Here is a 50,434-nt window from a genome sequence, read left to right as displayed (position 1 = left end):
GTGCAAACTTCTCTTGAATCATTTTACAAAATGAACGATAAATATTCAGAGGCACAAGGTCATTTTTCACCAAATAGAATGTCCAGTCGCGATTTTTTCGGCTAATTTCTACTTGATCAATGTACCCTTCTGCAAAATATGAACGTACAACATCGGCTGGAATCTCGGCTTGCTGCATCAAAAGCTCAAAGCGATTCCGTTTATCAGCCAAATTACTCATGAACAGCCTCCCCATAAAACATACCAAGGGCAATGGAGTGAGACCTCCATATGCCCTTGATTGTAATTAATAGCTTCGACCAAAGACAACTGTATGCTTGGCAGGATCGCCGCACACAAGACAAGTCGATTTGGTTTCGGATGGTGTGAACGGGATATTACGACTTGTTGCTCCTGTTTCTTCCTTCACTTGCGATTCACAAGCGTTAGATCCACACCAGCCAGCCAAGGCAAATCCGCGTTTCGTCTCCAAGAATGTCTTAAACTCATCGATCGTATCTACCGCAATATAATGCTCGTCACGGAATTGCTTCGCTTTATCATACATCTGCTGATGAATCTCAGCAAGTAAATTTTGAACTTCTTGCACGAAGTCAGCCTGTTGAACAATTTTCTTTTCTCCACTTACGCGAGAAACAAGAACGACTACGCCATTTTCCATGTCGCGAGGACCTAACTCTACGCGAATTGGAACGCCGCGCATTTCGTACTCATTAAATTTCCAACCTGGACTTTGATCTGCACGATCATCCACTTTAACACGAACGCCAGCTTTCTTCAGGTCCGCGAACACATCAACCATGATAAGCGCGCCAATTAATCGCGTGCTAACTCCCCATGAAGTTGTATGTGCAAATTGGTGTTGATTCTCACGGTCTAGGAATTTGATATCAAAGGCAACTGCGAAATTCGTTCCAAGGTAATGAGAAGTCCCGGCTTGAACAGCTTTGCCATCCTTCATCATAGCTTCAATGGAGAAAGTATCAATGGCACCTGCGAATTTCTCCGATGGCGTCTTTTGGCCTACGATAACTGGGATCGCTAGGAAATCTTCTGCAAACTGACGATACACATCAAGCATTTGCATCGTTTCGCGTCGAGCATCTTGCTCGTCTTCATGCGCAGTATGACCCTCTTGCCACAAAAACTCAGTTGTACGTAGGAACGGCAACGTGCGCTTCTCCCAACGAACTACGTTTGCCCATTGATTGATTAATAAAGGTAGATCACGATAGGAGTTAATCCATTCGGCGTACATGTGTCCGATCATCGTTTCTGAGGTTGGACGGATAGCCAAACGCTCTTCTAACTTCTCCCCACCTGCCTCAGTGACCCAAGGAAGTTCTGGATTAAAGCCCTCGACATGTTCTTTTTCCTTTTGGAAAAAGCTCTCTGGGATAAATAACGGGAAGTACGCGTTGCGATGACCCGTTTCTTTAAATTTGCTATCCAACTCACGTTGAATATTTTCCCAAATTTCATAACCATCCGGTTTGAACACGATACACCCACGAACCGGGGAGTAGCTCATTAAATCTGCTTTCTTAATAACATCTATATACCATCGGGAGAAATCTTCTCCTTGTGGTGTTATTTCTTTAACAAATTGCTTATCGTTTGACATAAACCCTCCCACAGATTAGGACTAACCCTTAATCAATCGTAAAATATCATTGTATGTAACAGCTACCATCAACAGCATCAGGAGTGCAAAACCAACAAAATGAACCATACTCTCACGGTTCGGGTCTATCGGCTTACCTCTCAATGCTTCTAAGCCCATGAAAAGCAGACGACTTCCGTCTAGCGCAGGGATTGGCAATAAATTAAAAATACCTAGATATAAACTTAAAGTGGCAGCCCAAGAGATTAAGTAAGTCAGTCCCATTTTAGCAAACTCAGCAGACACTTGAGCAGTTCTCACAGGCCCACCGAGATCATCTAATTTGAATTGAAGCATAACGAGTTTTTGCAAACCTGTTACGATTCCAATGGTAGTACCTACTACTTGATCATAGGTCCCTGTAAATACTTCACCCAAAGTTGCACTTCTCCGGTCACCGCTAATGACAACACCAAGCTTCCCAGCTCCTGCTTCCATTTCTGGTGTTACTTGAAGTGTAATTGGATTCCCAGCGCGATCGATCACCCATGTCATTGGCTTACCAGCAGAAGATTGTATCGAGGTAACTAGTTTCTCTCGATCATCACCAATAGGCTGCTTATCAATGGACATGATGATGTCGCCTTTCTGAAGGCCTGACTTMTCACCTGCTTTACCTGCAAGAACAGAATCCAGCTTCACATTCGTGAACACACCAGACATAATCACCACGATGAAAAACAAAACAATCGCCAAAATAAAATTCATAACGGGTCCCATAACGATAGCAATGGCACGTTTCCCTACGGATTTCGAGCCGAATTGACGATCATATGGCGCTATTTGGGTTTCTATTCCCTTCGTCACCATCATGGCTTGCGGATCAATCGGATACGTCACTTTCTCACCGTCGACATCCAGGGATAAGCGAAGTGCTCGCTCTAAATCAATTTGTTCTACGACACCGATGATGACGTTAGAACGGCGATCTAATTGATCTAGATATAAGAATGTAACTTCATTCTGTTTGTTTAATTTAATTGCAACCGTTTGTCCTGGATTAACTTGAACGATTTCCGGGTCTTCTCCTGCCATGCGAACGAATCCACCAATCGGTAAAATCCGTAACGTATATCGGGTCTCCCCTTTTTTATATGAAAATATTTTGGGACCGAAGCCAATCGCAAATTCACGAACTAAAATACCTGCACGTTTTGCAAAGTAAAAATGACCCCATTCATGAATCGTAACAAGAACGAAAAACAGCAGAATAACCTTTAACCCAACTTCAATAGCCGACAAGTCGTATTTCCTCCTTCGGGTTTTCTTTCAGAAAACTACCTTATGTAGCAATGACCCGACGCTTTCGGTAAATGAGTCTACCTTCTAAGCATCTACTTCAGATCAGCTGTTCTTGTTCTTAGATTACCACTATTGAACGGCTGAATACAAGCTATGCCCGTACAGGTCATTATACGAACTAAGTGAAATATATAGACTTTGCTTTACAACCTCGGTGTCGGAAATTGAAAAGAAGAGCTGAGCCATGCAAGCTGACCTCATCTCTTCCTGACATTTAGAAACGGATAGACGCTGCAAACGATCTAGCCCATTGATCTTGTTCGTGAATAACTTCAATTGTAGGATTAGCATATGATTCATGTTTTTGCAAAGAAGCTTCGATAATATCCTCAATTTGTAGAAATGAAATGTCACTCTTAAGAAAACGAGCCACCGCAATTTCATTAGCAGCATTATACACAGTAGGCGTAATTCCACCTTGTTTACCACTTTCAAACGCCATGCGCAAGCATGGGAATCGTGTATAATCCATCTCACGGAAATGAAGTTTACCGATTGCGGCTAGGTCTAGTCTTGTTGTTGGTGTTGGAAAGCGATCTGGATACGTTAACGCATACTGGATGGGAACCCTCATATCTGGATTACCTAACTGAGCGATAACACTATGATCAACAAATTCAACGTAAGAGTGAATGACACTTTCCGGATGAAGCAACACCTTGATATCCTCATAAGCTAACCCGAAAAGCCAGTGTGCTTCCATTACTTCAAGACCTTTATTCACCATTGTTGCAGAGTCAATCGTAATTTTGGMACCCATCGACCAATTCGGATGCTTTAGTGCATCCTCCACGGTAACACCTACTAATTGTTCACGCGTTCGATCGCGGAATGAGCCACCTGAAGCCGTAATCGTGATTCGAGCAATTTGAGAACGATTCTCACCATTCAAACATTGAAAAATCGCAGAATGCTCGCTATCTATAGGTAATAAGGCAACACCTTTTCGAGAAGCGGCTTCAGTTACAATGTGACCCGCACTTACTAAGGTCTCCTTGTTGGCTAGTCCAATATCTTTACCTGCTTCAATCGCGGCCAAAGTTGGTCTTAATCCTTGACTCCCCACCAATGCACTTACAAGCAAATCCGCATCTGTCGCAGCAGCGACCTCCAACAAACCAGCTTCACCATAAAGAACCTTAATGTTTGATGGTATTTGCCTTGCAACAATTTCAGCTAATTCCTTCGTAGCAACAGAAACGAGCTTGGGTCGAAATTGATTAGCTTGCTCAATGACAAGATCACTGTTATACCCTGCTGATATTGCCTCGACCTGAAACTTTTCTGGCGAATGCTGTACAAGATCCAAGGTTTGAGTTCCAATGGAACCTGTCGATCCCAAGATGGCAATTTTCTTCATATGTTCAACCCCGCTTATGAAAATTAGTTAGGAATCAAATTGAGCAAATAGATAAAGGGGAAAACAATTAACCAACTATCCATCCGATCGAGTACACCACCATGACCTGGCAGCAAAGTTCCCGTGTCTTTAATTCCTTTAACACGCTTATAAGCGGATTGAATTAAATCACCAATTTGTCCTACTACAGCAATAACAAATCCTAACAGGAGTGATTTCCYTACACTTAAGAGATCTGGTGCGTACAAAGCAAAGCATACTGCCAAAATCATCGCAATAACTACTCCGCCTAGCGCTCCTTCAATCGACTTTTTAGGACTTATTTGTGGCCATAGTGGGTGCTTGCCTAACTTCGAACCGACAAAATAAGCACCTGCATCAGAGCCCMAAATACAAACAAACACCATGATCGACCAAAACAATCCATTATCCGCCAAGCGAGCCTGGATCATATAGTTGAAGCCAAATCCAATATAAACAACGCCTAGTAAAATCACAGATACTTGATCAATCGTTATTTTATTCTTGGAAGCTACTGTTATGAAAAGCAACAAAAACATGGCAAACCAAATAACGGTTGTAAACGAAATTGTCCATGTTATACCTAACAACCCCCAAGGGATCGTTAAACATAAAAGTGCTATAAGTCCAGCAACAGCTGTTAGTTTAAATGGCATATACCCATTCATTTGTAAGTACTCGCGGTATCCAATAATTGAACAGAGTACGATTAATCCTGCATACCACAAATCACCAAGTACAAGTAGAGTAATAAATGCAAGACCGGCAATAACGCCTGTTATGATCCTTTGTTTCAAGTTGAATCCCCCTAGATGAACAACGTTTATCTCTAAGTCATCCTTTTTAGTGAAAAACGATTACACAATCAGATGTTAAATACCACCGTATCTTCTTCCGCGGCGCTGATATTCAGCAATGGCTTGCATAAATAAGTCCTCTGTGAATTCTGGCCAATAGGCATCTGTGAACCATAATTCCGAATACGCTAATTGCCATAGTAAAAAGTTGCTTAATCGCAATTCTCCACTCGTACGAATCAACAAATCAGGGTCAGGCAAATCTGACGTTAACATATAGGATGAAAAGAGTTGTTCGTTCAACTCATCCGGGTTCAAGTTCCCGTTCTGCAAGTCCTTCATCATATCCTGAACACCTGCAATGATTTCCTTACGTCCGCCATAATTTAAAGCAAAATTCAAAATAAGACCCGTGTTATCTTTCGTTCGCTCGATCGCACCTTCTATAGCTTTCAGCGTATAGTCAGGTAGACCATCTTTCCAACCGGTCATTCGAATACGCACATTGTTCTGAATTAATTCTTCAATTTCCAAAGGGAAAAACTCTTGAGGAAGCTTCATTAGAAACTCGACTTCTTCTTTGGGGCGTTTCCAATTTTCAGTTGAAAAAGCATACATGGTAAGTACTTTGACACCAATATCATTGGCTGCCATTGTAATCTTCTTTACATTTTTCATACCCGAATGATGACCTGCTACACGAGGCAAGCCTCGCTGTTTGGCCCATCGACCATTTCCATCCATAATTATCGCAACGTGCGCAGGTACTTTGTCCAACTCTATATCCGCTGCTTTTTCGTTCACTGGCTTACGTGTTGGATTAAACCATTTCTTAAATAGCTTGAGCACAGTTGTTCCTCCCAACTAGGGAAAGATGAAAAACCCCCAGCAAATGAATACCCGGGGGCATATCTATCTTATACTTCCATGATTTCTTTTTCTTTAGCAGCCAAAACTTTCTCAACTTCAGCTACGAATTTATCAGTAAATTTCTGAATGTCCTCTTGATGCTTGCGGGACTCATCCTCAGAAATACCTGCTTTCTCAAGCTTTTTAATTTCGTCATTCGCATCACGGCGAATATTACGAATAGCAATTTTGGCTTCTTCGCCAAATTTCTTCGTCATTTTCACCAAATCACTACGACGCTCTTCTGTTAATGCAGGAATAACAATACGAATAACAATCCCGTCATTCGAAGGTGTTAAACCTAAATCGGACTTCATAATTGCCTTCTCAATAGAAGACATAGAGCTCTTATCCCATGGTTGAATGAGAAGGGTACGTGAATCTGGTGTTGTCAAATTAGCTAATTGATTAACAGGTGTCATTGCACCATAGTATTCCACTTGAATGCGATCTAATAACGATGGCGTTGCACGCCCCGCACGAAGAGAAGTCAAATCTCTTCTTAGTGCTCCAATTGCTTTGTCCATCCGATCTTCTGCGTTCTTCTTCACTGATTGAGGCATGGTTTATACGCTCCCTTTAACTGTAGTCCCAATTTTATCGCCAAGGACCACTCGTTTGATATTCCCTTTTTCCGTGATATTAAATACAACCAACGGAATGTTGTTATCCATACAAAGGGAAGATGCAGTGGAGTCCATGACACCAAGGTTATTGCTTATAACTTCCATATAGGTTAACGTTTCGAATTTCTTAGCTGTTGGATCTTTGAATGGATCAGCTGAATAGACGCCATCCACTTTATTTTTGGCCATAAGAATAACTTCTGCTTCAATCTCTGCAGCTCTCAATGCAGCCGTCGTATCCGTCGAGAAATAAGGATTACCTGTTCCCGCAGCGAAAATAACTACTCTACCCTTTTCAAGATGGCGCATAGCTCTCCTACGTATGTAAGGTTCAGCAACTTGTTGCATAGTAATGGAGGACTGGACTCTTGTTGGTACCTCTAGGTTTTCCAATGCATCCTGCAAAGCAAGTGAATTCATGACAGTAGCAAGCATCCCCATGTAATCCGCTGTTGCACGATCCATTCCTTTCTCACTACCTGCGATTCCGCGCCAGATATTCCCACCGCCAACAACAATAGCAACTTCCACATTTAACTCTACAACATCCTTCACTTGTTGAGCAATGGAGGTAATCACTTCTGAATCAATACCATATCCCTGCTGTCCGGCTAAAGCTTCGCCGCTCAATTTAAGCACTATTCTTTTATAAAAAGGTTGACCMAACTTGTATGACCTCCGTTTCCATGCATAACTCCATGTCTTTAAGGGCTAAAAAAGAAGGAACACCAAGTGTTCCAACTTTTTAAATGCCTATTATAGTTTAACTTGGGACATAACTTCTTCCGCAAAGTTTTCTTGTTTTTTCTCAAGACCTTCACCAAGTCCGAAACGAACGAAACGACGAATGGAGATGTTCTCGCCGATTGCAGCGATTTTCTCGTTCAACAATTGGTCGATTGTTTTGTCTGGGTCTTTAATGAATGCTTGCTCCATTAAGCAGAACTCTTCGTAGTATTTACCAATACGACCTTCAACCATTTTGTCGATGATTTTCTCTGGTTTGCCTTCGTTCAAAGCTTGGTTACGAAGAATTTCTTTTTCTTTTTCCAAAGCTTCTGTTGGAACTTCTTCACGACGAACATACGATGGGTTTGCTGCTGCGATATGCATAGCAATGTCTCTGCAGAACGTTCTGAATTGCTCTGTTTTACCAACGAAGTCAGTTTCACAGTTGATCTCAACAAGAACGCCAACTTTACCACCAGCGTGGATATAAGATTCTACAGCGCCTTCTGTAGCAATACGTCCAGCTTTGTTAGCTGCTGCAGAAAGACCTTTCTCACGAAGAAGTTCACCCGCTTTTGTGATATCGCCGTTTGCTTCTTCAAGTGCTTTTTTGCAATCTAACATACCTGCACCTGTTTTTTCACGTAACTCTTTTACTTGTGCTGCTGTAACTGCCATTAGAAGAAACCTCCTGTTAAATGTTTATTTTTATATGTAACACTAGTTTATTCTTTAAAAAAAGGGTGGTGACAGGCTGTTACACCTTCCAACCACCCTTTTCACATTGCTATAATTTAAGCTGTTGTTTGCTCGCCTTGGTGTGCTTCGATAACTGCATCAGCAATTTTCGCTGTTAACAATTTAACTGCGCGAATCGCATCATCGTTACCTGGAATCACGTAATCAATTTCGTCTGGATCGCAGTTTGTATCAACGATACCAACGATTGGGATACCCAATTTACGAGCTTCTGCTACAGCAATACGCTCTTTGCGAGGATCGATAATGAAAAGTGCACTTGGCAAACCTTTCATGTTCTTGATTCCGCCTAGGAATTTCTCAAGACGCTCTTTCTCTTTGCGAAGAATGATAACTTCTTTCTTAGGAAGAACTTCGAAAGTGCCATCCTCTTCCCATCTTTCAAGAGTTTTCAAACGATCAATACGTTTTTGAATTGTTTGGAAGTTAGTCAATGTACCACCCAACCAACGTTGGTTGATGAAGTACATGCCACAACGTTCTGCTTCTTCAGCAACGGAATCTTGGGCTTGTTTCTTAGTTCCTACGAAAAGGATTGTACCATTGTCTTCGGATACGGATTTAACAAAGTTGTAAGCTTCCTCAACTTTTTTAACCGTTTTTTGAAGATCGATGATGTAAATACCGTTTCTTTCAGTAAAGATATACTTGTCCATTTTCGGGTTCCAACGACGTGTTTGGTGACCGAAATGTACGCCAGCTTCTAAAAGCTGTTTCATGGAGATAACTGCCATCCCCAATCCCTCCTCTAAATGGTTTATTTGGTATCCGCCGCCCCTCGCATCTTTGCATAAAACCTACCGAAGTAAGCACCGTTATGCAAATTGACGGGCGTGAGTTTTTAACACCGTGAATAAATATACCACAACTGAAAACAAGGTGCAACCTTTTATGCTGAATGTCATTTTTCCCTTGAATTKGATAGTTTATGTATAAGCAAACAAAAAAAGATCTCTCTAAGAAGATCCTTTAGTCTGAAATTCTATTGCGAAGTAATAAGGTTCGTCACCACTGTCTGCGTGTCCATAAAACCTTCAAATACATGATAGCCAACTTGAATCTTCGTGTTTCCGCCTTGCTTATCGAGTTCGGTTACAAACGCCTTGCGATCTGTAATTACACCGGACTTCACAAGAAGCTCAGCAACCGCCGTTGCATCTAAATTGGGTTGGACATAGATGACGATCTTTGAAGATGTAACTGCCGCGGGAGCAGTCGATTTAGGCGTTTCTTGCGGCTTCGTCGAAGCTAGCTTATCGGCTTCGTCTTTGACTTTTTTCTGCACAGCAGCATCCAATTCGGCTTGGGTGTACATTTTCACATTTTTCTCAAGTACCAAATAGTATTTAGAGGCCTCTTCCTTGAGCTTCTGAGGATCCATCTCCTCCAAAGATATTCCTGACTTGCTCGGGCTACTTGGACGAATCAGCATCACTTGAAGAAGCATAGCGCCAATAATAATACCTACCCCAATACCAGTAACTAAGGCTCTATTTTTAAACACGGGTCCGTTCCTCCTGTCTCGAAAGTTGAAGGATCAAACTGACCTCGCCTTTATTCATACTAAGCTTTTTGGCTATTGCCTCCACGCTTTTCCCTTGATCATGTAAAGTAAATAGTTCAGAATATCTGCTCTTCATACTTAAACCCACATAGACTGGCTCCTCAGGTAGAGGATCAGGAGCAGTTTCGATTACATGTACAGATGCAGGAATACCATGATTAGGAGCGTTCAGAGCACTCAGCATCTCCGCCGGAGAAAGAACTGGTGGCTGACTCACATGAAGAGTCGTAAGTTCTTTGGACAGCTCGTGTTTTTGTCGCTCCAAGGTTTCCAAACGGCCAGCTAACTTAGCAAGCTCTACTTCATAATCTTGCTTTGTCTTTGAAAATAGATCAAGCATCGCTTGATTCTGTTCATCCATCTCAGCGGCGAAATGTTCTATTGTATCTTCGATTTCCTGCACTACCGTAGCATTTGCGGATGAAGCCGTCGTTGGTTCCTTCGGTATAAATCTCGCATAAACAATCATCACAAGACCGAGAAGGATGACATAGAGCACCGGCTGCATAACCATAAAGTTCACCTTTTCCTATAGCAAGTTAGAGGGAGAAGTCAATATGATGACCTTTATAGGGATGGTCCGGTTGGTGTTCCGGATCCTTAGTAAGATTATTTAATTGCCCTCTTGTCTTACCTTTACCCATTTGCGTTTTTTTCTGTTCACGTCGATCCAAGATATCAGCGCGCCCACTCTCTTCAAGTTTGCTTGCCCGTCCTCGGTCACGTTCCGTTGTTTGTACAGCTTGATTTTCTAAAATCGTTCCATCTTGCCGCGGCTTCTGCATCAATTGATTCTGCTTTATACCAGCCTCATCATTCTTGTGTACAGCGAATTGTAAATCGATGGCTTTGAAACTCATCGTCTACTCCCTCCTCACTTACACATTTGCACTCATGACAATATCGCCTTCACTTAATCGGAATGTCATTCGGTTCGTTGGATCTTTAATAAATTTTGTGTAACGACCAATGACAATTTTGGTACCACCATAAATCGTCGAAATAACTTGAACCTTAGCATTCTCAGAATCCTCAAGAGATTTCTCGATTTCCAAAATCCGTTCCTTGATCGATACTTGTTCGTCCACAGACTGCTTCTTCGTATTATTAAGTTTAATACGCATGGCAAGTTTATCAGGACTGAGCTGGCCCGCAGCAGCTAATTGATCCAACAAAGTAAGCGCTTTACTCGTTTTTTCCATATTCTCACTCAGTGATCTTAGTTGATTACGAAGTTGAATCATTTCATTCCGCAATTCAGGCAGAACCCCTACTTCAATTACAGTTGCTGTTGACATTGAATTCCCAATTGTTCTAGCCGTAACGCGTTCTCCAGCTTGAATGGTCCCGCCTACGATTAAACCTTTTGCACCCACACAATTGACACTTCTACCCGCTCTAACCGTCGAATGCATGATACTTTGGGAAACGTTTAGATCACCAGAAACTTCAATCGTGGCATCCTGGATGAATGAGCTCTTCACATTCTTACCAGCTTTGATCAAAGCTTTATTTTGCCCTACAATACCTGCCGAAATTTCAATCGATCCTTCTGCTTCAAGCTCCGCGGCTTCAACTCCACCAGTCACACGAATGTCTCCAGCTGCTCGAATTTTGAACCCAGGTAGAACATTCCCTCTAACAACAACTGTACCGATAAAGTCAATGTTACCAATATTATAATCGACATCCCCATTAATCTCGTACACAGGGAATACGTTTATTTTATCTCGATCCGTACGGACTACCATGCCATCAATCGTTGCGTATAGCCCCATCTGATCAGCATCAGTTACAACATTTTTACCTACTTTGAATCTAGCTTCTTTACCTGTTTTTGAAAAAAGCGTTTCACCAGTAACAGCACGACCAGGTGTGCCGCCTGTAGCTAAAAAGCGTTGACCAATCAATTGCCCTTTTCTAACATTATGAATGGATACGACTTCTTTATAATTGACCCGGCCGTCTTCCAGCTCCAAGGGTTTTTTTTCGTTGTCATCGAAGTCAAAAGATAATTTAATATATCCATTTTGACCATCTACCTGTTTAGTTCCCGTTGCAATTAGAGTCTTTTTATGAGAAAAAGATTTAGGATTTGCTGCAATTTCTGCAAGCACTACTTGATTTACTCCATGAATAATGCGATTTTTTTGAACCAGATCTAATAATTGCCCAATTGAGACTTTAAACGTATCTTCAGTATTACTGRTAAGTAAATGAGCAGATAACTTGTCATCTGACACTGTAATACTTATGAAGAAATCCAAAGGCATGTTCCCTTCACTCACGGACATACCACCTTTCCATACTTTCAGAATAAGTTTAATTATCTTGAAAAAGTTGATTTTTAAATCGTCCGAGTACACCTTTAAGTCTTAAGATCGCTTTAGAGTGCAATTGAGAAATACGCGATGGTGATAAACACATGACCTCTGCAATTTCACTTAATGATAACTCTTCAAAATAAAATAGTGAAACAACAGTTCTTTCTTTTTCTGTCAAGCGATCTATCGCTTTTGCCAAGGATTCTTTCAAATAAAACTCGTTTACTTGAGATTCTGGGTTCTTGGCTTTCTCATCCACGATAAGGGATAATCTGGTCTCTGACTCTTCTTCGCGTATGGGGTCATCTATCGAACATATGGTCGTAACAGAGATATCCTGTAACATTTGTTGAAAATCTTGCTCGCTAATTTGTAAAAAAGTACTTATCTCCGAATCTGTAACTGATCGAAGATATTGTTGTTCGAGCTTTTGATAAGCGTCTTCTACTTTTTTAGCTTTTTCTCTAACTGACCTTGGAACCCAATCCCCTTGACGTAAGCCATCAATGATAGACCCGCGTATTCTCCAAGAAGCATAAGTTTCAAATTGTAAGCCTCTTGCATAATCAAACTTCTCAATAGCATCAATTAATCCCATAACTCCAAAGCTAGATAAGTCATCTTTGGAGACACTTTTGGGAAGACCAATGGCTAACCTGCCTGAGACATACTCCACTAATGGTAAGTAGTTCTCTATTAGAGCTTGTCTAGCCGCAATAACACCTTGTTCTTTCCACTGTTTCCATAAATCAATATTTGCAAGCTGAACTTGCTTTTGATCAATCATGATTAATGATACACCATCCTTAATCTTCAGACATTCGCCTCAAGGCACCCGCCAGTTGTTCAGGGTCCAAATTATTCTTGGTGACTAGCTTAGGTGGATTCAATGGTGAAAACTGCATATCATTAGATTGTGCATCTTTCGTCTGATTCGTGTGGTTAGATTTCAGTAATTGGCGTGTTTCTTCATCCTCATCGGGTGTACTTAGATCTAAGTTCTGACCAACCCCGGATGAGGAGTTCTCGAGTAATGAATCCTCTAATGAAGAAACAGGTCCAATTAATAACCCTAAGACCCATCTAAATCCAAATGTGACAACGAATAAAATGAGAAAGCTGTATCCTGCTTTGATACAGGATGACAAGAATAAATTATTGCCTATCGATAAGGCAAACGTAAAAATTCCAGCTAACAAAGCTACAATGAGATTAATTCGAATAGTACCAATCATCATTAAATTTCCTTTACTCCTAATTGAACACTACGGATCTGGAGGATCCCTGTCGCACTAAAGAACTCAATCGTGCGGCCATAATTAGCTCCTGTATCCTCTGCCAGAATAGGAATCTTGTAACGATTCAACATTTCTTTACAAGATTCTACATTCCTCGGTCCAATTCTCATCGTATCATTATTTCCGGCAAAAGCAAACATTTGAGCACCACCAGCCAACTTGGCTTCAAGCTTACTTATATTGGCTCCTAGCTTTTCCATTCTTGAAATTAGCTCTGGAATAGCCGTATCTGCGTACTTCGCTATATTCAATGAACCTTCTCGCGCTATTTCAGATGAAGGCAGCATGACATGAGCCATTCCTGCTACTTTTGATCGGCTGTCGTATAGGGTAACGCCTACACATGAACCTAATCCTGTTGTCTTCAAAACGCCAATTTGATGAGCAACATTCAAGTCAGCCATACCTACTTTAATTAAGTTTTCTAGCGTCATGGAGAGACTACCCCTAATGCCGAAAAGATTTTACCAAACGATTCAGGATCAGGGATTAAGAAAAAGTGCCCTTGCACTTCATTCTCCCCTTCCAAAAATTTAGTATCAATGAGAAGAGCCTGGTCTCCCATTTGACCAAATTGCAATAAACCATAGCTTAAAATTGCACCAGCCATGTCGATCGCCAGCGCTGGAACCGTCGGCTGCATATTTAAATTCGTAAAATCAGCAAGCGAGGATAAATAAGAACCGGCAAGTATGTTTCCAATTTCATTCAGTGCTGATAATTCTAACTCTGAATACTCTTCATGATCCGTTAAGGATAAACCAACCAAATCATGAAGCATGTTTTTGGCAGCATCCAAGTCAAGAATGAAAAACATATTTCCCGGGGCATCCCCTTCAACACGTAAGAAGATGGCTAGTACGACTGTCTCAGCCCCGCCGACGCTTTCGCAAATTTCTTCGAAAGGCAACATTCTTACTTTTGGAACCAACATATCAATCGGCTTATCTAGTAAGGTAGAAAGCGCAGTCGCTGCGTGCCCTGCGCCAATATTACCTACTTCCTTAAGCAMATCTAATTGAAAATCCTGTAATTGGCTAAAAACGTCCACAAGCTATTCCTCAAATCTTTCAAGCTGCTGAATTTCACTACGATTCAAAACTTGCTCTAGGTTTAGAAGAACTAATAATCGACTCTCGCCTACACGAGCGATTCCATCCAAGTATTTCGCTTTAATGCCACCAACTACTTCTGGCGGTGTATTAATATTATCTGTATCGACATCAATAACATCATTAGCCGAGTCAACAATCAAACCTACTTCAAATTCTGCCGCAGAAACGATAATAATACGAGTTGCATCCGTACTTGCTACTTCTTCAAGTCCAAATCTAGCGCGTAGATCAATAATTGGAATTACAATACCACGCAAATTAATAACACCTTTAATAAATTCTGGTGCTTTAGGTACGCGAGTCATTGGTTGCATTCTTTCAATCGTTCTAACTTTTTCTACTTCTACACCATACTCTTCCGATCCAAGTGCGAAGACAATAACTTTCTTTTCTTCTCCCATTGTCAAATCCTCCTTAAAGTTTTCGTTAGAAAACTGACTTCGTAAGCATCAGCTTTAATCGAATATGGTTTATTTAATCAATGCATTAGGATCAATGATCAAAGCAACTTGTCCATCCCCCAGAATGGTTGCTCCAGAAATTGCGAAAATCCCTGTTAAATATTTACCTAGTGTTTTTAACACGATTTCTTGTTGACCAATAAATTCGTCCACCATAAGTGCTACTTGCTTATCGCCTTTGCGAACAACAACGATTTCTGTTTCTTCTTCCAATTCCTCGTTAAAATCAGGAACTTGAAATAATGTGCTCAGGGACAATAATGGGATAACCGTTTTGCGGTAATCAATCATCTTAGTACCTTGGATGTTGCGGATTTGCGACTTCTGAATGGCTGACGTTTCCACAATGGAGGATAATGGAATCGCATATTTCTCACTGCCCAAACGTACTAACATCGCCGAGATGATGGAGAGTGTCAGTGGCAACTGAACGGAAAACTTACTTCCAAAGCCTGGTTTAGAATCTACTTGAACATGTCCGCCAAGCATCTGAATTTTTGTCTTCACGACATCTAAGCCTACACCACGACCAGATATATCTGAAATTTTCTCCGCCGTACTAAATCCTGATGCGAAGAGCAAATTATACACTTCATGATCTGTTAATTTAGCTGCTTGTTCTGCTGTAACGAGACCATTTTTCAAAGCAGTTTTCAAAACTCTATCTCGATAAATCCCTTTACCGTCTTCTTCGATTTCAATAAAAACATGATTCCCGCTGTGGAATGCGCGAAGTTGAATCGTGCCTTGTTCTGGTTTACCAACGGCTAAACGCTCACTGATCGATTCAATTCCGTGATCAACTGCATTTCGCAATAAATGGACTAAAGGATCACCGATTTCATCGATAACGGTACGATCTAATTCAGTATCAGCACCTGTTATCACTAGATCTACTTTCTTGTCTAACGATTTAGCAAGATCTCTGATCATACGAGGGAATCGATTAAATACTGAATCTACAGGAACCATGCGAAGCTTCAGAACGATATTTTGCAAATCACTGCTGACACGGGACATATGTTCTACGGTCTCGGTCAAATCATTCCGTTTCACTTCACTCGCTAATTGCTCGAGTCGAACACGATCGATCAACAGTTCACTGAATAAATTCATCAGTGTATCTAAACGCTCAATATCTACACGAATCGTGCGGCTTGCAACTGGAGCCCCACCTGCGGCTGGTTTAGCAGCACCTGGATTCACAGCTGGTTCTGAAGCTTTGGGTGCAGCTACATCAATTGTAGGCACTGTAGTCGCAACAGCAGCAGCGATTTCTTGACGAGCTGTTTCAATCTCTGCAATCGGTCGGGATAATTCTGCAAGAGATTCTGTATCCACGGTTATAATAACAGCAGAAGCAATTTCAGAAACATTTAAAATTTCTTTCTCTAACGTTGCTTGATCAACTTTGGAGATAAAGTACAATGAGAACGAGCGATCAAACTTCTCTTGCTCAATTTCTTGCACGGAAGGCGTCGACTTAATAATTTCGCCCATTCTTTCCATAGCATCGAATACCATGTAAGCACGTGCAGCTTTTAAGACACAGTTTTCATTGACGCTAACTTCGATATAGAAAACTAGAAAGCCTGAATCGATCGATTGTTGAAGAATTGAGTATTGAAACTCATCCACTTCAATGCCTTTKGCTGGTTCTTTTACTGCAACTGTAGTTGTAACAGCTGGGGCTTTTTTGTAGTCCCCTGTCACGATGGATCTAAGAGAGGTAACAATTGGACTGACATCCGCTTTACCTGTCCCTCCTTGAATGATATCTTCAACCATGGATTCCAAGGAATCTAAACTTTTGAAAATACAATCAAATATGTAAGGATCCATATCTAGTTTGCTATTACGGACAAKGTCAAGCACATTTTCCATGTCATGTGTAAGAGCTGCGATGTCCTCGAACCCCATTGTTGCAGACATCCCTTTTAACGTATGTGCTGAACGAAAAATGTTATGTACTATACTTATATCTTTCGGATTACTTTCTAAATTAAGAAGATTTTCATTCAATGATTGCAAATGCTCTTTGGATTCATCGATAAACATCGATAAATATTGACTAAGTTCCACTACCACACACCTCCAATAGAATCATCAGTACCCCTTGTTTGCTTCAATTCATTTCATTCTGTACACATCTAGATAAACGAACCGCAATTTCTTGCTGAGGTAATACATGCATTGCAGCTTGAATTTCAACAGCGGCTCTTGGCATCCCATATACGACACAAGTTTCTTCTGCTTCAGCAATCGTTGTGGTTGCCCCCGATTGTTTCAAAGAAAGCATCCCTTTGGCTCCATCACTTCCCATTCCTGTCATCAAAACGACATGTCGTTTTAACTCATTCATATTTAGTAAGGATTCAAACATCACATCTACTGAGGGTCGATGACCTGAAACAGGTTCATCTTTGGTTAATCGAATTTTGTACGTTCGGTTCGGATCTTTGTGAATAACCATATGCCATCCACCCGGGGCCACATAAGCAGTCGCCGTTTGAAGGACTTCTCCATCAGCAGCTTCAACAACCCTAATTTGAGAAATATCATTCAAACGTTGAGCTAGTGATTTGGTAAAGTTAGGCGGCATATGTTGAACAATTAAAATTGGTGCTGGAAATCCTGCAGGAATATTGGAAATAACTTGATGTAAGGCTCTCGGACCACCGGTTGAAGTCCCTATGGCTACTAAATGACTAAAATGTGTCGTAGTTGTGATAGTCTGAGCAACCGAATCGGCTTGTTTCAAATTGTCTTTCATCATCTTAGATCTCAATGACAAGGGATTAACTTTTACTACAGGTGATTGCACGCTTGCTGGTTGGTTGACACTCATTTTTGAACGTACTGCCATAAGCAATTTCTCATGCAGCAATAGCTTAACTTTATACAAATCCAGAGAGATGGAACCCGATGGCTTTCGAATAAAGTCTACTGCCCCCAACTCCAAAGCTCKAATCGTCTCAGAAGCGCCCTCTTGCGTTAAGGAGCTCAGCATGATAACGGGAGTTGGCTGCTCTTCCATGATGTGTTTAAGCGCATCCAATCCATTCATAACAGGCATTTCGATATCCATTGTGACAGCATCTGGTCGAAGCAGCTTAACTTGTTCAATTGCTTCTTGACCATTCTTAGCAGTACCAATGACTTTAAATTGCGGATTCTCTGAAATTAAATCACTTACTATTTTTCGCATAAAGACGGAGTCATCTACGACAAGAATGTTATATATTGCCAAGCTGCTTCCCTCCTCTATCTGCTTATTCGACACGTTTTTCAAAATTCCTATTTCAAAAGTTTCAACATTTTATTTAAAAAGCTCTTGACACCCGTTGATGGCGTTTCAATAACGCGATATCCCTTAATATAATTGTCGGTAAGCGTTTTGATGCTCTTAGTTGCCGTTGAATAAGGAAATGCAATTGAGAAAGGAATTTGTCTTTTCACTGCTTTAGAAACAACTGGATCATCATCAACAAACCCTAAGGTTGGAATATGAATATTCAGAAATTGTTTAGCTACTAAAGAAATTTTGTCCGCTGTCTGCTTGCCTTCTCGCGCATCTGTAACACGATTAATAACTAGTTTAAATGCAACATCGTGGCCCATTGAATTCACCATTTTAATAATGGCATAGGCATCTGTAATGGATGTCGGTTCAGGAGTCGTAACTACGATGGCTTCTTCAGCCGCAAGTATGAATTTTAGCGTTTCTTTGGACAGGCCTGCCCCTGTATCGAAAATAATAAAATCCACATAGCCATTCAATTGCATAACTTGTTCCGCAAAATAATCTAACTCTTCTTCCGTTAATCGCAGTAGGTCATTAAAACCAGATCCACCCGCGATGAACTCCAAATCATTTGATCCCTTTTGGATGATTTCCCAAATCGTCTTATCCTTCTTTAGCAAGTGATATAGACTATACGTTGAAGATACACCCATTAATACATCAATGTTCGCGAGTCCAATATCTGCATCGAATACAAGCACCTTGTAACCCAAAGACTGCAGTGATAAAGCGAAGTTTAGCGTAAAATTGGATTTACCTACACCACCTTTTCCACTGGTTACGGTAATAATCCTGGTTGTTCTTGTGCCTTTATCCCCTTGTGTTTGAACCAGATTCCGCAACCCTTCTGCTTGATCCTTCATGTTCTAGGCTCCTCCAATAACAAATCAATGATTTGCCACTCATTCATTTCCGTAATATCATCGGGTACACTTTGCCCAGTTGTCACATACGAAAGCTTGAGAGAAAACTCATGAACAACATTCAAAATGGCGCCATAGKAATCCGTTTCATCCATTTTGGTAAAGAGCACTTTGTCCAATTTGAATTTACTAAAATTATTCGTAATCGCTCGTAAATCACGATATTTGGTCGTTAAACTTAATACTAGTATCGTTTCACTATTCCCTTGTGTCTTCAGTAATGAATTCAATTCTGAAACATACATTTCGTTACGGAAATTACGTCCTGCCGTATCCATGAAAATGATGTCGCATTCTGCTAGATTTTGAAAGGCTTTCGTCAAATCCTGCGGTGAAAATACAACTTCAAGTGGCACATTTAAAATGGTTGCATATGTTTTCAGCTGCTCAATCGCAGCAATCCGATAAGTGTCTGAAGTAATGAATCCAACTTTACGATGGTATTTCAATACTTGCTCCGCGGCCAACTTGGCTATCGTGGTTGTTTTACCAACACCAGTAGGGCCAACGAAATGAACAACGCGAGTTTGTGTAGATATATGCTTACTATGATCCGTTTGTAGAATCTCTCCTAATTTCGAACGAACAAGTTGATGAGCTGTTTCTTCTGTAACAGGTTCATCCGCAAGTTGAAAATCCGCCATAACTTCATCCATAATCTGTCGTACAAGTGTTGGGTTCACTTCTTGGTCATAGAGTCTTTGCTCAAGCGTTTGTAACGCTTCAGGAAGCTTATCCCCGTCGTTCACTTGTGTAAGCTTCTTCATCATTTCTTTCATTTGTTTGAGCTCATCCATTACTTGGTCATCTTTTACCGACGCCCTCGCTGCYGATTGAACAGAAGAAGGTGAATAGGCTTGATGCGCTGCAGGATTCACAACTCTCTCTGGTTGAGGAATGGCACTTACTGTTACTGGCTCGCTCATCATTGCCACAGGTGCTATTACATCAGGTACATCTGGAAAATCTGATTGAAAACTAGTTTTAAGTGGAGCTACCTGACTATTCACCTTAGGCTGCGGTGGCATCTGTGGCGCTACTCGTTGGGGAGCAGGCGCAGGTTTCGCATTAGCAGCGTCAATTGCGGCAATGACTTCTATTTTCTTCTTTCCAAACATACCAAGAAAACCGCCGGTCCGAATTTCTTTCGTATTCAGAATCACCGCATCCTTGCCAAGATCCGTCCGAATTTTTTGCAAAGCATCTGGCATGGAATCAACAACATATCTTTTTACTCTCATAAATTGACTACCCCCATGCTTTGGATTTCAACGCTAGGCTCTAATTCGCTATACGAAAGTACGGGTATATCTTGCAGTGTTCGTTCTAAAAGCTGTCTAACATACATCCGAATTGTTGGTGAAGTTAAAATGACTGGTTGCTGCCCTGATTGGATTAATTTCGTAACTTGCTCCGTTACACGATGAAAAATAATTTGTGATGATGAAGGATCTAACGCCAAATAGCTGCCTTGATCTGATTGTTGCACAGAATCTGCAATTTTTTTCTCCACCGAAGGACCTACCGTAATTACTTTGAGTGAATCTCCATGTGAAGTAAACTGTTGCGTGATTTGTCTTGATAGTGACTGCCTCACATACTCAGTTAAAATCTCAGGATCTTTCGTGTACGTACCATAATCCGCAAGAGTTTCTAAGATTGTGACCAAGTCACGAACTGATATTTTCTCACGTAATAGTTTGGATAGAACTTTCTGAATATCTCCAACAGCTAGTACGGAAGGGATTAGATCATCAACAAGCGCAGGATATGACTCTCTTACATTTTCGATAAGCGCCTTCGTTTCCTGACGACCCAGTAGCTCATGAATATGTTTCTTGATAATTTCAGTTAAATGCGTGGCCACAACGGACGGTGGATCTACGACAGTATAGCCAGATAGTTCTGCTCGTTCTTTGTTTACTTCATCAATCCAAATTGCTGGTAAACCGAATGCTGGTTCTGTAGTTTCAATACCTGATATCGAATCATCATCAAAACCTGGACTCATGGCCAGATAGTGATTTAAAAGTAGTTCGCCGCGTGCAACTGTATTGCCTTTAATTTTGATGATATACTCATTGGGTCTTAATTGGATATTATCGCGAATTCGAATAACAGGAACTACGACTCCAAGCTCCAATGCACATTGACGACGTATGAGAATAATCCGATCTAATAAGTCACCGCCCTGCTGCGTATCTGCAAGAGGGATTAGTCCATAGCCAAACTCAAACTCGATCGGATCAACTTGTAGTAAGKAAATAACACTTTCTGGACTTCGAACTTCCTCAATCTGCTGCTCTTCCACCAATTGCTCTTCTTTAATCGCTTCACGATCCAAATTCTTTTGCATTTTAAATGCGGCATACACCAATAAGCCAGCTATCGGATACGTTGTAAACCAATGGATCGGAGTAAAAGTACCTAAAACAACTAAAGTGCCGGCAACGATATACAACAATTTAGGTTGAGCCGTTAATTGTTTTGTAATATCATGACCTAAATTACCCTCAGATGATGCGCGAGTAACAATGATACCTGCTGCAGTTGAAATTAATAGTGCAGGGATTTGGCTGACCAACCCGTCACCAATTGTTAGGATCGAGAAAGTTTGCAGTGCCTCTTGAAAATCCATCCCCTTCATGGTCATCCCAATGATAAATCCACCAATTAGATTGATAACAAGGATAATAATCCCGGCTATCGCATCGCCTTTGACAAATTTACTGGCACCATCCATGGCTCCATAAAAATCTGCCTCACGCTCAATCTTTTGTCGTCTTTCTCTTGCTTGAACCTCATTGATTAAACCAGCATTCAAATCGGCATCAATACTCATTTGCTTGCCGGGCATTGCGTCTAAGGTAAACCTTGCCGCTACCTCGGCCACGCGCTCAGAACCTTTGGTAATAACGATAAATTGCACTAAGACAAGGATGAGAAACACAACGAATCCCACGACGATATTGCCCTGCGCAACAAATGAACCAAAAGTTCTGACCACGTCGCCTGCTTCAGCATGCGCCAAAATATTACGTGTTGTTGACACGTTTAATGCTAATCGAAAGAGTGTTGTAATCAGTAGCAAAGAAGGGAAAATAGAGAACTGAAGCGCTTCTTGTGTATTCATAGCAACCAAAATAATCATTAATGCTATGGAAATATTAATAATAAGTAAAAAGTCCAGCAAAGGGATCGGAACAGGTACAATCATCATCAACACGATGCCAATAATACCGACTAAAACTAATAAATCCTTGATTTTCATCAGATTGCACCTCCCTCTACGTTAATTCGTCTTACCCTTCATCTTATATACATACGCTAGTACTTCTGCCACAGCTTGGAATAGATCTGCTGGAATGGCATCACCAATTTCCACCTGTGCAAAAATCGCTCGAGCAAGCGGCTTATTTTCCATCGTCATAACGCCATTTTGTTTGCCGACTTCTTTAATTTTTAATGCAACATAATCTGCCCCTTTTGCAATTACTGTAGGAGCCTGCATATTTTTGGCATCATATTTCAAGGCAACTGCGAAGTGAGTTGGGTTGGTAATGATAACATCGGCCTTAGGAACTTCCTGCATCATGCGTTGCATGGCCATTTGACGTTGTTTGGCACGGATCTTCCCTTTGATAAGAGGATCGYCTTCACTTTTCTTATACTCATCCTTAATATCCTGTTTGGACATTTTGAGACTTTTCTCATGTTCGTATTTCTGATAAATAAAATCAAAAATAGCTAGTACAATCAGAATAGCCCCGATTTTTATTCCTAAGCTTAACGTAACMGAAGCAATAAATGAAAATGTACTTTCCAAAGGCGTGTGGCCTAACCCCAATAATCTAGCTTTTTGCCCCATCAACGTGGTATAAACCGCATAACCGATGATTAACATTTTCAAAGTCGACTTTAAAAAATCCACCACTGTTCGCATCGAAAAAATCCGTTTAAAACCACTGATTGGATTAATCTTGTCAAACTTCATCATCAAGGGCTCACCGATAAACATAAAACCAATTTGCGCATAGTTCGCTATAAAAGCGATCAGAACTACCAGTAGAAAAATTGGGGCCAGAATGATCAATCCTTGTATCGTTAAATCCGTGAATAACACTTGTACGTTCCCTACTGTTACATTCATGCCTAATTGATTCGCATATACATCCCGGAAGATATGAATAATCCTTCCTTTCATAAAAGAACCAAACATTAGAAAAGCCACGAATGAAAAAAGTAAAATGGAAGCCGCGGGCAAGTCCATACTTTTTGCAACTTGGCCCTTTTTTCTGGCATCCTGTCTTTTCTTTGCAGTAGCAGGCTCCGTTTTTTCCCCAGCAAACCATTGTAAATCAAGCTGTAAACGAAGTTGTTGGGACACGGCTCTCCTCCTACTTAAGTGTTGTCTGCGGCGAACCGCCCATAATATGAAGCATTTGCTCCATATAGTCAAACATAGTTCCAAACAATTGCTGAAATTGTGAAATTAACTCTGGGAATACAATAACAAGCAGGAAAAATCCAAGAATCATTTTAAGAGGTGCGCCGATTACAAAAATATTGAATTGCGGTGCAACTCTTGTCAGGAGTCCTAAACCTAAATCAGTTAGAAATAAAGCAGCTACTATGGGAGCAGCGAGTTGGAATGACAGGTAAAACATCTTGGAAAGTGATTTAAATAAAAAATCTGAGATTTGTCCATCATAGATGCGACTAAATAATGCGTTATCAATTGGCACCCATTTGTAACTGTCAATGATTGCTCTGATCAAGTAATGATGACCGTCAAAGGACAAAAACAACAAGACTGCAATCATATATTTCAGATTACCTAGCATCGGTGTTGAAGCACCTGATAAAGGATCAATGACGCTCGCCATACTGAATCCAATTTGCATATCCATAAATGAACCCGCCGTTTGGACTACGGTGAAAAACAGATAAGCGAGGAAACCTAAAATGATACCAATTAGCATCTCACGAATAATCAACAGTACATATACACCATCAATTGGCATGGACTTCTCCATCCCCAATGTTGCCAAAATAATCAATGATATAAATACAGAGAGCCCCACTTTGAACATCATTGGAATATTTCTGGAAGAAAGAATTGGAACCACGACAAAAAATGATGTAATTCGACAAAAAATAAGCAGAAAAATAGGGATCGCTTGAATAATTGTTGGCATTTCACTCACAACCTAACCAACGAATTTGTAAAGATTGTTGAGTAGATTAAAGGTAAAATCAACTAATGTATTCATAATCCATGATCCGAAGATAAGGATGGAAAGCAATACTGCAACAATTTTCGGAACAAAGGCAAGTGTTTGCTCTTGAATCTGTGTCGTCGCTTGAAAAATACTAATAGCCAAACCAACGATTAATCCAATAAGCAGCATTGGCGCACTAGCCTTAAGAACGGTATATACAGCCTCGCCAGCAATTCGTATTACAAACTCCGAACCCATCTAGATTACCTCCGATATCTTGGTCTTTAACCGTAGCTTAAGAGTAACGATCTCACCACAAGATACCAACCATCTACAAGAATAAAAAGAAGGATTTTGAATGGAAGTGAAATCATCACGGGCGGGAGCATCATCATCCCCATCGCCATTAATGTACTGGATACAACCATATCTATCACCAAAAACGGAATAAATATCATGAATCCCATTTGGAAAGCAGATTTTAATTCACTTATGGCATAGGCAGGTACTAGTGAAGTGAGAGGTATGTCTTCAACACCAGTTGGCGCTTTGGCTTTAGAATAGTCGAGAAACAGCTTCAAATCCTTCTGGCGCGTATGTTTAAACATAAACTTCTTCATGGGCAGTGATGCCGTCTGAAAAGCCTGCGTTTGATTGATTTCACCTTTTAAGTACGGTTGAAGTGCTGTTTGATTAACTTCCCCTAAAGTTGGAGACATAATAAAAAAGGTTAAAAACAGAGCGAGTCCGATTAAAACCTGATTAGGTGGCATTTGTTGAGTTCCTAATGACGTTCGAACAAAACCCAATACAATAACAATGCGTGTAAAACTCGTCATTAAAATAAGAATAGAAGGAGCTAGACTTAATACCGTAAGCAACAAAAGGAGCGTTACCGTATTCGAAGAACCCCCCGTTGCCGTGCTCGTCCCAATATTGACGTTTAATCCGGGAATCGGATTCGTAAGATCAGTTTCGGCAGCAGAAGCAGTTAATGACAATAGGAACATGGATATCACAGTGAGCAGTACTAAGCCGATTAATTTATTTCTTTTCATTCTTCATTCAACCGATCTGTTTGTTTTTGATCAGACAACCATTCTTCTACATGCTTATTTCGATCTGTTACACGCTTTAATTTATCATGAAATACTTGTTGGAACGAAGAAGTAATCTCTACTTCCTCTTCTATATCGTTCTTCTTTCGTGGTATCTTGTTAATCCACTTGCTTATAGTGCCAAAACCCATTCGATCATCCTGTGAGGATTGTAAGAGCTCTGAGATATAAGCCACTTCATCAGCGTCAATGATTTTATCCAATAACTGAATGTTCTCACCGACGCCAACAACGAAGAGGGAATGACCGATCTCCACAATTTGTATGGATTTGTTTTGGCCAAGGGGAACTCCACCTAAAGAACGTATCGAGTTCCCAAACATTGTACCTTTATTTTTCTTTGCCACATATCTCATCAGTACATAAAAAAGAATAATTATAAAGGCAAGAACTAAAATCACCTTAACTACCATCAAAAGTGAGTCACCTGAGCCCAATGAACCTGGGTAGTCAGAAATTGGATCAACTTTATTCGGTTCAGTTTCCGCATGTACGACTGTACTTGTGTAGAACATAGCCATAAAACTGAGAATCGTTAAGTATGCTTTATTCGATTGAAGTCTTTTCATAAGAACAACCCTTTCGGTTTATGTAAGACTCAACCGAATCCGGACGGTTTAACCTAGAGTCTTTTTAATAGCTTCGATTACGCGGTCAGCTTGGAATGGTTTAACAATGAAGTCTTTCGCCCCAGCTTGAATGGCATCAATAACCATGGCTTGTTGACCCATCGCAGAACACATAATTACTTTCGCATTTGGTTCAATTTTTTTGATTTCTTTTAAAGCTTGAATACCATCCATTTCAGGCATCGTGATATCCATCGTAATTAGATCTGGTTTCAACTCTTTATATTTTTCGATAGCTTGTGCACCATCATTCGCCTCGCCACATACTTCATACCCATTTTTAGATAAAATATCACGAATCATCATTCTCATAAAAGCTGCATCATCCACAATTAGAATACGGTTAGCCATTGAAAATATCCCCCTAAAATTAAATTATTGTAATTTTTGAATTCGTTCCCATTGATTAACAATGTCAGTTACACGAACCCCAAAATTCTCATCGATAACTACAACTTCACCTTTAGCAATCAACTTATTATTGACCAAAATGTCTACCGGTTCACCAGCAAGCTTGTCCAATTCAATGATAGACCCTTGAGACAGTTCTAAGATGTCTTTAATCACCTTATTCGTTCTGCCCAACTCTACGGTTACCTTAAGTGGTATATCGAGAAGTAAATTCAGGTTTGTATCATCCGCTTGCGCGTAAGAGCCTGATTGCAAATTACCAAACTGAACWGGTTGAACATTCACATTACGATTCGGCATACCACCATATGCAGCTGGAGGTTGTTGTTGATACATTGGCTGCTGCGGTGGATACATCGGTTGTTGTGGTGGATACATCGGCTGACCCATAGGAGGTTGCTGATACATCGGCTGCTCATACATCGGTTGTTGGTATACAGGTTGCTCATACATTGGTGCTGGTTGCGATTTAGGAGCTTCTTGCACAGGTGGAGCTACTACTGGTGGTGCTTGCGCCGCCGGTGCAGCTTCCATTTCTGAATCAGTATCACCACCACCCATTAAGATCGATACCATTTCTTTGGCGAAAGGAACAGGCAATAACTGCATAATATTGGAATCAATAAGATCGCCAATGGCAAGTCGGAACGATATCTTTATAAATACGTCCTCATCAGGCAGTTTTCCTTCTCCTTTCGACAAATTTAATATGTCGATTCCTGGTGGAGAGATATTGACAAATCTATTAAATATGGTAGACATGGAGGTAGCTGATGAACCCATCATCTGATTCATGGCTTCCTGTACCGCGCTGATATGAATTTCGCTTAGATTTTCATCACCGCCGGTGCCATCTCCACCCATCATAAGATCGGCGATAACTTGAGCATCTTTGGTTTGAATAACAAGTAAGTTAATTCCATGGAAACCATCAACATAGTTCACATGTACGGCTACATGAGGTCTTGGAAACTGTTCTTCCAATTCTTCTTTACCGATAACAGACACCTTAGGTGTCGTAATATCTACTTTTTTGCCCAGTAACGTCGATAACGCTGTCGCCGCGCTGCCGAAAGTAATGTTACCAATTTCCCCAAGTGCATCCTGCTCGAGCGGGGATAAAAAATCTTCTACTTGCGGAGGCCCATGAAATGAAGAGACAGAACTTTCTTCAGATGATTGTCTCAATAAAGCGTCGATCTCTTCCTGCGACAAATAATCTCTGTTATTCATCATATTCTTCTTCTCCTTCATTCACGATTTCTGTAATTTGTACAGCCATCTTCCCTTTTACGGTACCAGGGCTTCCGAGATATTTCAGCTTCTCGCCCACTTTGACTTGAAGCGAATCTTCGACGGATTTATGCAGAGGGATTACATCGCCTATTGTTAAACCTAAGAACTCTTGGATAGAAATTTCAGACGATCCCAATTCTGCAATGAGAGGTAGCTTGGTTTTCTCCAAGCGTKATTGAAGTGCTTCCACTTCTTCAGGTGCTCTCGTTTTCTTCTGGGAAACAAACCAGTGATGTACAGAAAGCCGAGGCATGATAGGTTCAATAACAACATGAGGAATACATAAGTTGATCATACCTGTTGTGTCCCCGATTTTGGTGCTCAGCGATATTAATGCAATCGTTTCATTGGGAGAAACAATTTGCATAAACTGCGGATTCGTTTCTAGTGCCTCTAAACGAGGTTGAATATCAATAACAGTTTTCCATGCTTCTTGCAAACTATCAAATGCTCGACTGAAAATGCGCTCCATAACGATCGTTTCAATCTCGGTTAATGCATTAATTTTAGTTGGCGTCGTACCTGCTCCGCCTAGTAATCGATCCAACATAGCAAAGGCAACATTGGGATGTACCTCAAGTACCATTCGACCCTCTAAAGGCTCTGCTTCAAAGATGTTCAAAATGGTCATTTTCGGGATCGAACGAATAAATTCATCATAGGGCAATTGTTCAACCTGAACTACACTGATTTGCACGAAAGTACGCAGTTGAGCTGAAAAATATGTCGTTAAAAAACGCGCGAAATTTTCATGAATCCGAGTTAAGCTACGAATATGGTCTTTAGAGAAGCGTACTGCTCTCTTAAAATCATAAGCCCTTACCTTCTTCTGAGTATCCTCCTTCTTAAGTTCATCTGCATCCATTTCCCCGGAGGACAGCGCAGCTAGCAAGGCATCGATCTCATTTTGCGATAAAACATCAACCATTCGAGTCACCTCCTTTAAGCAAAATCATTTATGAGTTACTGCAGCACTTTATCAGTTATCCAAATTTGTTTGATTTTACCTTCATGCAATAATGGGTTTAGTTTGTTCATTATTGTAGAAGTTAAACTATCTGAACCTTTGCTTCCTTCAATTTGCTCTTTCGTCATATCGCCAAGAATCTGGACAATCGTTCCCTTAACGGCTGAATCGAGCAAACTATCGAACTCAGCTTTGGCCTTTGAATTTTCCATTTCAAACGCAAAGCTAATTTTGATAAAATTTTGACTGCCTGATAAATTCGTTAAAATATCCTTAATGATAGAAGTATTCGCCTTAACCGTCTCCGCTGATGGCGCTTTTGTTGGTTTCACACTCGCAACAGCATCCTGAGCCTTCACTGCAGGATCTGTGGATTCATTATTCTTCTCCATAAAGTTCCACAACACGAACGCTGCAGTCAGAATTAGTGTGATAGCAATAAGGATGGAAACAATGAGTATAAATATTTTGTTCTTAAACACTTATGAACCCTCCGTATCCCTGGACTGTATTGTCGCTCGGACGGAACCAATATCTTGCATGTAGGTCCGCACTAAGCTTACCACAACCTCTGCCTTTTCGAGAACTGTGATTTTCTTGCCTGTCGTCAACGTAATCATCGTATCCGGAGTTTCTTCGATAAGCTCAATTAGAATTGCATTCAAGATAAGCGGTTTACCATTTAAACGAGTGAGTGAGATCATCGTTCTCCTCCTGAATCAGGGTAAGGGGAGCAGAGCTCCCCCTTCTTTCATTCAACTACTGATTAATGCTTCAGATTAACAACTTCTTGAAGCACTTCATCTGACGTTGTAATAATTCTGGAGTTCGCTTGGAATCCACGCTGAGCAATGATCATTTCTGTAAATTCACCAGTTAAGTCTACATTGGACATTTCTAGTTGCCCAGAGATGAGTGTACCCGTTCCCGTTGCTGGATCACCAGCAGAGCCAACTACAATCTCACCCCCTGGATTAGCGTTTGCGGTCATTTGATACAAATTTCCACCGATTTTCTCAAGTCCAGCTGGGTTGGTTACTTTAACAACGCCAACTCGTTGCCCTGTATTGATCGTTTCACCATCCGCATTTACGCCAATAATGTCACCATTTTGAGCAATCGAGAACGATACAATTTCCTCTGGAATGATAACGGGACCTGCTCCATCAGCGCCCATAACATGAAGTCCCTCAGAATTTACAAGGTTCCTATCCGGATCCACTGTGAAGTTACCAGCTCTTGTCAAAAAAGGAACATCTACTTGATCGACAGTCCCAACTGCGAAGAAGCCATCGCCATTCACACGTAAATCTGTTACAACATTTGTCGTCATTGCACTACCAGCTGTGTGCACAGTATCAATAGCAGCCAAACTAACACCCAAACCAACTTGCTGTGCATTCACACCACCTCGGTTTTCATCAGGCGCGCTAACGCCTGAAACCGTCTGACTAAGAATGTCTTTAAACATAACACGACTACCTTTAAATCCGATGGTATTTACGTTAGCGATATTATTTCCAATAACGTCTAACTTCGTCTGAAAGCCACGCATACCTGAAACGCCTGAGTACAAAGATCTTAACATGAAATAGGCCTCCTAAATCGGATGTAAGTATATAAATTTGAGTTGCTTCTTTCGATCCACAACTCCAGGCTTCCTAAAAGGTCGAGCCCTGCAAACCTATGAAATTATCATTGCACTATCGATCTGTGTAAACACATGATCATTCATTGCTTGGCCATCTAACGCAGTCACTACGGTTCGATTGGGTACATTTACGATATATCCATTCCCTGCTAAGATCAGTAGTGCGTCTTTGGCACCTTTGGATGCAGCTTTATCAATGGCATTGTTCATTTTCTCAATTTGCTCTGGTTTGAGTTGAATGCCGCGTTCTTTTAACCTGACCTCAGCATGATGACTAAACCTTACAAATTGATCTTGGAAAATCTTCTGAAAAGTAGGATTTACGTTATTCCCGTTAGGTATTACTTGCTGCGTTGGTGTTCTTCTCGTTGAAGTAGGAGAAACCGCGCTAGGATAAAGTTGACCTATGGATATTCGCTCTGTCATTCTGTTTCTCCAGCGTTTTCAATTTTCTTTAACTTATCCAAGGAAACTTCCACACCATTCACAGTGGCAAATTGATTTCCATCTTTAAAAGTTATCGAATCTACTACGCCAGACATCTCAGTTGTAACACCTGATGCATCTGTTCCTGTCCATGATATTGACTTACCAATTAATCCAGACACGAAGCCTAATGATTGTCTCATTAGTTTCATTTCACTAGCCATATTCGTTAATTGCTCAACAGAAGTAAATTGAGCCATTTGAGCGATAAACTCTTTGTCCTGTAAAGGCTGTGTAGGATCCTGATTCTGAAGCTGTGTAATTAAAATTTTCAGGAAATCATCCTTACCCAGGGTTGTACTGTCCTTCTCTTTGGTTTTCGCGTTAGTCCCTTTATTAATCAGGTCAGTGACATTACCAACGATTGGATTTGTAGCCATACGTTCACCTCCAACAATTCATTCTACTTCAATTAGGCAATGACATCGAAGGAATTACCGTTTGTATGAATGCGAAGCTGTGCAATTTGCTCCATATCTTCTTTAAACTGGGTAGCATCCACTTCAATTTCACTCGAGCGATTTTTGGGTTGTCGTTGTGATTGATTAAAGCTTTGCGGTTGACGTTGTTCTTGGAACATGTTAGAAGACATGTTTTGACTTTGCGTAACTTCTAATTTCTCAACTTGTAATCCCTGCGTCAGAAGCGCTTGACGTAATTGAGGCAACTGGCTTTCTAACATTTGTTTGCCAGCTAAAGTATCAGCCGCAAACTGAGCAAATAGTTGTCCATCATGCATGGAAATTTTCACATCTACATGTCCTAAATTCTTAGGAAACAAAGATAGTTTAGCCTCAGAGAATCCTTCGGACATCGTAATTCTCATGTTTTTTAATACATGTGTTGTCATCTCTTCTGTGAAATTAGCGGTTGTTAACACCGGTACTGGCGTTTTATCAGCTACTATCGTCACTTGCTGAGATTTCTGTAAATCACCAATCGTTACGATTGAATTTGTTCCCGTAGTTGTCTCAATTGGTAGATCAACGAGTGGGAGAATTGTCGATTCCGAAACGTCATTTGACTGTTTAGTTACAACGAATGGGATATGCTTAATTGCAAATTTCTCTTGTTTTGGCTGAAGCGATTGAAGATTTACGGAAAGACTGTTATCTAGCGACGAGTCATTATCACGTTTGCTTATGTACTTGTTGGAAGCAATTCTCCCATTTGGTGAAGTGTGTTCTTTAGCTCCAGTGACGGGAACATTAGACTCAATAGAACTAGAGGATACATCATCGACAGTTATTATCTTCTGTGCTCTTCCAACTTCTGCTATAACCTCTGGAAGTAACGGTTGAATCGTACTCGCGAGTTCTGTATTCAAGAAGTTTAGAATCGGATTGTCTGGCTGCTGCTTGGATAAAGCTGACAGTGTTAACAAAGTATTCTGTGCTTTCAGGCTCAGCGAATTAGTTGTTGGCTGTTGCCACATTGCAAGATTTCCAGCCGCAAGTGGGTTTGGCGTGTTGCTAAGTGCAGCTAACAAATCTTCTGCATCAACAAACCACTTTTTCACTTTAGGATCTTGCAATAATTTGTCAGCAAGTTCAGGATTACTATTCATGGCTTCTAAAAGCAATTCTGGCAAAGTACCATCGGACGAAGTCACTTTTGATTCTTGAGCCACATCAGTTTGAATTGGCATGACCAAGCTTTGAAGCATTTGCAACATCATACTCATTGAAAGCTCAGTTTCTGATGGTTGCCCTTCAACCATTGGTACCTTCTCTTGTGCGGTTTGGTCAGAAAGAAGTGCTGAARAGCTATCTGTCGTTCCATTTCCTTTAGAAGTCGCTTTACCTGTAGTTGTTGAAGCTGTTGCTCCTGTTTGAGTTACCGGTGCTGAAGTCATCTGTACGTCCATTTTTTTCACCTCCCTTCCTAATTTACCTGCAAGTTACGGTACAAGCTTTGCTGCAATTGTTGCTGCAATCTCCTTATTAGCATCTGAGAGGGCTGACATCACTTTAGAACGTGATGAATTATCCATCCCACTTAAAATGGATACAACTTTTGCTGGGTTTGATTTATTCATCTCTAGCAGGACGTTTGAAGCGCTTTTTGGTGTCATATTGGCAAAAGTTTGTCCAAGATCCGAAGTGCTCACCGTGCTTGTCGCTGCCTTCGCATCCTTCGTGTTATTCGTGGCAAGTCTTTCTTGTAAAGCAGCTATTTCTTTGTCACGAACTGGCACGATATCTTTCAAGCCGATGGAAGCAGCAGCTGCTTTTGCAGCATCCATTTTCTCAAGAATCGCTCCACGATTATCTGCTTTCATCATAGAGAACACCAGTACCATTTCATTTGGTGTCAATGCCTCAATGATAGGTGCAACTTTACTCGGCGTCATTTTGGCGTACATATTGGCAAGCTGTGTGATTTGATTCGTGTACTCTTCTTCTGATTGCGTTTTATCTTTTAACTTTTCCTCAAGTTCGGCAACCTTCGCAACTGCTGCTTTTAGGGAAACGTCTTTATTCTCAGTCGTCGAATCCGCTTTTTGCAAGGCTGCTGTCAATTCATTAACGCGAGCATTCAGCTTCGCTATCTCATCTTCCTTAAGTTTTACACTTTGCTCAGATGATACTGCTTTACCTTCAGCTGTCACTGGTGCAGTTTCTTTTGGTGCTGGGACTACTAATCCAACGACAGGCGTGTTGTGCAATGCTTTTTGAATACTACTTTTGATATCATAATCAAAAATTGAAAGCAGCACGAAGAGTAAAACCGCCGTAAACACAAAGGGGATGACAAACCATATCAAAAATCGCTCCAGTGCACTATAAGATGCACCCTCTACGCTTGTATCGGCCATCTCTTCGTCCCTCCTTTTCTAGCTTAATACGATAAACGCCTAAAACGATTCGTAGCCATTTCATCAAGAGCATCCTGCTCTTTTTTAGCGATCATGAATTGGAATTGGGTATGAGCTTTTTCTCTTGCTTTGGTCCATACTTTTTCATCTATCATTTTCACAGACAAATGTTCTTGCTTCTCAGTTACGATATGTTTAGCTTGTTTAACATCCTGATGCTTGCGAACAATTTGTTTGTCCACATGATTCATATAGCTCTGCATGAGAAGCATGTTCGATATCGACACAGAATGGCTAGTTGCTTGAATCATTTCATTGTGCAAGTTTTCCTTCTGCTCGAACAATCCGTTTAAGCTTGTTTCTTCATTCCTTAACTGCCCCATTGCTTCAGATAAAATCCATTCTGCTTGCGTTCGTTCATTATTCTTCAAATCGACAATTTGCTGGAAAGAGTAGCGAAAACTCATCTAGGACCCTCATCCCTTATAAAATTCTTGGATTAATCGTTCTTGAGCTTCTTCGTATGTTAACTTTTCACTTGTTCGCTGTTTCGTGAAATCCCAAATAGCTTCAATATTATCCATCGCTATATCAATATTTGGATTAGAACCTTTCTGGTACGCCCCGATATTGATAAGATCTTCCGAATCTTTATAAATAGAGAGAAGACGCTTAAGTTGATCAGCAGCTTCCATGTGTTCTGACGGTACAATCTCTTTCATAACTCGACTTACACTTGATAAGACATCGATCGCAGGATAATGACCCTTGTTCGCAATACTACGATTTAGGACGACATGACCATCCAAGATTCCTCGGACCGCATCTGCAATAGGCTCGTTCATATCATCACCGTCGACAAGCACCGTGTAAAATGCAGTAATGGAGCCCTTCGCACCTGTACCTGACCGTTCTAGAAGCCTAGGAAGCATAGCGAACACAGATGGAGTGTATCCACGTGTGGCTGGAGGTTCACCAACGGCTAATCCCACCTCACGTTGTGCCATAGCAAATCGTGTTACGGAATCCATCATCATCATGACATTTAAGCCGCGATCTCTAAAATACTCAGCAATACTTGTCGCAATCATAGCGCCTTTAATCCGAATTAATGCGGGTTGGTCGGATGTCGCCACGATCACAACCGATCTTGCCAAACCTTCTGGACCTAGATCTCGCTCAATGAAATCCAACACTTCTCTGCCTCGTTCTCCAATGAGAGCAATAACATTGACATCGGCTGAAGTGTTGCGGGCTATCATTCCCATTAAAGTACTTTTCCCAACACCAGACCCTGCAAAAATACCAACACGTTGACCTTTACCAATTGTTAATAATCCATCAATACAACGAACACCAACAGATATTGGATTAAGCACACGTGGGCGTGTTAATGGATTACTGGGTAAATTATTCGTCGAATACTGCGCCATCCTTGAAGGCAGATAGGAACCATCTAATGGTTGACCTAGACCATCTAAAACTTTTCCCAATAGCTCATGTCCAACCTGGACTGTTAAAGGTTTACCTGTGCCAACAACATCGCAACCAGGTCCAATGGCATCGAGATCACCAAGCGGCATTAGAATAACTTTGTTGCTTCGAAAACCGACCACTTCCGCTTTTAATGGTTTATTGGATTTATGCGGATAGATATAACATAGATCACCAATACTGACGTCAGGACCCTCAGATTCAACTGTAAGTCCAATAACTTGCGTCACTTTACCGTTTACCCTAATTGGATCAATCGTTTGTAAAACTTCTTTGTATTTATCCACCTTCGGGAGCGATGTCTGTGTCATTATGATTCCTCACTTTGTAAGGCCAGTTGCTGAAGTGTTGACTTAATTTCTTTCAACTGAGTATCAATTCTCGCGTCTATGCTTCCGTACGATGAGCGAATTACGCAACCTTGATCTTGCACAGAAGAATCCGGAATAATTTCGAGTTCGGCTTGTGAATCAATGGAAGTGATCAATTCTTCTCTAGCATCCTGGATATACGCGAATTGCGAAGGAGCTACACATAAAGTAATAATTCCCTTTTCACGTCGGCGAGAAAGTATTTTCTGAATGAACTCAATGACCCAACCGGGTTCGAGAGAAAGCTGTCGAACAATAATTTTTTCTGCGATGGATGTGCTTAATTCTATTAGAAAAGGTTCTGACTCTTGGATAATTTGTTGCTTCAGCTTATAAGATAACTCAAGGATGGATCTAGCTTCAGCCAACATTTCATCATATTCTTTTCGAAGAACATTCTCCGCTTGAGCAACACCTTGACGATAACCTTCATCAAATCCTACTTGTTTCGATGCGTTCGCTAGCTCTACATCTTCAGCTCGCTTGCTTTCCCACCAGCTAGCAATGTCAGATTCTGTTTCTTGGCGGATTRATGCACATTCTCGCTTGGCCTGTTCAATTTGATCACTAGCAAAAGCTTCAGCATCATCCAAAATTTGTTTTTTCAACGAGGTTGCATCGTTAATCTCAATTTGCATTTCAGCTGACATGCTATTTTCAACAGCGGGAGCTTCTGGAACAGCTTCTGTTTGAGTGGCATGCGATTCAAAAATCTTTTTACTTTCCATCGGATAATATGCGAATGATTTAATGACATTAGACAATAATATCATCTCCTCCACCACGTGCGATGATGATTTCACCCGACTCTTCTAAACGACGAATCGTAGCCACGATACGGGTTTGTGCTTCTTCCACATCACGTAATCGAACAGGCCCCATAAATTCCATTTCCTCTTTGAAAGTCTCCGCCATACGTTTGGACATGTTTTTGAATAACACATCGCGAACCTCTTCACTCGCAACTTTAAGCGCAAGTTGCAAATCAGCATTTTCAATGTCGCGGATAATACGTTGAATGGAACGATTGTCGATATTGACGATATCTTCGAATACGAACATCCGTTTCTTGATTTCTTCAGCAAGCTCTGGATCTTGAATTTCTAATGAGTCGAGAATCGTACGTTCTGTGCCTCGATCAACACCATTCAATATTTGAACGATGGATGCGATACCACCAGCATTTGTGTAATCCTGCGTAACCGTCGAGGAAAGCTTCTGTTCTAATACGCGCTCAACCTGTGAAATAACTTCTGGTGATGTACTATCCATGAGTGCAATCCGTTTAGCAACATCGGCTTGTTTCTCCTGTGGGAGTGACGACAAAATGATCGATGCCTGTTCAGCTTGCAAATAAGATAAAACAAGTGCAATGGTCTGCGAATTCTCATTTTGAATAAAATTGAGAATTTGCGCAGGGTCTGCTTTCCGTGCAAAGTCAAACGGTCTTACTTGAAGTGTAGCTGTCAAGCGATTGATGATATCAAGCGCTTTTTGAGAACCTAGTGCCTTCTCCAAAATATCTTTGGCATAAGCGATACCACCTTGAGAAATAAACTCTTGCGCCAAACAAATTTGGTGAAACTCGGCAAGAATTGAATCCTTTTCTAAGGTATCTACTTTACGCACATTCGCTATCTCAAGCGTTAATTGTTCAATTTCTTCTTCACGCAAATGTTTGAAAATTTGTGCTGAAACCTCAGGGCCTAAACTGATCAAAAGAATAGCTGCCTTTTGTCGTCCGGTCAACCCTTGTAAAGCGGCTCTGGCCATACAAGTGCACCTCTATTCGTCTACTAACCAAGTACGCAGCAAGTTAACAAATTCTTCCGGCCGCTTTCTTGCAAGCGTTTCGAGCTGCTTACGCACTTGATTGTCATTCGTTACATTTTCAATATCAATCGTTGGAAGCTCTGCCTTTTGAGAAGCAACATCCATCTCCTGATCAATCAGAAGTTGTTGTGCTGCTTTCTTGCGTTTTCTAATTGCAAACCCAATAAATGCTCCAATAGCTAGTGCCGCTAACGCTAATGCACCATAAGTCAAGTAAGTAGATGTCTTCGTTGCGCTTGCATCGGAAGATCTTACAAATGAATGAGCAAAAACTGTAACTTTTTTCTGCAATTCATCGTCTGTATAAGTAGTCTTATTATCAGCTAGTGCTGTTCTCACGATATTCACTAGCGCATTCTGAATGGCTGTTTTCGTTTCAGCAGTTAAAGAGTTCGGATCATCTCTTACTGGAGGCTCGATGCCAACATTAATACTTACATCCTTCACTACATACGGTGTAGAGATAATGTCATTTGTAATACGATCCACTTCATAATTAACTGTCTTACTGTTTTTCTCTGATGTTGAGTTCCCATTGTTTGCTGTCCCTGGATAACCAGGTACATCCGTTGCGCCGGTACCAGGAACACCGCCTGTTTCCGTGCCTTTATTTTGATAAGACTCATTTGCTTCTTGGAGGGAGATTTCAATTCCTTTTTGATCAACTTGGTTCGGTGCCCTTACGAGTTGTTCTTTGGTTTTCTTCTGATCAAAATTCATCGTTGTAAATACACTGACACTCACTTTATCACGTCCAAACATCGTACCCAACATCGAGTTGATGTTCTTCTGTAAATCATTTCGGAACTGAGTATTAATATCTGTATCTCTCGGTGTGCTATTAGCTTCGCCACTGAACTTATACGAGAGTAAATTTTGATCCGAAATGGAAATATTCTCAATCGGTAGATTCTTAATACTATGAGATACTAAATTGTAAATCGTATCTACTTTAGGTTGATCTAAGGAATAACCCTGTTTAATTTGTAAAACAACTGATGCTGTTGCTTTCTCCGCCTGCTGCTGTAGGAATKGACCTTCCTCTGGCAGAGAAATGTTTACTTTAGAGCTTGAAATAGCTTGATTCGCATTAATAAGTTGTTGAAGTTCTCCTTGAATCGCGCTCAAGTATTTCACTTTGAATTCATTATCCGTGATACCGAATGAGCTGCTTCCGCTAAAAACTTCAAAGCCCAAGGAACCGTTCTTATTCAATCCTTGAGACTCTACTGCAAGTTTGACATTAGCTACTTCACTTGTTGGCACTTCTATGCTTTTTCCATCGGCACTCAGATGATAAGGTATTTTGGCAGTATCTAGATATGATTTGATATTGGCTGCATCACTGGGCTGCAATTCTGTATATGCCAACGAATAATCTGTTTTCGACAAATTAACACTTATAATGGCAGCTGTTAGAATTAATAAGAACACAGTAGCTATAAAAATAATTTTCGTCGTTCGATTATAACGATTCCAGTATTGCTTCACCTTTTCCCAGTACTGGAGCAGGTTCTCGTTCACTCTGTCACCTCATTGACCCAAATTTAGCAGCATCTCTATAGTTACAGCTGCATTCTCATRATTTCTTGGTACGCCTCGATCACTTTATTTCTGACCTGAACAGTTAGTTCGAGTCCTAATGAAGCTTTCTCCGAGGCAATTGTCAATTGATGTACATCTGAAAGTTCCCCTTTAATGAAGCTTTCGTTCAACTGATCGACTTGTTTTTGCTGAGCACTCAAATTGGTCATCGCCTCGTTCAGAAATGAACCAAATTTCTTACCTAAATCATCTGCCCCCTCACCTGCATTATCCTTTGGAGTAATAGAACTCATTATATTTATCGGACTGTAACTAATTTTGTCAATCATGGCGCAACCTCCTATCTACCAATTTCCAATGCTTTGGTTATCATCGCTTTACTTGCATTTAATGCTGTCACATTGGCTTCATATGATCTCGTTGCTGAAATCATATCCACCATTTCTTTGGTAATATCAACGTTTGGCATATAGACGAATCCATTGGTATCTGCATCAGGATGTGAAGGATTATACACTTGTTTTAATGGTGATGTATCTTCAAATATCTTATTCACTCGAACTCCCTCACCAGTTCCATCGGCCATCGCTGATTTCAGTGACTGGGCGAAACTTGGCTGAGATTTCGTCTCGAATGAAACTAACTTTCTCGTGTAAGGCATCCATTTTCCATCAACAAACCTTGCTCTTGTCGTATCCGCATTGGCAATATTGGACGAAACAACATCCATACGCAGGCGTTGCGCAGTTAAAGCTGATGCACTAATATCAAATCCGTTTGTAAGTCTCATCGTTTATTACCTGCCCCCAATGACCGTACGAAGTTTTTTGAAATCGCTATTCATCTGTTGAATCATCGTATTGTATTTAAGTTGATTTTTGGCCATCAATGACATTTCGTAATCCATGTCCACATTGTTTAAGTTGTTGTTTATTGCTGTCGAATTATCTGATTTAATTTCAGTGTTTGGCAATGTCGTCGTTTTCCCAATTACAAAATGCCTTGGATCTGTACGAAAGCCATCTATTGAAGGTGTATTCGCATTCATTTGTCCTTGTAAGAGCTCTTCAAATGCAACATCGGAACGTTTAAAGTTAGGAGTATCTACATTGGCAATGTTATTCGCCGCCACTTTTTGCCTTAGCGTCGATGCATCCAGCGAACGCTCCATCATATTCCAACTAGGCTTGTCTAATAAAGACATAAACGATTCCCCTTCACTCTAAATAATATTCAGTTACTATTTCAACATCGGGAGAATTGATTCCTTCTTGTTTCGACATAATTCTCGATTTCCGATACAAAATAGTTCTATATGTAGAATTTTGTAAACCTTTGACTTATACTCTTTATCATCTAAGATATTACGTTAAGTTACAATAAGAAAAAAGCCCTATCTTTTTATCAGATAGGACTTCAACATCTATTTTTATAATTTTGACTTCATCTGTTCAATACTCTGCATCAGTTGTTCATTTAGAATACGGATATAAGTGCCTTTCATACCTAGTGATCGCGTTTCAATCACGCCAGCACTTTCCAGTTTACGCAGGGCATTTACAATAACAGAACGAGTTATACCCACACGATCTGCAATTTTACTCGCCACCAACAATCCTTCTTTGCCGTCCAGCTCCTCGAATATATGTTCAACAGCTTCCATTTCACTGAAAGACAATGAGCCAATTGCAACTTGAACAACTGCTTTGCTGCGAGCTTCCTCTTCAATCTCTTCCGCGCGCTCACGCAATATTTCCATTGCGATTACTGTCGAACCATATTCTGCTAAAACTAGATCATCATCAATAAAGTGACCTTCGCTTCGACTTAGAATCAAAGTGCCCAAACGGTCGCCACCACCAATAATTGGCACTAAAGTTGTATGCGTCGCTGGAAACATATCCTTCATCTGGTCTGTATAATAAAAATACGGACTGTCTGGCTCCGATGTAGATGAAGTCTCTTCGATTTTTAGCAATAAATTGTTAGATTCAATCGGGAATCTGCGTTCGATTAGAATCGTTTGATTCATTTCAGGAGACACTGGATCATTCGTAACCGCGTAGCCTAAAATTTTTCCTTTACGGCTAACCACATAAATATTTGCGATGACGACATCTCGCAGTACTTCTGCCATATCCATAAAGCTAACCGCATTACCCGCTTCTTTTTGGAGCAAACGATTCAGCCTTCTTGTTTTATTTAATAAACTCATGTAACTGCCTCCTACTAACTGCAACCTGCTTATTTCTTATAAGATATACTGACTTAAATCTCTATTTTGCACAATACTACTTAGTTTCTCGCGTACATAAGCTGGATTAATCACAAGTGACTCTAATGTGATTTCCRGTGCTTCAAAAGATAAATCTTCCAGCAATTTTTCTAAAATTGTATGTAAACGACGAGCTCCAATATTTTCTGTTTGTTGATTTACTTCAACCGCAATCCGAGYAATTTCATGAATAGCTTCCTCCGCAAACTCAACCGTTATACCTTCCGTTTGCAACAAAGCTGTATATTGTTTAGTCAAAGCATTCTTAGGCTCCGTTAAAATCGAAACGAAGTCTTCTAATGTCAAATCGCTTAGCTCGACTCGGATTGGGAATCTACCCTGAAGTTCCGGAATGAGATCAGATGGCTTGGCAATATGAAAAGCTCCTGCCCCAATAAATAACACATAATCTGTTTTAACAGAACCGTATTTAGTTACAACTGTGGAACCCTCCACAATAGGTAAGATATCTCTTTGAACACCCTCACGCGAAATATCAGGACCACTTCCACCGCGGCTGCTGCTTGCTATTTTATCAATCTCATCTATAAAAATAATACCACTTTGCTCTGCACGGTTGATTGATTCCTGGATCACATCGTCCATATCAATTAATTTCTGTGCTTCTTCTTGTGTTAGAACTTTTCTAGCTTCTTTCACAAGCAATTTCCTCTTTTTCATCTTTTTGGGCAGCAAACTCCCGAACATTTCTTGCATATTCATCCCTGCTTGTTCATTGCCTTGACCACCAAGCATATCAAGCATGGAAGGTGTAGCGTCTTCCACTTCAATTTCTACATGATCGTTTTCTAATTTACCATTGGATAATTGTTCGGCGACTTGAGCTCTTTTAGATGCCAGATTAGAATCAGGCGGCGTCTCTTCTTGCTCATCTTTATTTTGCCCGCCAAACAACATCTCAAGCGGGTTACGCTGTGTTTTAGCACGGGTAGGACTCGGAGCAAGTAAAGTAACTAGGCGCTCATTAGCGAGCTTCTCTGCACGATCCTTGACCTTTTCCATACGTTCGGCTTTAACCATACGTACTGATGTCTCAACCAAGTCACGTACCATCGATTCTACATCACGACCTACGTAGCCCACTTCTGTGAATTTCGTCGCTTCAACTTTAATAAAAGGTGCGCCAACCAGCTTCGCAAGTCTTCGTGCAATTTCTGTTTTCCCAACACCAGTAGGCCCAATCATGAGGATGTTTTTCGGTACAATTTCATCTCTCATGCTTTCGTCAACCAGGTTTCTCCGATAACGGTTTCGCAGTGCGATCGCAACGGATTTCTTTGCTTTTTTCTGCCCCACAATGTACCGGTCCAGTTCTTGGACAATTTGCTTAGGGGTAAGAGAGCTGTTTGCCATATATGATACCCTCCTTAAATGTAGGCTAAAGTTAATTGATCAATTGAGAGCGTGTGCTAATTACTCTAAAGAAACATACGTTCTAGTCTATTCAATCTCTTCAACAATAATATTATGGTTGGTAAACACACAAATTTCAGCTGCAGTCGTCAACGCCGCGTGGGCAATTTCCTTCGCACTAAGCTGAGGTGCATGTCGGTGCAGCGCTCTACCTGCCGATAGTGCAAAGCTCCCGCCAGAACCAATAGCCAACATGCCATCATCTGGTTCAATGACTTCTCCATTACCGGACAGCAGCAAAAGTCCCGAAGCATCCATAACAATCATCATGGCTTCCAGTCTCCGCAACACACGATCTTGACGCCAATCCTTCGTTAGCTCAACTGCAGCACGTTGAAGATTACCATGGTGTTCTTCCAGCTTGCCTTCAAACTTCTCGAAGAGCGTTATCGCATCAGCAACGGAACCGGCGAAACCAGCAATGACTTTTCCTCTATGTAAACGCCGCACTTTTTTGGCCGTACTCTTCATGATCATACTATTGCCAAATGTCACTTGCCCATCGCCGGCTATAGCTCCCTTACCTTCATGACGAATTGCAAATATCGTTGTCGCATGAAACGTGGCTTGATTGGGTTCCATTTCAATTCACCCCTCTATAAGATTCAATTCCGTTAAGAGATCTCCCATGCCTATGGGTCGCAAAAATGAGAGAAACCTCTAGCGAGGTCTAAAGGTTGAGTAGACCGCATCTAGAGGTAAATGTATGATCAAACAAATGAAAAATGCAATAAAACATTAATTTATAGTAACACAGTGGATCATCTCATGACAACTTATCCAACAATTGTTTTCTCAAAATTCTGAATACTCTCTAATGCGCGGTTAGCCAGCTTTTCGTATTTCTCTTTTTTGTTTCGAATACGTTCTGGCAGAGCAGGTAGTAAACCGAAATTTGCATTCATCGGTTGGAAATGTTTAAAGTCTGCAGTAGTAATATACTGTGCCATGCTCCCTAGTGTCGTTTCAGCTGGCAAGACTACACAGTCTTGTCCTTTCGCCATTCGACCTGCATTTAGTCCAGCTATCAAGCCAGAAGCAGCCGATTCCACATACCCCTCAACACCAGTCATTTGACCTGCGAAGAATAAATTCTCACGACGCTTGTATTGATAGGTAGGCTCTAACAGCTTAGGTGAGTTAATGAACGTATTACGATGCATAACGCCATAACGGACGAACTCAGCTTGTTCTAGTCCTGGGATAAGCTGCAAGACACGTTTCTGCTCTCCCCATTTCAAATGCGTTTGGAAACCTACCAAGTTGTATAGGGTACCTGCTGCATTATCTTGACGAAGCTGCACAACTGCGTGTGGCATTTTACCCGTATGCGGATTGATTAAACCAACAGGCTTCATAGGTCCGAATAACACAGTTTGTTTACCGCGTTTCGCCATTACTTCTAGTGGCATACAGCCTTCAAAATAGATTTCTTTCTCGAATTCCTTTAATTCTGCGACTTCAGCTGTAATAAGAGCCTCGTAGAACACATTGAACTCTTCTTCCGTCATCGGACAGTTCAAGTATGCTGCTTCCCCTTTATCATAACGAGAAGCCAAATACACCTTATTCATATCGATTGAATCCTTCTCAACAATAGGTGCTGCAGCATCATAAAASTATAAATACTCCTCACCCATTAATGCTTTGAGTTCTGCAGCTAGATCTGGGGATGTGAGTGGCCCCGTTGCAACTACCGTGATTCCCTCAGGGAGTGTTTGAAGTTCTTCATTACGAACCTCAATCAGTGGGTGATTACGCAATGTGTTGGTTACTGCTTGGGAGAACCCATCACGGTCAACCGCCAAAGCGCCTCCAGCTGGCACCGCATGCTCGTCAGCACAAGCAAGAATGAGAGAGTCCATTCGTCTCATTTCTTCTTTTAGAACACCTACTGCATTCGTTAGACCATTGGAGCGTAGAGAGTTGCTGCATACAAGTTCAGCGAACTGATCCGTTATATGAGCAGGAGTTTTCCTTACATTACGCATTTCATATAAAGTAACAGGTACACCTTGACGGGCAATTTGCCATGCGGCTTCACTACCTGCCAATCCTGCGCCGATGACTGTTACTCTTTGATTTTCTGGCAAAATCAGACACCTCTAATCTTTCATATCATCTGTGTGATCGGATTCGTCAACAGCTTCTTCCTTATGATCACATTGTGTACATTGAATCATAATCCCGTTCTTGCTTCGCTTCTCAATCATCATAGAGCTGCATGCTGGACATGGCCGATTAACTGGTTTATCCCAGGAAACGAAATCACAGGTTGGATACTGATCACAGCCGTAGAATACGCGCCCCTTCTTGCTTCTGCGCTCAACTATTTTACCAGCGTGACAAGTTGGGCAAGTAACGCMGATATCTTTAATGATCGGCTTCGTATTCCGGCAGTCAGGGAAACCTGAACATGCAAGGAATTTACCGAATCTTCCCATTTTGTAGACAAGATGCTTTCCACATTTCTCGCATATTTCATCCGAAACTTCATCTTGAATCTCAATTTCTTTCATTTCTTCTTCTGCAAACTCTAAACGCTTTTCAAAGGAAGTATAGAAAGTATCCAGTACTCTGACCCAATCCTCTTTCCCTTCCTCGACAAAGTCCAACTCTTCTTCCATATGAGCAGTGAACTCAATGTCTAGAATTTCCGGGAAAAACTCTTGCATTAATTGGATCACGAGCTCGCCTAGCTCCGTCGGTACGAATTTCTTCTCTTCGATCGCTACGTAGCCACGTTTCTGAATCGTTTCTAGTGTAGGTGCGTAAGTACTCGGTCGCCCAATCCCCATTTCCTCAAGAGCACGAACTAAACGCGCTTCTGTATACCTTGGAGGTGGTTGCGTAAAGTGCTGCTTCGGTTCTACACTTTGTTTCGGCAATGAATCGCCTTTGGACAGAGGAGGCAGCAATTTATCTTCTTCTGTCGTTCCGTCATCATTGCTTTCTACGTATACTTTCATGAACCCAGCGAATTTCATTTTGGATCCGTTCGCTCTAAATACGGTCTCTCCTGCGTTTAAATCAATCGTCATCGTATCCAAGATCGCAGACGCCATTTGGCTTGCAACAAACCGATCCCACACGAGCTTGTACAATCGGTACTGATCTTTACTCAAGAACGCTTTCATCTGATCAGGTTCACGAAGTACGGAAGTTGGTCGAATCCCTTCATGCGCATCTTGTGCATTTGCATTTTTCTTCAAATACTGACGAGGCGTCTCAGGGTAAAAAGTTGGACCATATTTCGTCATAATAAAGTCTTTGGCTTCTTCTTKGGCAATAGGAGAAATCCTTGTAGAATCCGTACGCATATAGGTAATTAAACCGACGGTACCTTCTTTTCCTAAATCGATACCTTCATATAATTGCTGCGCGACAGACATCGTTTTGGAAGCACGGAAATTCAATTTACGCGCTGCTTCTTGTTGCATAGAGCTTGTAATGAAAGGCGGAGAAGGGTTACGTTGACGTTCTTTCTCTTTCACTTCTTTCACAATAAACGCTTCATTACCCATAGCAGCAAGAATCAAATCGACATCTTCTTGTGAGTGCAGTTCTTTCTTCTCACCATTATGACTATGATACTTAGCTTCAAATACAGTTTTGCCTGCATCAAGAACTGCTGTAATCGACCAGTACTCTTCTGGCTCAAATGCTTTGATTTCATTTTCACGGTCTTGAATTAACTTAACCGCTACCGATTGCACACGGCCAGCTGACAGTCCTTTCTTCACTTTTTTCCAAAGCAAAGGACTGATTTTGTAACCAACAAGTCGATCCAAAATCCGACGTGCTTGCTGAGCATTCACCAAATCTTGATTAATCTTGCGAGGCGTTTTAAACGCATCCTTGACAGCTTCTTTCGTAATCTCATTAAACACAACACGACAAAGTTCATCTGGACCCACGTCGAGATAATGGGCTAAATGCCAAGCAATCGCTTCACCTTCGCGATCCGGATCCGCCGCTAGATATATTTTTTTCACTTTTTTGCTTGCGTCTTTGAGTTCTTTAAGGATAGAACCCTTTCCACGAATCGTTATGTATTTAGGCTCAAAGTTACGATCGACTTCTACGCCAATTTGGCTTTTCGGAAGGTCGCGAATATGACCCATCGATGCTTTTACGATGAACTTACTGCCTAGATATTTGCCGATGGTTTTGGCTTTTGCTGGTGACTCTACAATGACTAACGAATCTGCCATGGTTCGTCCTTCCTCCCCTCTTGGTTTCAAGGTAAGTTTACTTGGCGAGAAGCAAAACTTCGTGATTAGCCTATGCTCGAATGTATGTTGAACCCGGAAGCTGTTTAATCGCCTTTTTCAATACCAAAGATAACAGAACTCCATGCAAATGTCCAAACGTAAATTGCGTCTCTTCTAATAGAGTGTCTATTGAGACCGGATCATCTGACAGTTTTCGGACAATTTCGACCTCATCTTCAGTGAAAATAAAAGTCGTTTTTTGCTGTAGAGCAACATTTATTTCATCTATATTTACAATGTGTTTATACTCTTCGACAATTTCTTCCACACAGGTGACTAATTTCGCACCATCCTTCAAAAGCTTGTGAACACCGCTGCTTTGTCGTGAGTTAATTGGACCCGGAACCGCGAAAACATCACGTGAAGCATCCAATGCACATTCAACTGTGATCAATGATCCACTATCTTCTGCTGCCTCTACAACCGTAACACCCAAAGATAATCCAGCGATAATTCGATTCCTCTGCGGAAACATGCCTGGCCTCATCCCCGTACCTATTGGGTATTCCGAAATAATCACACCTTCCTGCTCAATGTTGCGGAATAACAGAGCATTCTCTCGTGGATAGATCGCATTGATCGCACAACCAAGCACAGCCACCGTCTTCGCTTTTCCTTGCAGCGCTCCAATATGCGCCTTACTATCTATTCCTCTTGCTAACCCGCTTACAATCCCAAATCCTGCTCTCGAAAGTGAAGCTGCCCACTCCTCAGCAATTTTCTTCCCATATAGCGTTGGTGTTCGGGTACCCACAATACCAAGCAGGCGACCATGTAAGATTGAAGGATCACCTTTCACATATAAGACCCATGGTGGCTGAGCAATTTCTTGCAGGATTGACGGATAATCCTCATCGAATCGTGTCATGATCCGTATGGCTTGACTTTTATATTGGTGTATCTTTTGTTCAACAAATGCAGGGGTTAATCGTGTCGCAATGGTTTCTGCTATTGTCCTCCGGATTCCACTCGAGGCGATCTCACTTGCTGTCAGCCCGATTAAAACACTTAATTCAGGGAAACGGCTTAAGAGTTGGTAAATCGTTTTCCACCCTATCCCCTCAAGCTCGTGCAAGCCAATTAAACAGTTGCGATTATCCATTAGTATATACACTCCTTCCGTGAATGACAAATCTATGCATCTTGCTGAAAATAAAAAAACCTCCCAATTCCCAATTAAGGGAAATGGAAGGTTGCTTACCTTCGTGAAACGAAGCTTATTTTTTTGTGATAACTTTATCAAGCATACCTTTTTCTTCAAGTACGCTAACAAGTGTTGAACCCATTTCGGATGGTGTAGCCGCTACGCGAATACCACATCTTTCCATAGTTGCAACTTTCTCTGCTGCCGTACCTTTACCACCGGAAATGATGGCACCAGCGTGGCCCATACGTTTTCCTGGAGGTGCTGTTTTACCGCCGATGAAGCCAACGACAGGTTTCGTCATGTTTGCCGCAACCCACTCCGCTGCTTCTTCTTCAGCCGTTCCGCCGATTTCACCGATCATGATTACAGCGTACGTATCTGGATCTTCGTTAAAACGTTTAAGGATGTCGATGAACTCGGATCCTTTAACAGGGTCTCCACCGATACCAACTGCGGAAGATTGTCCAATTCCGCGAGTAGTCAACTGGTGAACTGCCTCATAAGTCAATGTTCCAGAACGAGAAACAACACCTACGTGTCCTGGTGTATGAATGTATCCTGGCATGATACCGATCTTGCACTCACCTGGTGTAATAACACCTGGGCAGTTCGGTCCGATAAGAACAGTATTCTTGCCTTCTAGGTAACGCTTAACACGTACCATGTCAAGAACAGGAATACCTTCCGTGATACAGATAACCAATTCAAGCTCAGCTTCAATCGCTTCGATGATGGATTCTGCAGCAAATGCAGGAGGTACATAGATAACAGATGCTGTTGCACCTGTTACTTTTTTCGCTTCAACAACAGTGTTGAAAACTGGCAACTTAACAAGCTCACCATTTTCCAACGTGATATCTACTGTAGTGCCGCCTTTACCAGGAGTTACGCCACCCACCATTTGCGTGCCGTAGTCCAGACCGCCTTTGGTATGAAACAAACCCGTAGCGCCGGTAATCCCTTGAGTAATGACTTTTGTATGTTTATTGACCAAAATACTCATGATCGATTGTTCACATCCCTTATCTATTTTTCAAACCGTTCAGGTTTGATTATTTGACTAGTGCAACGATTTTTTGTGCGCCATCCGCCATGGAATCAGCAGCAACAATGTTCAAGCCGGATTCGTTAAGTAGCTTTTTACCAAGCTCCACGTTAGTTCCTTCAAGACGAACTACGAGTGGACGCGAAAGTCCTAGCTCTCTTGCAGCAGCTACAACACCTTCAGCGATAACGTCACAACGCATGATACCACCGAAAATGTTAACGAAAATCCCTTTAACTTGCTCATCAGAAAGGATGATTTTGAAAGCTTCAGTAACTTTCTCTTTCGTAGCACCGCCCCCTACGTCTAGGAAGTTAGCAGGGTCTCCGCCGTAGTGCTTGATAATGTCCATAGTGGCCATAGCAAGTCCTGCACCGTTAACCATACAACCGATGTTACCATCAAGCGCGATGTAGCTCAGGTCATATTTGGAAGCTTGGATTTCTTTCGCATCTTCTTCTTCAAGGTCACGAAGTTCAACGATGTCTTTGTGACGGAAAAGAGCGTTAGAATCAAAGTTTAATTTCGCATCAAGTGCCATAACGTCGCCAGAACCAGTTACAACCAAAGGGTTGATTTCAGCAATGGAAGCGTCTTTCTCAACGAATGCTTTGTAAAGAGCAAGCATGAACTTAACTGCTTTGTTTACAAGCTCATTCGGGATGTTGATTGCATAAGCAAGTCTACGTGCTTGGAAAGATTGAAGACCGATTGCTGGGTCAACCACTTCTTTGAAAATTTTCTCAGGAGAGTGCTCAGCTACTTCTTCAATTTCCGTACCGCCTTCTTCGGAAGCCATCAAAACGACACTGCCCGTTGCACGGTCAACAACAACACCTACGTAATATTCTTTCTTAATGTCACAGCCCTCTTCGATCAAAAGGCGTTTAACTTCTTTTCCTTCTGGACCTGTTTGGTGAGTGACAAGCACTTTACCTAGAATTTCGCTAGCATATGTACGAACTTCATCGAGGCTTTTGGCTACCTTAACGCCGCCTGCTTTACCGCGACCGCCGGCATGAATTTGTGCCTTAACAACGACAACGGATGTTCCAAGTTCTTTTGCTGCTTCAACTGCCTCATCAACAGTAAATGCAACCTTTCCGTTAGGAACGCTGACTCCGTACTGTCTCAGGACTTCTTTGCCTTGATACTCATGGATATTCATTTCCTAAATCCTCCTATCAGTATGGACTTTCTATACGTGCTATACAGGGAAAAGTGTAATTTCCAATTGACGTTGTGCACGAGAAACTATCTTGC

At 41.3% G+C, this 50,434-nt stretch carries 55 protein-coding genes; all 55 read right to left on the bottom strand.

Features of this window, described 5'->3' with window-relative positions; genetic code table 11:
* Positions 1-220, bottom strand: a 220-nt coding sequence (locus AC1DLM_RS25570; RefSeq protein ID WP_477571538.1) for a PolC-type DNA polymerase III N-terminal domain-containing protein, incomplete at its 3' end; no start/stop codon positions are given.
* Between the two features lie 66 nt (positions 221-286).
* Positions 287-1,624 (bottom strand): aminoacyl--tRNA ligase-related protein, encoded by a 1,338-nt coding sequence (locus AC1DLM_RS25565; protein ID WP_477571537.1) that lies wholly within the window; start codon positions 1,622-1,624, stop codon positions 287-289.
* 21 nt (positions 1,625-1,645) lie between these two features.
* On the bottom strand, positions 1,646-2,905 hold the full coding sequence (gene rseP / locus AC1DLM_RS25560; protein WP_477571536.1) for an RIP metalloprotease RseP: 1,260 nt from the start codon (positions 2,903-2,905) through the stop codon (positions 1,646-1,648).
* 274 nt (positions 2,906-3,179) lie between these two features.
* A complete protein-coding gene (locus tag AC1DLM_RS25555) occupies positions 3,180-4,325 on the bottom strand; it encodes a 1-deoxy-D-xylulose-5-phosphate reductoisomerase (RefSeq protein WP_477571535.1) in 1,146 nt (381 codons plus the stop codon).
* Positions 4,326-4,348: 23 nt separating this feature from the next.
* Positions 4,349-5,143: a phosphatidate cytidylyltransferase gene (locus tag AC1DLM_RS25550; protein ID WP_477571534.1), complete on the bottom strand. Its 795-nt coding sequence runs from the start codon at positions 5,141-5,143 to the stop codon at positions 4,349-4,351.
* A gap of 75 nt (positions 5,144-5,218) precedes the next feature.
* The gene (locus tag AC1DLM_RS25545; protein WP_477571533.1) at positions 5,219-5,992 is read right to left on the bottom strand and encodes an isoprenyl transferase; all 774 of its coding nucleotides are present in this window, start codon (positions 5,990-5,992) and stop codon (positions 5,219-5,221) included.
* Positions 5,993-6,060: 68 nt separating this feature from the next.
* A complete protein-coding gene (gene frr / locus AC1DLM_RS25540) occupies positions 6,061-6,615 on the bottom strand; it encodes a ribosome recycling factor (protein WP_056625017.1) in 555 nt (184 codons plus the stop codon).
* Between the two features lie 3 nt (positions 6,616-6,618).
* Positions 6,619-7,320 (bottom strand): UMP kinase, encoded by a 702-nt coding sequence (gene pyrH / locus AC1DLM_RS25535; protein ID WP_477571540.1) that lies wholly within the window; start codon positions 7,318-7,320, stop codon positions 6,619-6,621.
* Between the two features lie 114 nt (positions 7,321-7,434).
* Positions 7,435-8,085 (bottom strand): translation elongation factor Ts, encoded by a 651-nt coding sequence (tsf, locus tag AC1DLM_RS25530; RefSeq protein WP_057315674.1) that lies wholly within the window; start codon positions 8,083-8,085, stop codon positions 7,435-7,437.
* A 116-nt stretch (positions 8,086-8,201) separates the two neighbouring features.
* Entirely contained in the window at positions 8,202-8,900 is a 699-nt protein-coding gene (gene rpsB / locus AC1DLM_RS25525) for a 30S ribosomal protein S2 (protein WP_056625008.1), read from the bottom strand.
* 248 nt (positions 8,901-9,148) lie between these two features.
* Positions 9,149-9,670, bottom strand: a complete 522-nt coding sequence (locus AC1DLM_RS25520) for a hypothetical protein (protein WP_441990508.1) — start codon at positions 9,668-9,670, stop codon at positions 9,149-9,151.
* Complete coding sequence (locus AC1DLM_RS25515; protein WP_441990509.1) at positions 9,663-10,244, bottom strand: hypothetical protein; 582 nt, start codon at positions 10,242-10,244, stop codon at positions 9,663-9,665. Before AC1DLM_RS25515 ends, AC1DLM_RS25520 begins: the two co-directional genes overlap by 8 nt.
* A gap of 25 nt (positions 10,245-10,269) precedes the next feature.
* Positions 10,270-10,590 carry a hypothetical protein gene (locus tag AC1DLM_RS25510; protein WP_171635826.1) on the bottom strand — a complete coding sequence of 107 codons (321 nt, stop codon included), beginning with the start codon at positions 10,588-10,590 and terminating at the stop codon, positions 10,270-10,272.
* A gap of 18 nt (positions 10,591-10,608) precedes the next feature.
* A complete protein-coding gene (locus tag AC1DLM_RS25505; RefSeq protein WP_477571532.1) occupies positions 10,609-12,024 on the bottom strand; it encodes a DUF342 domain-containing protein in 1,416 nt (471 codons plus the stop codon).
* Between the two features lie 28 nt (positions 12,025-12,052).
* Positions 12,053-12,841, bottom strand: coding sequence for a FliA/WhiG family RNA polymerase sigma factor (locus AC1DLM_RS25500; RefSeq protein ID WP_171635824.1), 789 nt, complete (start codon positions 12,839-12,841; stop codon positions 12,053-12,055).
* A gap of 19 nt (positions 12,842-12,860) precedes the next feature.
* A complete protein-coding gene (locus AC1DLM_RS25495; RefSeq protein ID WP_441990511.1) occupies positions 12,861-13,292 on the bottom strand; it encodes a hypothetical protein in 432 nt (143 codons plus the stop codon).
* Positions 13,292-13,786 (bottom strand): chemotaxis protein CheD, encoded by a 495-nt coding sequence (locus AC1DLM_RS25490; RefSeq protein ID WP_171635822.1) that lies wholly within the window; start codon positions 13,784-13,786, stop codon positions 13,292-13,294. The genes AC1DLM_RS25495 and AC1DLM_RS25490 overlap by 1 nt, the downstream gene beginning before the upstream one ends.
* The gene (locus tag AC1DLM_RS25485; protein WP_477571531.1) at positions 13,783-14,403 is read right to left on the bottom strand and encodes a chemotaxis protein CheC; all 621 of its coding nucleotides are present in this window, start codon (positions 14,401-14,403) and stop codon (positions 13,783-13,785) included. Before AC1DLM_RS25485 ends, AC1DLM_RS25490 begins: the two co-directional genes overlap by 4 nt.
* Before the next feature lie 3 nt (positions 14,404-14,406).
* Positions 14,407-14,868, bottom strand: a complete 462-nt coding sequence (locus AC1DLM_RS25480) for a chemotaxis protein CheW (RefSeq protein ID WP_057315684.1) — start codon at positions 14,866-14,868, stop codon at positions 14,407-14,409.
* A gap of 69 nt (positions 14,869-14,937) precedes the next feature.
* Positions 14,938-17,010: a chemotaxis protein CheW gene (locus AC1DLM_RS25475; protein ID WP_477571530.1), complete on the bottom strand. Its 2,073-nt coding sequence runs from the start codon at positions 17,008-17,010 to the stop codon at positions 14,938-14,940.
* Positions 17,011-17,053: 43 nt separating this feature from the next.
* Positions 17,054-18,178, bottom strand: coding sequence for a protein-glutamate methylesterase/protein-glutamine glutaminase (locus AC1DLM_RS25470; RefSeq protein ID WP_477571529.1), 1,125 nt, complete (start codon positions 18,176-18,178; stop codon positions 17,054-17,056).
* A 47-nt stretch (positions 18,179-18,225) separates the two neighbouring features.
* Positions 18,226-19,095, bottom strand: a complete 870-nt coding sequence (locus tag AC1DLM_RS25465) for a MinD/ParA family protein (RefSeq protein ID WP_441990515.1) — start codon at positions 19,093-19,095, stop codon at positions 18,226-18,228.
* A complete protein-coding gene (gene flhF, locus AC1DLM_RS25460; protein WP_477571528.1) occupies positions 19,092-20,396 on the bottom strand; it encodes a flagellar biosynthesis protein FlhF in 1,305 nt (434 codons plus the stop codon). The genes AC1DLM_RS25465 and flhF overlap by 4 nt, the downstream gene beginning before the upstream one ends.
* Positions 20,393-22,426 carry a flagellar biosynthesis protein FlhA gene (gene flhA / locus AC1DLM_RS25455; RefSeq protein WP_477571527.1) on the bottom strand — a complete coding sequence of 678 codons (2,034 nt, stop codon included), beginning with the start codon at positions 22,424-22,426 and terminating at the stop codon, positions 20,393-20,395. Before flhA ends, flhF begins: the two co-directional genes overlap by 4 nt.
* Before the next feature lie 21 nt (positions 22,427-22,447).
* Positions 22,448-23,542, bottom strand: a complete 1,095-nt coding sequence (gene flhB / locus AC1DLM_RS25450) for a flagellar biosynthesis protein FlhB (RefSeq protein WP_477571526.1) — start codon at positions 23,540-23,542, stop codon at positions 22,448-22,450.
* Between the two features lie 10 nt (positions 23,543-23,552).
* Positions 23,553-24,353, bottom strand: a complete 801-nt coding sequence (gene fliR / locus AC1DLM_RS25445; RefSeq protein ID WP_441990519.1) for a flagellar biosynthetic protein FliR — start codon at positions 24,351-24,353, stop codon at positions 23,553-23,555.
* Between the two features lie 12 nt (positions 24,354-24,365).
* The gene (gene fliQ / locus AC1DLM_RS25440; protein ID WP_028558285.1) at positions 24,366-24,635 is read right to left on the bottom strand and encodes a flagellar biosynthesis protein FliQ; all 270 of its coding nucleotides are present in this window, start codon (positions 24,633-24,635) and stop codon (positions 24,366-24,368) included.
* A 26-nt stretch (positions 24,636-24,661) separates the two neighbouring features.
* The gene (gene fliP, locus AC1DLM_RS25435) at positions 24,662-25,387 is read right to left on the bottom strand and encodes a flagellar type III secretion system pore protein FliP (protein ID WP_441990612.1); all 726 of its coding nucleotides are present in this window, start codon (positions 25,385-25,387) and stop codon (positions 24,662-24,664) included.
* A 44-nt stretch (positions 25,388-25,431) separates the two neighbouring features.
* Complete coding sequence (locus AC1DLM_RS25430; RefSeq protein ID WP_441990520.1) at positions 25,432-26,064, bottom strand: flagellar biosynthetic protein FliO; 633 nt, start codon at positions 26,062-26,064, stop codon at positions 25,432-25,434.
* 48 nt (positions 26,065-26,112) lie between these two features.
* Positions 26,113-26,475 carry a response regulator gene (locus tag AC1DLM_RS25425; RefSeq protein WP_028558282.1) on the bottom strand — a complete coding sequence of 121 codons (363 nt, stop codon included), beginning with the start codon at positions 26,473-26,475 and terminating at the stop codon, positions 26,113-26,115.
* 24 nt (positions 26,476-26,499) lie between these two features.
* Positions 26,500-27,768, bottom strand: a complete 1,269-nt coding sequence (gene fliY / locus AC1DLM_RS25420) for a flagellar motor switch phosphatase FliY (RefSeq protein ID WP_441990613.1) — start codon at positions 27,766-27,768, stop codon at positions 26,500-26,502.
* A complete protein-coding gene (gene fliM, locus AC1DLM_RS25415) occupies positions 27,761-28,759 on the bottom strand; it encodes a flagellar motor switch protein FliM (protein WP_477571525.1) in 999 nt (332 codons plus the stop codon). Before fliM ends, fliY begins: the two co-directional genes overlap by 8 nt.
* A 35-nt stretch (positions 28,760-28,794) precedes the next feature.
* A complete protein-coding gene (locus AC1DLM_RS25410) occupies positions 28,795-29,280 on the bottom strand; it encodes a flagellar basal body-associated FliL family protein (RefSeq protein WP_056624955.1) in 486 nt (161 codons plus the stop codon).
* A complete protein-coding gene (locus tag AC1DLM_RS25405) occupies positions 29,281-29,502 on the bottom strand; it encodes a flagellar FlbD family protein (RefSeq protein ID WP_314804889.1) in 222 nt (73 codons plus the stop codon).
* A 62-nt stretch (positions 29,503-29,564) separates the two neighbouring features.
* Positions 29,565-30,386, bottom strand: a complete 822-nt coding sequence (gene flgG / locus AC1DLM_RS25400; RefSeq protein ID WP_441990522.1) for a flagellar basal body rod protein FlgG — start codon at positions 30,384-30,386, stop codon at positions 29,565-29,567.
* A gap of 96 nt (positions 30,387-30,482) precedes the next feature.
* The gene (locus tag AC1DLM_RS25395; protein ID WP_441990523.1) at positions 30,483-30,875 is read right to left on the bottom strand and encodes a TIGR02530 family flagellar biosynthesis protein; all 393 of its coding nucleotides are present in this window, start codon (positions 30,873-30,875) and stop codon (positions 30,483-30,485) included.
* Positions 30,872-31,315, bottom strand: coding sequence for a flagellar hook capping FlgD N-terminal domain-containing protein (locus AC1DLM_RS25390; protein WP_441990524.1), 444 nt, complete (start codon positions 31,313-31,315; stop codon positions 30,872-30,874). The genes AC1DLM_RS25395 and AC1DLM_RS25390 overlap by 4 nt, the downstream gene beginning before the upstream one ends.
* Positions 31,316-31,347: 32 nt before the next feature.
* Complete coding sequence (locus tag AC1DLM_RS25385) at positions 31,348-32,802, bottom strand: flagellar hook-length control protein FliK (protein WP_477571524.1); 1,455 nt, start codon at positions 32,800-32,802, stop codon at positions 31,348-31,350.
* Positions 32,803-32,835: 33 nt separating this feature from the next.
* The gene (locus AC1DLM_RS25380) at positions 32,836-33,753 is read right to left on the bottom strand and encodes a MotE family protein (RefSeq protein ID WP_441990526.1); all 918 of its coding nucleotides are present in this window, start codon (positions 33,751-33,753) and stop codon (positions 32,836-32,838) included.
* Positions 33,754-33,776: 23 nt separating this feature from the next.
* Positions 33,777-34,220, bottom strand: a complete 444-nt coding sequence (gene fliJ / locus AC1DLM_RS25375; protein WP_171635804.1) for a flagellar export protein FliJ — start codon at positions 34,218-34,220, stop codon at positions 33,777-33,779.
* Positions 34,221-34,229: 9 nt separating this feature from the next.
* Positions 34,230-35,558, bottom strand: coding sequence for a flagellar protein export ATPase FliI (gene fliI, locus AC1DLM_RS25370; RefSeq protein WP_477571523.1), 1,329 nt, complete (start codon positions 35,556-35,558; stop codon positions 34,230-34,232).
* Positions 35,558-36,391, bottom strand: coding sequence for a FliH/SctL family protein (locus tag AC1DLM_RS25365; RefSeq protein WP_477571539.1), 834 nt, complete (start codon positions 36,389-36,391; stop codon positions 35,558-35,560). The genes fliI and AC1DLM_RS25365 overlap by 1 nt, the downstream gene beginning before the upstream one ends.
* Entirely contained in the window at positions 36,375-37,391 is a 1,017-nt protein-coding gene (gene fliG, locus AC1DLM_RS25360; RefSeq protein ID WP_068662580.1) for a flagellar motor switch protein FliG, read from the bottom strand. The genes AC1DLM_RS25365 and fliG overlap by 17 nt, the downstream gene beginning before the upstream one ends.
* Before the next feature lie 12 nt (positions 37,392-37,403).
* A complete protein-coding gene (fliF, locus tag AC1DLM_RS25355; protein WP_477571522.1) occupies positions 37,404-38,975 on the bottom strand; it encodes a flagellar basal-body MS-ring/collar protein FliF in 1,572 nt (523 codons plus the stop codon).
* A gap of 41 nt (positions 38,976-39,016) precedes the next feature.
* Entirely contained in the window at positions 39,017-39,325 is a 309-nt protein-coding gene (gene fliE, locus AC1DLM_RS25350; RefSeq protein ID WP_441990530.1) for a flagellar hook-basal body complex protein FliE, read from the bottom strand.
* A gap of 11 nt (positions 39,326-39,336) precedes the next feature.
* Positions 39,337-39,786, bottom strand: coding sequence for a flagellar basal body rod protein FlgC (gene flgC, locus AC1DLM_RS25345; protein ID WP_441990531.1), 450 nt, complete (start codon positions 39,784-39,786; stop codon positions 39,337-39,339).
* 6 nt (positions 39,787-39,792) lie between these two features.
* The gene (flgB, locus tag AC1DLM_RS25340) at positions 39,793-40,200 is read right to left on the bottom strand and encodes a flagellar basal body rod protein FlgB (protein ID WP_056624910.1); all 408 of its coding nucleotides are present in this window, start codon (positions 40,198-40,200) and stop codon (positions 39,793-39,795) included.
* 225 nt (positions 40,201-40,425) lie between these two features.
* The gene (gene codY, locus AC1DLM_RS25335; protein ID WP_056624907.1) at positions 40,426-41,211 is read right to left on the bottom strand and encodes a GTP-sensing pleiotropic transcriptional regulator CodY; all 786 of its coding nucleotides are present in this window, start codon (positions 41,209-41,211) and stop codon (positions 40,426-40,428) included.
* A 36-nt stretch (positions 41,212-41,247) separates the two neighbouring features.
* Positions 41,248-42,645, bottom strand: a complete 1,398-nt coding sequence (gene hslU, locus AC1DLM_RS25330; protein ID WP_477571521.1) for an ATP-dependent protease ATPase subunit HslU — start codon at positions 42,643-42,645, stop codon at positions 41,248-41,250.
* 87 nt (positions 42,646-42,732) lie between these two features.
* Positions 42,733-43,287, bottom strand: coding sequence for an ATP-dependent protease subunit HslV (hslV, locus tag AC1DLM_RS25325; RefSeq protein ID WP_441990533.1), 555 nt, complete (start codon positions 43,285-43,287; stop codon positions 42,733-42,735).
* Between the two features lie 194 nt (positions 43,288-43,481).
* Positions 43,482-44,798 (bottom strand): FADH(2)-oxidizing methylenetetrahydrofolate--tRNA-(uracil(54)-C(5))-methyltransferase TrmFO, encoded by a 1,317-nt coding sequence (gene trmFO, locus AC1DLM_RS25320; protein WP_477571520.1) that lies wholly within the window; start codon positions 44,796-44,798, stop codon positions 43,482-43,484.
* A 12-nt stretch (positions 44,799-44,810) separates the two neighbouring features.
* Positions 44,811-46,919, bottom strand: a complete 2,109-nt coding sequence (topA, locus tag AC1DLM_RS25315) for a type I DNA topoisomerase (protein ID WP_477571519.1) — start codon at positions 46,917-46,919, stop codon at positions 44,811-44,813.
* Between the two features lie 70 nt (positions 46,920-46,989).
* Entirely contained in the window at positions 46,990-48,081 is a 1,092-nt protein-coding gene (gene dprA, locus AC1DLM_RS25310) for a DNA-processing protein DprA (RefSeq protein ID WP_441990536.1), read from the bottom strand.
* 115 nt (positions 48,082-48,196) lie between these two features.
* A complete protein-coding gene (sucD, locus tag AC1DLM_RS25305) occupies positions 48,197-49,129 on the bottom strand; it encodes a succinate--CoA ligase subunit alpha (RefSeq protein ID WP_057315715.1) in 933 nt (310 codons plus the stop codon).
* A 49-nt stretch (positions 49,130-49,178) separates the two neighbouring features.
* Positions 49,179-50,339, bottom strand: a complete 1,161-nt coding sequence (gene sucC / locus AC1DLM_RS25300; protein WP_056624886.1) for an ADP-forming succinate--CoA ligase subunit beta — start codon at positions 50,337-50,339, stop codon at positions 49,179-49,181.
* Positions 50,340-50,434: the final 95 nt, after the last annotated feature.

It is taken from the genome of Paenibacillus sp. 01T442 (genome assembly GCF_056398345.1).
This window is presented reverse-complemented; position numbering and strand designations above follow the sequence as displayed.

Bases quoted from the DNA above. Each gene is read 5' to 3' on its own strand.
- AC1DLM_RS25565 (WP_477571537.1), bottom strand. From the start codon at position 1,624: ATGTCAAACGATAAGCAATTTGTTAAAGAAATAACACCACAAGGAGAA.
- frr (WP_056625017.1), bottom strand. From the start codon at position 6,615: ATGCCTCAATCAGTGAAGAAGAACGCAGAAGATCGGATGGACAAAGCA.
- tsf (WP_057315674.1), bottom strand. From the start codon at position 8,085: ATGGCAGTTACAGCAGCACAAGTAAAAGAGTTACGTGAAAAAACAGGT.
- rpsB (WP_056625008.1), bottom strand. From the start codon at position 8,900: ATGGCAGTTATCTCCATGAAACAGCTTTTAGAAGCTGGCGTACATTTC.
- AC1DLM_RS25515 (WP_441990509.1), bottom strand. From the start codon at position 10,244: ATGGTTATGCAGCCGGTGCTCTATGTCATCCTTCTCGGTCTTGTGATG.
- AC1DLM_RS25510 (WP_171635826.1), bottom strand. From the start codon at position 10,590: ATGAGTTTCAAAGCCATCGATTTACAATTCGCTGTACACAAGAATGAT.
- AC1DLM_RS25500 (WP_171635824.1), bottom strand. From the start codon at position 12,841: ATGATTGATCAAAAGCAAGTTCAGCTTGCAAATATTGATTTATGGAAA.
- AC1DLM_RS25495 (WP_441990511.1), bottom strand. From the start codon at position 13,292: ATGATGATTGGTACTATTCGAATTAATCTCATTGTAGCTTTGTTAGCT.
- AC1DLM_RS25490 (WP_171635822.1), bottom strand. From the start codon at position 13,786: ATGACGCTAGAAAACTTAATTAAAGTAGGTATGGCTGACTTGAATGTT.
- AC1DLM_RS25480 (WP_057315684.1), bottom strand. From the start codon at position 14,868: ATGGGAGAAGAAAAGAAAGTTATTGTCTTCGCACTTGGATCGGAAGAG.
- AC1DLM_RS25465 (WP_441990515.1), bottom strand. From the start codon at position 19,095: ATGAAGGATCAAGCAGAAGGGTTGCGGAATCTGGTTCAAACACAAGGG.
- fliR (WP_441990519.1), bottom strand. From the start codon at position 24,353: ATGCCAACAATTATTCAAGCGATCCCTATTTTTCTGCTTATTTTTTGT.
- fliQ (WP_028558285.1), bottom strand. From the start codon at position 24,635: ATGGGTTCGGAGTTTGTAATACGAATTGCTGGCGAGGCTGTATATACC.
- fliP (WP_441990612.1), bottom strand. From the start codon at position 25,387: ATGTTCCTATTGTCATTAACTGCTTCTGCTGCCGAAACTGATCTTACG.
- AC1DLM_RS25430 (WP_441990520.1), bottom strand. From the start codon at position 26,064: ATGAAAAGACTTCAATCGAATAAAGCATACTTAACGATTCTCAGTTTT.
- AC1DLM_RS25425 (WP_028558282.1), bottom strand. From the start codon at position 26,475: ATGGCTAACCGTATTCTAATTGTGGATGATGCAGCTTTTATGAGAATG.
- AC1DLM_RS25405 (WP_314804889.1), bottom strand. From the start codon at position 29,502: ATGATCTCACTCACTCGTTTAAATGGTAAACCGCTTATCTTGAATGCA.
- flgG (WP_441990522.1), bottom strand. From the start codon at position 30,386: ATGTTAAGATCTTTGTACTCAGGCGTTTCAGGTATGCGTGGCTTTCAG.
- AC1DLM_RS25395 (WP_441990523.1), bottom strand. From the start codon at position 30,875: ATGACAGAGCGAATATCCATAGGTCAACTTTATCCTAGCGCGGTTTCT.
- AC1DLM_RS25390 (WP_441990524.1), bottom strand. From the start codon at position 31,315: ATGGCTACAAATCCAATCGTTGGTAATGTCACTGACCTGATTAATAAA.
- AC1DLM_RS25380 (WP_441990526.1), bottom strand. From the start codon at position 33,753: ATGGCCGATACAAGCGTAGAGGGTGCATCTTATAGTGCACTGGAGCGA.
- fliJ (WP_171635804.1), bottom strand. From the start codon at position 34,220: ATGAGTTTTCGCTACTCTTTCCAGCAAATTGTCGATTTGAAGAATAAT.
- fliI (WP_477571523.1), bottom strand. From the start codon at position 35,558: ATGACACAGACATCGCTCCCGAAGGTGGATAAATACAAAGAAGTTTTA.
- fliG (WP_068662580.1), bottom strand. From the start codon at position 37,391: ATGGCCAGAGCCGCTTTACAAGGGTTGACCGGACGACAAAAGGCAGCT.
- flgC (WP_441990531.1), bottom strand. From the start codon at position 39,786: ATGAGACTTACAAACGGATTTGATATTAGTGCATCAGCTTTAACTGCG.
- flgB (WP_056624910.1), bottom strand. From the start codon at position 40,200: ATGTCTTTATTAGACAAGCCTAGTTGGAATATGATGGAGCGTTCGCTG.
- codY (WP_056624907.1), bottom strand. From the start codon at position 41,211: ATGAGTTTATTAAATAAAACAAGAAGGCTGAATCGTTTGCTCCAAAAA.
- hslV (WP_441990533.1), bottom strand. From the start codon at position 43,287: ATGGAACCCAATCAAGCCACGTTTCATGCGACAACGATATTTGCAATT.
- dprA (WP_441990536.1), bottom strand. From the start codon at position 48,081: ATGGATAATCGCAACTGTTTAATTGGCTTGCACGAGCTTGAGGGGATA.
- sucD (WP_057315715.1), bottom strand. From the start codon at position 49,129: ATGAGTATTTTGGTCAATAAACATACAAAAGTCATTACTCAAGGGATT.
- sucC (WP_056624886.1), bottom strand. From the start codon at position 50,339: ATGAATATCCATGAGTATCAAGGCAAAGAAGTCCTGAGACAGTACGGA.